This is a genomic window from Lentzea sp. NPDC037011 (assembly GCF_055607425.1).
In genome coordinates this window covers 55477-113147 of sequence record NZ_JBVJRT010000014.1, presented here as the reverse complement: position 1 = coordinate 113147, position 57671 = coordinate 55477, and the positions used below count along the sequence as shown (strand labels likewise).

The following is a 57671-nucleotide window of genomic DNA, read 5'->3' as shown; positions in this document are numbered from 1 at the left end:
CCTCGGCCTCGGTCTGGACGCAGAACGTGTTGCGGCAGCACGGTTTCACCGCCGCGCAGCTGGACCAGGACGAGCTGCTGGACGTCGTCGCGTTCCTCGGTGGCCTCGACGGTGCGGCGGCGTCGGCGAAGCTGATCGAGCGCGGGTTCGAGGCGTGCACGATGGGCGCGGAGCTGCACGCCTGCTTCACCTGGTCGGAGGCCCCGGTGCTGGAGCTGCTGAGCCGGTTCCCCGCCGTGCCCGCCACGGTCGGGGTGCGGGTCGCGCGGACCGGCGGCGAGTTCGTCGCGGAACGGGTGCTGCGGTTGAGCGGTCCCGACGTGAAAGCCCTGCAGGGCGCCGAGACGTGGCTCGCGAACGGTGTCCGGCACGCGGGGCGGTTGCAGCGGCTGAACGGGCACCACGCCTCGGCGGCCGCGGTGACGGTACCGGTGTGCGTGCCGCCCTCGTTGCCCTCCAAGCAGTCCTGGACGCACGTCGAACCGCCGCACGTCGCCGGTCGGGCCGCGGCGTGGACCGGTGGCGCGGGCGTGGTGCTCGGGTGGGACGTCGTGCGGCAGGCGCACGCGCCGTTGCGGCTGTTCCGGGAACGGCCGGTGGTCGGCGTGGTCACGAGCGCACGGCTGGCGCACCTGGTCGCGGCGCGGTCGGTCAGCTGCGGTGCGGGCGTGACCGTGCAGTCGGAGGCGCCGTGGCCCGGTCCGTTCGGGCACGCGCGGCCGGGTCCGCCCGCGGTGGCGCTGGGCGGTCCGCGGTTGCCGCACCTGCTCGTGCTGGACCGCCCGGCCGAGGTGCCGGGGCTCGCGGGCCTGCCCGGCTCGCACCACGCGGTGCTCGTGGTCGCCGACCTCGGGCCGGAGCACGTGCCGTTGCTGGAGGTCGCGGACTTCGCGGTGGCCGGCGACCTCGGTGCGCCGCAGCAGTCGTTGCTGCGCGGGGTGTTCGGCACGTGGCTCGACGACCTCCCGCTGGTGCCGGGGCAGGTGACGGTGATCGGGCGCGGTGTCGCTGCCCGCGTCGGCATCACCCTGACCGGCCAGGAACACCACCTGCTGGGCTGACGCGATGCCGACGGTCTTCGTCAACTACCGCGTGCGGGAGCAGCCCGGCTACGCGACGTTGCTGCACCGCGAGCTCGCGCAGGCGTTCGGCGCGGACCGGGTGTTCCTCGCCTCGCGGTCGCTGCGGGCGGGCGACGACTTCGTCGAGGAGGTCTTCGCCCACCTGCGCCGCTCGCAGGTGCTGCTCGCGGTGATCGGGCCGCGCTGGCTCGACCACACCGGCGACCCCGGCGAGGACTGGGTGCTGCGCGAGATCGCCGAGGCGTTCGAGCTCGGCATCCGCGTGGTGCCGGTGCTGGTCGAGGACGCCGAGCTGCCCACCGGCCTGCCCGCGGGCGTGGAGGCGCTGCACCGCTGCCAGTACGTGCGGCTGCGGCACTACTCGGTCGACAGCGACATCTCCGCGCTCGTCACGCACCTGCGCGGCATCGCCGGCGACCGCCCGTCGCCGTCGGTGTTCCGGCTGGGCGACCGGTCGTGCCGGATCGCGATCCACGCGGGGTCGATCCGCAGGGTGTACGACTGCGACGCGTGGGTGAACAGCGAGAACACCGACATGCGGATGGCGCGGCACACGGACTTCTCGGTGTCGGCGATCATCCGGTACTGGGGTTCGGCGCGCGACGAGACCGGGCGGATTGTCCGCGACCTGGTGGCCGACGAGCTGGAGGAGCTCGTGGCACCCCGCCGCCCGGTGGCGCCCGGAACGGCGCTGGTGACCGGGTCGGGGGCCCTGGCGGCGACGCACAACGTGCGGTTCGTCGTGCACGTCGCCGCGGTGCAGGGCGAGCCGGGCGCGGGGTACCGGCAGGTGTCGGACATCGGCGGGTGCGTCACGACGGCGCTGGACCGGGTCGAGCCGCTGGGGGTGCGGACGATCCTGTTCCCGTTGCTGGGCACCGGGGTCGCGGGCGCGGACGTCCCGCACACGGCGCGGATGCTGGTGCAGGCGGCGGTCCACCACGTCGAACGGCACCCGGAGACGGCGCTGGAGCGCATCTCGTTCCTGGCCTACGACGACCACGAGCGGCTGGCGCTGGAGCAGGCGGTGCGGATGCTGCCGCTGGTGTCCGAGCGCTGAGCCGGTGGCGCCCCTCAGTGGCCGAGGTCCGTGCGCAGCGCCGCCGCGCCGCGCAGGTGCACGTGCTTGACCGACGCCCGCGGCAGGTCCGTCCGTCCTCACGTGCGCGAGCAGCCGGACCACCCGCGGCATCGCCCCCGGCACGGCGATCTCCGTCGCCGACAGCAGCGGCACGTCCGGCAGGGCCTAGGGAACCCACTCGGCGGGGTCCTGCGGGGTCAGGTCCGCGAGCAGCAGCCCGCTGCGCGGTTTGGGGGTGAAGTAGGTGCTCTTGCGCGGCATCTTGGCCCCGGCCAGCACGGCGGACAGCGGCACCGGCGCGATCAGCAGCACCGCCTCGGCCTCGACCCGCGGGTCGACCACGGCCTTCACGCACGGGCTCTCCGGGTCCAGGTCCAGCGCCTCGTGCAGCAGCACCGACTCCACCACGGCGTGGTCGACGCCGCGTCCCGCGGGCAGCTCGACGCGCAGCACGGTGTCCGGGGTGCGCACGACGACCACGCCCGGTTCCGGGTCGGTCACGAACGGCAGCTCGCCGACGCGCAGCCCGACCCGTTCCCACGCCGCCACCAGGTCGGCCGTGCCCAGCCCGGTGCCGACGATCGCGCGGTGGAACGGTCCCACCCGCAGACCGGGCCCGGAGGTGACGAGCGCGAGCAGCCCGGCGAGGCCCGCCTCCCTGGCCGCGGCGACCCGGTGGTTGCCGTCCGCGACCAGCAGCCGGTGCGCCCCCGCCGCCGCCAGGAACGCGTCCTGCCGCTCACCGGGGCCGACCAGCCACACCCAGTGCCGCCGGCCACCGGAGTCCACGAGTGACACGGCCGGGTCCTCGGTCATGCCGTGCACCAGGTCCGTGAGCCCGTCGTGCGGCGTCATCGGGACCAGCATCGCCGCGCTCGTGGCGATGCCGAGGGTGGCCAGCACCTCGGCCCGTTCGGCGACCACACCGGGGTAGACGTCCTCGGTGTGCGCGATGGCGTCCGGGTCGACCAGGCACAGCAGCCCGCACGCCGTGCCGTCCGGCCCGTCCACCCGGTAGGGCGCGACCACGTCGGTCACCTCGCGGTAGGCCCGCCGGATCAGGGCGGCGAGCTCGGCGCGGGCGGCCGGCAGCGCTTCGAGCAGGCCGGTGCCCGCCGCGAGCGCCCGCGGCGTGCGGTGCGGGTGCTGGACGGCCAGCAGGGTGCCGTGCGGGGCGCGGGCCAGGGCGCCGATGACCTGGCCGGGCTCGGCGAACTCGTCGACGTCGGGGCCGGGCACGCGGTCGCGCACCACCCACCCTCGTCGCACCGGGCGAACTGGGAGAGACATCCACGTATCATGATCTGTGTGAACGTGGAGATCACGCCCCTTCCGGGCATCGGGACGCGTCAGGACTTCACCATCCGCGCCGGGCGCCGGGTCGGTGTGATCACCTACCGCGACGGCAGGTTCGAGCTCATCCTGTCCAAGGCGAGCGACCCCGACTCGTGCGCGGCGTCGATACCCCTCTCACCGGAGGAGGCGAACACGCTCGCGGGCCTGCTCGGCGCGCCGCAGCTCGTCGCCCACCTGCGCGAGGAGACCCGTGACATCGCGGGCATCACGACCCGCCAGCTGCCGGTGACCGCGTTCGCGAACCACACCCTGGGCGAGACCGCCCTGCGCACCAGGACCGGTGCGTCCATCGTGGCCGTGGTGCGCTCGGGCAACGCCCACCCGTCGCCAGGACCCGACTTCATCTTCGAGAACGGTGACCTCGCGGTCGTCGTCGGCACCGCGGAGGGCCTCGACGCCGCCGCCGAGATCCTCCACGGCGGTTAAGCACAGTGCATGAGACAACCATCGCCATCATCCAGCTCGGCGCGGTGTTCTTCGGTCTTGGTCTGCTCGGCCGCGTCGCCTGGAAGATCGGCATCTCGCCGATCCCGCTCTACCTCGTCGGCGGTCTCGCCTTCGGCGTGGGCGGCTTGGTCCCGTTGCACGGCATCGACGAGTTCACGCACCTGGCCAGCGAGATCGGCGTCGTGCTGCTCCTGCTGCTGCTCGGCCTGGAGTACTCGGCCTCCGAGCTCACCACCGGCCTGAAGCGCTCGTGGATGGCCGGCGTGCTCGACCTGGTGCTGAACGCGGCACCGGGCGCCATCGCGGCGTTCCTGCTGGGCTGGGGGCCGGTGGCGGCGCTCGCGATGGCGGGCGTCACCTACATCTCCTCCTCCGGCATCGTCGCGAAGGTCCTCGGCGACCTGGGCCGGCTGGGCAACCGCGAGACACCGGTCGTGCTGTCGGTGCTGGTGTTCGAGGACCTCGCGATGGCGGTGTACCTGCCGGTGCTGACCGCGGTGCTGTCGGGCGTGAGCTTCCTCGGCGGCCTCACCTCGGTCGGCATCTCGCTGCTCGCGATCACCGTGGTGCTGGTGGTGGCGCTGAAGTACGGGCGGTTCATCTCGGCCATTGTGGACAGCCCGGACCACGAGGTGTTCCTGCTGAAGCTGCTCGGCTCCGCGCTGCTGGTGGCCGGTGTCGCCTCGCAGCTGCAGGTGTCGGCGGCGGTCGGCGCGTTCCTGCTCGGCATCGCGATCTCCGGGTCGACGGCGGAGAACGCCACCCGGTTGCTGGAGCCGTTGCGCGACCTGTTCGCGGCGATCTTCTTCGTGGTGTTCGGCCTCAACACCGATCCGAAGTCGATTCCACCCGTCCTCGGAATCGCGGTGGCGCTGGCGGTGATCACGACCGCGACGAAGGTCGTCACCGGCTGGTGGGCGGCGCGGCGGCAGGGCATCGGCAAGATGGGCCGCATGCGTGCGGGGGCGGCGCTGGTGGCGCGCGGTGAGTTCTCCATCGTCATCGCCGGCCTGGCGGTGGCGTCCGGTCAGGTGAACGGGGAGCTGGCGGCGCTCGCGACCGCGTACGTCCTCCTGATGGCGATCCTGGGGCCGATCGCGGCCAGGTACGTTGAGCCGATCGGTGAATTTTTCCAGCGACGTCGGCAGATGGCCTGAAACAGACGCCTCCGGATGACGACTCTCTCTAATAGAGCTACAGGAGAGTAGGGGCGATCATCATGACCGAACCAGCGGAAGTGGAGACGACGGGCCGATTCCTGGTGCTGCTGCGGGAGGACGCCGTCGACGAGGGGGTGGCCGAGCTCGGCGCGATCGCCGGGTTCGACCCGAACAGCGGAGACCTGGACCCGGACACCGTGCAGGTGTTCCCGGAGCTGGGCGTGGCCGTGGTGTCCGCGGACCCGGCCCTGCTGGCCGAGCTGAACGGCGCCGCCGAGGGCCCCGGCCCGGTGCAGGTCGTCGAACCGGAACGCGTCGTGCACGTGTTCGCCGCACCAGTGCCCGACGACGAGCCGGAGCCGGAGCCGGCGGCGGACGAGTCGGTGCTGACCTGGGGCCTGCAGGCGGTGGGCGCGGACGTCAGCACGGCGACCGGCAAGGGCGTCAAGATCGCCGTGCTCGACACCGGCTGGGAGCAGAACCACCCGGACTTCACCGGCCGGACCATCACCACGAAGTCGTTCATCACCGGCGAGGACGTGCAGGACGGGCACGGCCACGGCACGCACTGCATCGGCACCGCCGCGGGCCCGCGCAAGCCGGCGACCCCGCCCGGCTACGGCGTGGCGTTCGAGGCGGAGGTCTTCGCGGGCAAGGTCCTGTCGAACGCGGGCTCCGGCTCCGACGGCGGCATCCTCGCGGGCATCGACTGGGCCGTGGCCAACGGCTGCGCGGTCATCTCGATGTCATTGGGCGCGGACGTCCCCGCGGGCACCCCGTACTCGCAGATCTACGAGACGGTCGCCCAGCGCGCGCTCGCGAAGGGCACGCTGATCATCGCCGCGGCCGGCAACGCCTCCACGCGCCCCGGCCGGGTCGCACCGGTCGGTCACCCGGCGCGCTGCCCGTCCATCATCGCGGTGGCGGCGATCGACGTGAACCGCGCGATAGCGTCGTTCTCGTCGGGCTCGGCGGACAAGATCGGCCAGGTCGACGTGTGCGCCCCCGGCGTGGACGTGCACTCGTCGTTCAAGCTGCCCGAGAAGTACCGCCGCCTGCGCGGCACGTCCATGGCGACCCCGCACGTCTCCGGCGTGGCGGCCCTGGTCGCCGAACGCACCGGCGCACGCGGCTACGAGCTCTGGGCCCGCCTGGCCGGCACCTCCCTGCGCCTGCCCCTGCCGTCGACCGACATCGGCACCGGACTCGTCCAGGCGCCATGACCGGTTCGGTGGACCAGGTGATGGTCTCCGTGACCGAGGGTTCCCTCCCGCAGGTGCTCGACGACCTGCGGGAGGCGGGCCTGGTCGTCGACACCGTCCTGGAGGCGCTGGGCGTCGTCACCGGCACCGCCGAGATCCGCGCGATCCCCACGCTGCTCGCGGTGCGCGGTGTCATCGACGTGGAACGGCAGTGGCGCGTGCAGCTCCCACCCTGGTGACTAGGCTCTGCGCTGACCCCATTCCTGCTCGATCGAACACGTGTTCTACGATTGTGCGCGGGGTCACGTCGTTGCGCAGAGAGGAAACCTGATCGTGTCGGACACGCTCACCGAGGTGCAGGCAGTCGAGAAGACCGTGGTGGAGGGCACCCCGGCGCCCGCCGCCGGGCCGGTCGGCGCCGTGAAGCCCGCTGCGGCTGACGCTGCAGCTGCTGTGGTTGATGCCGCGGCCGACCCTGCGGTCGACGCTGCCAAGCCGGTCGAGGCCGCGAAGCCCGTCGAGGCGGCTCCCAAGGCCGAGAAGCCCAAGGCGGCCGCCCGCACCAAGAGCACGGCGAAGAAGACCCGCACCGTCGAGCTCACGCTCACGGTCACCGGCACCGCCGAAGGCGAATGGCAGGCCGACCTGGTCCACGGCACGCAGCGCGTGGTGTCGGGCCTCGTCATCCCCGCCATCGCCGTGGCGAAGGCCGCCAAGGAACTGCACGAGGACATCGCGGAGGGCATCGAGTCGGTGCTCGAGGCGGCCCGCGACCAGCACCGCACCCGCATGGAGGAGCTCGAAGCCGAGCTCGCCAGGGTGAAGGCGCAGCTGGCGGAGCTGTCGGAGTAACAGCGCGTCGTTGTTCCGCAGTACGGCCCTGGGGGCGGTCCGCGTGTGGCGGGCCGCCCCTTCGGCGTTCTGGGCGGGACGTTTGCGGGGGTGGTTCGCGGGGGCGCGAGAGTTCTGCGGGGTTGCGTCACCCGGACGGGTGAAGCTTGTCCGGATCTGCGCCTGGGCTCGTCTTGTTCACGTCCGGATCGCATGGGCTCGCGCGCCCCGGAATGAGGAGGTGCGGCGGCCGGCCCTGGGTGACACGTCCGCGGTACCGCGGAGGTGCGCCCCGGTCGAGGGGAGGAGAGTCACGCCGAGCCGGGCCGGATCGGGCCGAACCGGACCGAGCCGCGCCGCGCAGGGCGGGTGGGCGCGGGCGGGGTTGAGCAAGACCGTGCCAGGCCCGAGCCACATCGGGCCAGCCAAGCCGAGACCCCGAGACCGCACCGGACCGGGCCGCGCCAAGAGCCGAGAGCCGAGAGCCGAGAGCCGAGAGCCGAGAAAGCGAAGGGGCGGTCCGCCGCAGCGAACCACCCCCCTCACCCTCAGCCGGCGCTACTGCGACGGGTCCAGCAGCAGCTTGCCCGCCGTCCGGCGGGACCGCAGGTCCTCGTGGGCCTGCCGGATCTCGCCCATCCCGTACTCGCCGCCCGGGATCGCCTTCAGCTTGCCGTCGACCACGAGCTGGAACAGCTCGGCCATCGCGCGGTGGGCGAGGGTGCCGTGGTCGGCGTCGCGGACCTTCAGGGCGTGGGGCAGCCACATGCCCGCGACGGTCGTGGAGTGCACGAGCAGGGCGCCGAGGTCGACTGGCTTCGGCCTTTCGCGTGAGGCCATGCCGTAGAACGCGAGGCGGCCGAACGGGGCCAGCGCGGCCAGCGACTGGTCGGTGGTCGCACCGCCGGTCATGTCCAGGACGACGTCGACGCGGCGTCCGTTGTTCGCCTCGATCAGGGCGGCCGTCATGTCTTCCGCGCGGGAGTCGACTGCCACGTCGGCGCCGAGGTCGAGGGCCAGTTTGCGCTTGTCGTCGGACGACGCGGTGGCGATGACGCGGCCGGCGCCCCAGAGTTTCGCCAGCTGCACGGCGATGGTGCCGACGCCGCCCGCGGCGGCGTGGACGACGACGGTCTCGCCGGGTTCCTGGTGCGTGGACTTGCGCAGCAGCAGCCAGGCGGTGGCGCCCTGCACGATCAGCGAGAGGGCGGTCAGGTCGTCGACGCCGTCGGGCACGTCGAACGTCGTCAGCGCGGGGGCCACGGCCTTCTCGGCGTAGCCGCCGGAGTTCTTCGTCAGTGCCACGACCCTGCGTCCGTCCTCAGTGGACCCGACGACCTCGCCGCCGGGGACCAGGGGCAGGGTCATCTTCGCCAGGTAGGAGTTCTCCGCCTGGTGCGTGTCGGCGTAGTTGAGGCCGGCGCGGCTGACGTTGATCAGCACCTCGCCCTCGGCCGGTACGGGGTCGGGCAGCTCCACCTGCTGGAGCACCTCGGGGCCGCCGAACTCGGTGATCTGGATGGCACGCACGTCAGTTCTCCTCGAGCGCGATCGAAACGGGGTCCTTGCGGGCGGCGTCGATGCGCGAGCCGTCGGGGTTGCGCGGGCCGGGCGGGTTGCGGAAGCCGAACGGCTCGGAGGGCCGGCCGGACTGCACGAACCACGCCTCGCCGGTGCCAGAGCCCTCCACAATGGACATGAAGGTGTCCACCACAGTCGACACGGGCAGGATCGGCATGCCGATGTCCTGCAACGTCGAACGCAGCGGCGTGATGATGTCGGTGTCGGCGAACGCCGGGCAGAGGGCGTTCACGCGGATGTCGGGGTACGCGCCGGCCAGGGAACGGACCAGGCCGACCACGGCGGCCTTGTTCGCGCCGTAGACCGGGTCGCCGGGCATCGGCATGAGGCCGGCCATCGACGCGGTGGCGATGATCTGGCCGCCCGACGCGCGCACGTAGGACAACGCGGCGTGTGCGCCGTAGACGACGCCGTCGAGGTTGATGGCCATCGCGCGCCGGTACACGTCGGCGTCGAAGTCGTCGCCCAGTGAGCAGCCGGTGCCGATGCCGGCGTTCAGGAACGCGATGTCCAGGCCGCCGAACTCGCGCACCGCGACCGCGACGGCCTCGGCCGAGTCGGCGGGCTGCGTCACGTCGCAGCGCACGAACACGCCGCCGGCCTCGTCGGCGACGAGCTTGCCCCGCTCGACGTCCACGTCGGCGACCACGACCCGGACACCGAGCCCGGCCAGGCGGCGGGCGGACGCGGCGCCGATGCCGTTGGACCCGCCGGTGATGAGCGCGACCTTGCCGGTGAGCTCCACTGGCACCTGCCTCCTCGAAGATGTGCAACATTCCGACCAGTCGGTATGGTCGTCCGCACGACGCTGGACGTCAAGCGGACTGATGGGTACGTTACTAAGCGCTTGCTTAGCTCACAATTGGAGGAGGACCCGTGGCCGACAGGGTTGCCATCGTCACCGGCGCGGCGCGTGGCATCGGTGCCGCCGTCGCGCAGCGCCTCGCCGCGGACGGCCTGGCCGTCGCGTTGCTCGACCTCGACGAGCAGGGCGTGCTCGAAGGCGCCGACAAGATCGTCGCGGGCGGTGGGCGCGCCATCGGGCTCAAGGTCGACGTGGCCGACGAGGAGCAGGTCAACGCGGCCGTGGCCAAGGTCGCCGAGGAGCTCGGCGCGCCGACCGTGCTCGTCAACAACGCCGGTGTGCTGCGCGACAACCTGCTGTTCAAGATGTCCGCGAGCGACTGGGACACGGTCATGAACGTGCACCTGCGCGGCGCGTTCCTCATGAGCAAGGCCGTGCAGGCGTTCCAGACGAAGGAAGGCTTCGGCCGCATCGTCAACCTGTCGTCCACGAGCGCGCTGGGCAACCGCGGCCAGGCCAACTACTCCGCCGCCAAGGCCGGTCTGCAGGGCTTCACGAAGACCCTCGCGATCGAGCTCGGCAAGTTCGGCGTCACGGTCAACGCGATCGCGCCCGGTTTCATCGCCACCGAGATGACCAAGGCGACCGCCGAGCGCATGAAGATCTCGTTCGAGGACCTCGTCAACGGTGCCGCGCAGACGATCCCGGTCGCGCGCGTCGGGCAGCCGGAGGACATCGCGCACACCGCGTCGTTCCTCGTCAGCGAGGGTGCGGGCTTCGTGTCCGGCCAGGTCATCTACGTCGCCGGCGGACCGAAGGACTGAGGGCAGCCCCATGCGCGCGTTCGAGAGCATCGACGAGCTGGTCGCCGCGAAGGGCGAGCACCTCGGGTTCGGCGAGTGGCACGAGGTCACGCAGGAGCAGGTCAACCTGTTCGCCGACGCGACGCTGGACCACCAGTGGATCCACATCGACGTCGAGAAGGCCGCACAGGGCCCGTTCGGCGGCCCGGTCGCGCACGGCTACCTGACGTTGTCGCTGGTGCCGTACCTGGTGCGCGACGTCTACACGGTCAAGAACATCAAGATGGGCGTGAACTACGGCAGCAACAAGGTCCGCTTCCCGCAGCCCGTGCTCGTGGGCGCGCGGGTGAGGGCCGGGGTGGAGCTGCTGGACGTCTCGGACATCGCACTGGGCAAGCAGCTCGTCACGAAGGTCGTCGTCGAGATCGAGGGCAGCGACAAGCCCGCGTGCGTCGCCGAGATCGTCAGCGTCATCGTGCCGTGATCGAGTGGATCAGCAGGTCCGCGTAGTGCTCCGCCAGCCGCCCGGCCGGGATCTCCCCGTCCGGGCGGTACCAGGTGCCCAGCTGGTGCAGTGAGCCGAAGAAGTAGTGGGTGGCGACGTCGGCCGGCACGTCGGCGCGGAACGACCCGTCGCGCTGCCCCTCTTCGACCAGGCCGCGGAACCGCTCGTGGTAGCGCCGCCGTTCGGCGCGCACCTCCTTCTGCTTCTCGGCCGAGAGGTGGTTCATCGACCGGAAGAACACCTTGGCGGCGTCGAAGTCCTCGATGCTCGTGATGATCACGTCGACCGCGGCCTCGCGCAGCCGCGCGGTGACCGGCCCGTCGCCGGAGACGATCTTCTCCAGGTGTTCGGTCTGCAGCCGCAGCAGCCGCCCGTAGATCTCGTGCAGCAGGTCGTCCTTCGACCCGAAGTAGTGGTACATGGCGCCCTTGGTGACGCCGGCGTGTTCCACGACCTCCTGCACGGCGACCCGTTCGTAGCCCTTGTCCGCGAACAGGCGGGTGGCGGCGTCGATCAGTCTTTCAGGCACGGTCACGCCCGGAGCGTACCGCCAGGGCGTGGGGAACCCGGGCAATGACCAGCCACTGGACGGTTGCCGTCGAATCCACAGTGGACTCCCGCCGGCGTGATCACCTCCTGAGCAGCCCGGCCAGCAGGCCCGCGATGTTGTGGGCGTCGTCGTGGCCGCGGTGGTGCGTGCCGTCGAGGCGCTGCCCGGCGATCCGCAGCGCCTCGGCCATCCCGACCTCCCGCGGCAACGCGTGCGCCAGCGCGAACAACGTCTTGACGTTGAGGTGCCGGGGCCCGAACGGGTACTCCACCCCCAGCGCGGCGCACTGCCGCTCGAACATGATGCGGTCGTAGTTGCCGTACGACGCCCAGACGCGGTCGGCGGAGCGGTACTCCTTGCGCAGCAACGCACACGCCTCGGCGAACGGGACACCGCCCGCGACCTGCCCCGCGGTCAGCGTCGTGAGCCGGGTGCAGAAGGGGCTGACGGACGACAGCACCGGCCGCACGAGCACGCTGCGCCGCTCACCCCGCTTCCCCGAGCTCACCTCGAGCGGGCTGATCCCGATCTCGATGATCTCCGAGACCTCGCCGGGCGGCGGCGTCCCCTCCCAGCAGGTCGACTCGACGTCGACGACCAGCACGTGGTCCAGTGCGATCACGTGCCGATCATCCCCGCCCCGTCTACTGGAACACGACGACGGGCAGCACGACGACCTCGCCGGCCTCGGCGTTCCACGACTGCACCTTGCCCAGGCAGCGCGCGTTGAACTGCCCCGGCGGCAGCGTGTCGCGCAGGCTCGCCCGGTCGCACTCCACCCGCACCCGGTGCTCGCCTGCGGAAGCGAGCAGCACCGCCCGGTCACCGGCGTCGTCGCCGAGCTCGAACCGGCCGTGCAGCGACACGTAGTCGCGGATGTCGTTGAGCCGGGTGGCCCGGCCACGCCGCCACGCCTCGTCCGCGGTGATGGTCCGCGTGGTCAGGTCGACGTCCACGACGCCGTGCGCGGCCCGCAGCCCTGCCAGGACCACGCCGATCACGTCGATCTCCGTGGCCGGTTTCTCGTAGGTGTCGGTGTTCTGCTCCACCACCGACCCGTCCACGCCGATGCCGAACTCGTTCGGCCCGACCTGGAGCTTGCCGTTCTTGGTGACGGTGATCTGCTTGACGAACTGCCGGGTGACGGCGTCGTCGTAGCGGCCGACCTTGCACAGGTTGATCATCCGCTGGCCGTGCACGTAGAACAGCAGGCCCGGCACCTCCGGCTGCGGGTCGCGGCGGCGCACCCAGTGCACGGCCAGCGCGACGACCACGACGAGCGCGGCCAGCGTCACGCCCCACAGCAGGAGCCAGCCCCACAGGACCGACCACCAGAGCCCTCTATCGACATCCACGGATCTCCCTCACCGCCTGCGGCAACGACGTCGTGCCGGCGTCCACGAGCCGGCCACCACTGGCCTGCGCCACGCGGTCGAGCTCCGCGCGGTCCGCCTCGCCGAACCGGATGGGGTACACCGGCACCTCGCCCCGCCCGACCCGCAGGAACTCGTCCACCGACGGGCCCGCGTTGTTCTCGCCGTCGGTCATCAGCACGACCGCCGTCTCCCCGCGGGCCAGCCGCAGCGCGTGGTCGAGCGCACCCCAGATGGCCGTGTTGTCGCGCAGGTCATCGGACGCGACGACGGCCAGCAACGCGTCGAGGTCAGCCCTCCCGCGCACGGTCACCGAGCGCTCTTCCAGCACGGTGCCCGCGAACCGGACGATCGTGACCGTCTCGCCGACGTAGAAGCGGTCGAACCCGGTGAGCGACGCGAACGCCTCGCGCAGCGCGGTGATCCGCTCGCCGCGCATGGACGTCGAGTAGTCCAGCACGAACACGACCTGGCGGCCCTCGCCCGCCCGGTCGTGGAACACGAGCAGCCGGTCGAGCACCTCCTGCCGGTCCGGGAAGTACAGGGCGGTGCCGATGTCGGCGGTCAGCCGCCGGTCGCGCGGTGCGGCCGGGTCGACCGGGCGCCGCCAGGTGCGTTCGGCGATCATCCGCTGCGCGGGCGGTGACCGCAGCCAGTCCACGACCCGGTCGTAAGCGGTCCGGCGCGCGGGGTCGACCAGCATCAGCGGGTAGTCCGACAGCACGATCCCGTCGCGCGGGTACACGAGCTCCAGCGGTTCGGGGAGCCGCCCGGAGGCGTTGAGCGCCAGCAGCTCCGACTCGTGCGCGACGACGCCGTCGACGGTGTCGTCGGAAGACCGCCGGACGAGCTCTGCCACCGGGTCGGGCACGTCGAACGCCCGCCCGGCGAGGAACCCCTGCAGGCGGTCGCAGCTCACGTCCTCCGGCCGCAGCGCCGCACCGGTGCCCGCGGCCGCGGTGGCCACCCCGATGAGCGCGGCCATCCCGCCACCGGACACCCGCGGGTCGGCCATGCCGTAGCGGAACTCCCCCACCGCCGCCCGGTCCGCGACGTCGGCCCACGTCGGCCGCTCCCCCAGCACGGCCCGCCGGCCCGGCCGCACGCCCAGCACCACCGGGGAGGTCATGATGCTCGCCGACAACGCTGGCTCGGCGCCGCGCAGCCGCAGGAACCGGTTGCTGGACAGCCACGCCAGGTCGAACCCGGCGAGCGACCGGCTGGCCTCGACCGTGCCGCGGTGCTCGACCGCCAGCTCGACACCGGTGGCGCGCCTCAGCTCGGCCAGCACCGGGGCGAGGTCGGCGAGCTCGGGGCTCGCCAGCACCCGCAACCGCACCGGCGGCGGTGAGCTGGAGGTGCACGCGGTCAGCACGAGCAGCAGCACCGCGGCGACGACCCTCACCGGCAGTCGCCGACGACGTCGAGCATGCGCTCGAAGAACTCGGCCTTGGGCAGCGGCACCCGGCCGGCCTGGCCCACCGGTGGCTGCGGCAGCCCGTGCTCGGTGATGACACGGCCGAAGTCCTGGTCGGTCTCCCCGCTCCAGCCCAGCGGGTGGAACCCGAGCTCGACGGCGCGGCGGCGCAGCTGCGGGTCGTTCATCATCAGCTCGCCGATCCGGTCGCCCTCGGGCGTGAACGAGATGAGCTCGGGCGTGCTCTGGTGCTGCGCCGTCGGGTAGAGCAGCACGCGGTCGCGGTCGGGCTGCTCCCGCCGCAACTGATATGCGATGTACTGGTGCTCGTACATCACCGCGATGACCGCGTGCGTGCGTCCTTCCGGCACGAAGAACTTCGGCGACATGTCCTCACCGGCCTGGCCCTGCGCGGCGATGTGCGGTTTGACCAGCAGTCCCAGCTCCTCCGCCTCCCGCAGGCTCTGCACCGGTTCGTCGCGCAGCGCGGCCGCGTAGAACCCGACGAGGGCCGCGCCCGAGTAGGCCTTGCACGGGTCCGGTGACTGGGCGACGACGAGGTTGTTGTTGCTCAACCCGAGGTCGCTCCACCTCTGCTCGGACAGCGCCATGAACTTGTCGAGGTCGAGGTCGTAGAACAGCGGCGCGGCGTTGTTGTCGTGCGCCACGGCGGCGCCCGCCCGCCTCAGCGCCTCGGCGTGCTCGCGGAAGGTGGCGAGCACGACCGGGGTGAAGAACGGGCGGAACGGCACCGCGTGCTTGCCCTCGCGGCGTGCCTTGACCCGTTCGTTCGCCACGTGCCCCGAGGGGAACACGAAGTGGTAGCTGTCCAGGTCGGGGCTGTCGGCGAGGTCGCGCGACCCGATCGGGGTCACGTGCACCTGGTAGCCGCGCGCCATCAGGATCTGCTTCACCTGCTCGTCCTGGAAGAACTCCCGCTTCGACGCGAGCATCACCCGCACCACGGTGGTGCTCCGGAACGGCCCGGTGACGTGCCCGGTCACCAGCAGCACCACCAGCCCGGCCACGAACACCGCGAGCGGCGGCGCGAACCACAGCAGGAAACGTCTTCGCGGGTCGACCGCCTTGAAATCCGGCTCCTGCACGACTCCCCCTCATGCCGAAAAGCCCCCGACGAGGATTAGACGCGTCGAGGGGGCTCTTGGCACTAGGCCGTTCAGGCAGTGGTCACGGGCTCAGACGATGACCGCTCCACCGTCGACCACCAGCGTCTCACCGGTAACGTAGCCACCGGCGGGCGAGGCGAGGAACACGACGGCCGCGGCCAGCTCCTCCGGGTCGCCGATGCGCCCCGCGGGCAGCGCCGCCCGCATCTTCTCCAGGTAGCCGGGCGGGTACTGGTCGGTCATCTCCGAGGCGAAGAACCCGGGGCAGATCGCGTTGACCCTGATGCCCTTGCGCCCGGTCCACTGCTGCGCGAGGTCGCGCGTCAGGCCGAGCAGACCGGCCTTCGACGCCGAGTACGCGGCCTGCGGGATGCCGCCGGTCACGAGTCCGAGCACGCTGGAGATGTTGATGATCGAACCACCGGCGGTCATCACCGCGGCGGCGGCCTGCGCCATCCAGTAGGCGCCGTTGAGGTTCACGTCGATCACGCCGAGGAACTGCTCCGGCGTCTCCCGCGAGGCCGGCACCGCCGACGCCACACCCGCGTTGTTGACGAGCACGTGCACCGGGCCGAACTCGGCGGCGGCACGCGCCACCTCCCGGCAGTCGTCGGGCTGCGAGACGTCGGCCTGCACCACCAGGGCGCGGCGGCCGGTCGACTCGACCAGCGCGGCCGTGTCCTTCAGCCGGTCCGCACGACGGGCCGCGAGGACGACGTCCGCACCCGCCTCCGCGAGGCCCTTGGCGAACGCGACGCCGAGGCCGGAGGACGCGCCGGTGACGATCGCGACCTTCCCGTCGAGGCGGAACTTGTCGAGGATGCCCACTTGGCCAGAACCCTTCAGCTCAGTCGTTCCAGGACGATCGCCATGCCCTGGCCGCCGCCGACGCACATCGTCTCCAGCCCGAACTGGGCGTCGCGGGCCTGCATGCCGTTGATCAGCGTGGTCATGATCCGGGCGCCGGTCGAGCCGAACGGGTGGCCCAGCGCGATGGCGCCGCCGTGGACGTTCAGCCTGTCGAGGTCGATGCCCAGTGCGCGCTGGCTGCCGAGCACCTGCACGGCGAACGCCTCGTTGATCTCCACCAGGTCGATGTCCGAAATGGACATACCGGCGTGCGCAAGCGCTTGCTGCGTCGCTTCCACCGGCCCGAGGACCATGATCTCCGGCGAAAGCCCGGACACACCGGTGGACACGATGCGCGCCAACGGGGTCAGGCCGAGCTCGCGGGCCCGCACGTCGCTCATGACCACGACCGCGGCGGCGCCGTCGTTGAGCGGGCAGCAGTTGCCCGCGGTGACGGTGCCCCCGGGGCGGAACGACGGCTTGAGCGCCGACACCGCCTCGTAGGTCACGCCGGCCCGCGGACCGTCGTCAGTGGACACGACGGTGCCGTCCGGCAGCGTCACCGGCGTGATCTCGCGGGCGAAGAACCCGTCCGCGATGGCCTTCTCCGCGAGGTTCTGCGACCGGACCGCGAACTCGTCCTGGTCGTGCCGGGAGATGCCGAGCTGCGTGGCGACGTTCTCCGCGGTCTGCCCCATCGCGATGTAGTAGTTGGGCAGCTTGCCGTCCGACCGCGGGTCGGTCCACGGGGCGTTGGACGCGGCGGTGTCCTGGGTCCGCTGCTGCGCCTCGTCGAAGAGCGGGTTGGACGACGGCACGCCGGAGTGCAGGTACCGCGAGACGCACTCGACGCCGGCGGAGATGAACGCGTGGCCCTCGCCCGCTTTGATCGCGTGGAACGCCATGCGCGCGGTCTGCACCGAGGAGGCGCAGAACCGGTTGACCGTCGTTCCCGGCAGGGTGTCGTGGCCGAGCTGCACGGCCACCCGCCGCGCGATGTTCTGGCCGTGCTCGTCCTGCGGCTCGGCGCACCCGAGGTGCAGGTCGGTGATCTCGGTGGCGGGGACGTCCGCCAGCGCCGCGGCGATCACCTGCGCGGCGAGGTCGTCGGGCCGCAGTGAGGCGAGCGACCCCTTGCGCGCACGGCCGATCGGCGAGCGGGCGGTGGAAACGATGACGGCTTCAGCCATGTCGCACTCCCCTACAGGCCCAGGTCGCGGCCGATGAGTTCCTTCATGATCTCGTTGGAGCCCGCCCAGATCTTCGTGACGCGGGCGTCCATCCACGCGCGGGCGACGCGGTACTCGGTCATGTAGCCGTAGCCGCCGTGCAGCTGCACGCAGGCGTCGATGACCTCGTTCTCGATGTCGGCGCTCCAGTACTTCGCCTGCGCCGCCTCGACCGCGGTCAGCTCCTTGCGCACGTGCTGCACCGTCAGGTTGTCCACGAACGCCTGCGTGACGTCGAGCTTGGTGCGCAGCTCCGAGAGCAGGAACTTGTTGTGCTGGAACTTGCCGATCGCCTGCCCGAACGCCTTGCGCTCCTTCACGTACTCCAGGGTCTCGTCGAAGATGCCCTGGGCGTGCGCGAGGTTCGAGATGGCGGCGCCGATGCGCTCCTGCGGCAGGCGTTCCATCATGTAGATGAAGCCCTGGCCCTCCTCGCCGATCATGTTCTCGGCGGGCAGCCGGACGTCGGAGAAGAACAGCTCCGCGGTGTCGGAGGGGTGCTGGCCGACCTTGTCGAGCTTGCGGCCGCGCTCGAAGCCGGGCATGCCGGTCTCGACGGCGAACAGCGTGATGCCGCGCGCGCCCTTGGCCGGGTCGGTGCGGGCAGCGACGACGATCAGGTCGGCGGTGTAGCCGTTGGTGATGAACGTCTTGGAGCCGTTGAGGACCCAGTCGTCACCGTCGCGCACGGCGTTCGTCTTCAGCGCGGCGAGGTCGGAGCCGCCGGACGGCTCGGTCATCGCGATGCCGGTCTTCAGCTCACCGGTGCACATGCCGGGCAGCCAGCGCTGCTTCTGCTCCTCGGTGCACAGGTCGACCAGGTACGGGGCCACGACGTCGCCGTGGATGCCCAGCGACGACGCGACGGCGGCGTTGACCCGGCACAGCTCCTCGGCGAACACGGCGTTGAAGCGGTAGTCGTTCGCGCCGCTGCCGCCGTAGGACTCCGGGATCTCCAGGCCGAGCAGCCCCTGGCGGCCCGCCTCCAGCCACACGTCGCGGTCGATGACCCGCTGCTCGATGAACTTCTCGACGTTCGGCGCGATCGTGCGGTCGACGAACTCCTTCGCCGACTCGCGGAACGCGACGTGGTCCTCGTTGAACAGCGTCCGCTGCACGATCTTCTCCTCCATACTAAGCGGTTGCTTAGCGCTAAGCGCACGCTTAGCGTGCAGTACGATCGATCACCTGTCAACACGCGAGGAGCGCCCGATGACGACGACCGGCCTGGAGGGCTTCGCGCTGCTCGACGAGACGTGGCGCTCGATCACCCCGGACGCCGCCCGCAGGATGCTCATCGCCGCCGTGCACGCGTTCGCGGACAAGGGATACCACGCCACGACCACCAGGGACATCGCCGCTCTGGCCGGGATGTCGCCGGCCGCGGTGTACATCCACTACCGGTCCAAGGAAGAGCTGCTGTTCAACATCTCGCGGGTCGGCCACGAGACGTCGCTGGCGCTGCTGTCGGGCATCCGCGGCGACGACCCGGTGCAGCGGCTGCAGAACGCGGTCGCGGCGTTCGCGGGGTGGCACGCGGAGTTCCACACGACGGCACGCGTGGTGCAGTACGAGCTGGGCGCGCTCTCCCCGGAACACCACGCGGAGGTGGCGGAGCTGCGCAGGCAGATCGACGGGCGGATGCGGTCGTTCATCTCCGACGGCATCGACGCGGGCGTGTTCGACGTGCCGGACCCGCGGGGCGCGACGCTCGCGGTGCTGTCGCTGTGCATCGACGTCGCGCGGTGGTACCAGCCGGGCGGGCGGCGCACACCGGACGAGATCGGCGCGCTGTACGCCGACCTCGTCCTGCGGATGCTCAGGCCCGCTAGCTGACCCTGTTGCGGCCGTACAGCCCGGCCACGAGCGACACGCCGATCGCGGCGACCACGATCTGCACGATCACCTCGATCCAGTCGATGCCGGGTGTGTCCTCCACGCCCAGCAGCCGCGCGATCCACGAACCGATGAACGCGGCCGCGATACCGACCAGGATGGTCAGCCAGACCGGGATGTTCTGCTTGCCCGGCGCGAACAGCTTGCCGAGCAGGCCCAGTACCAGGCCGATGACGAGCGCGCCGATGACACCGCCGATGGTCATGACCGCCTCCTCCTCGATGGTGTTCGGATCTCCTTCGATCATCCCTTCGGACGCCGAGATCCGCAGCACGAGGAGCAGTGCGGTGGGCCTTTCGGCCCTATCGGGTTACCAGCGGCTGCCGGAGACCTGGCTCATCCACTGGGTGATGGTGGCGGTCCAGTCGGTGCCCACCGACTGCTCGTGCGTGACGGCGAACCGGCCGTAGGCGTCGCCGCCGGCGCGCAGCAGACCGGCGCGCTTGTCGGCCTCCAGGATCACGTGCAGGTGCTGCGGGGTAGTGACGAAGGTCAGCTCGACCTGCTTGAGGCGGCCCGCGAACTGCGGCGGCGGGTAGAACTCGATCTCCTGGTAGAACGGCAGCGTCTGCGGCACGCCGTGGATGCGGCCGCGCTCGTTGTCGGCCTTGGTGAAGCGGAAGCCCATCTGCCCGAACGCCTGCAGCACCACGTCCTGCGAGGGCAGCGGGTGCACCCAGATCGGGTCGAGGTCGCCGGGGTCGACCGCGCCGCGGACCTCCAACTCGGTGCGCAGGCCCAGCTGCATGCCCGCGAGCTGCATGCCGCCGACGACGTTCAGCGGGCACTCGACCGGCACCGGGATCTGGAACGGCAGCGACAGGTTCTGGTGCGGCTGCGCCAGGATGCGCTGGCCCACGGAGAACTTGTGGAACTCCATGTTGGTGTTGTACTCGTTGTCGCCGCTCTCGACCTCGACGCGGGTGAGCAGCGCCAGCGTCACGTGGTCGATCTCGGCCGGGTGGTCGCCGCCGGCGATCCTGACCTCGCCGCTCAGCACCTCGCCCGGCCGGACGTTCGGGTTGGTCAGGACCGTGTCGACAGTCGGCCCGCCCACGCCGAACGCGCGCATCATCCTCTTGAACACCACTGCGGCCTCCTGAAGCCCTTCGCACCTGTGCGGCGAGTCTGCCTGCTGGATCGTCCGTTCGCGCCGAACCGTTCCGTGGACGTCCCATTCCCCCGATCGGTTCCGTGTGGACTTCTGTTGACCTCAGATGGCAACATGCGACCGCCGTCACATACTAAGCGGTCGCTCAGGAGGTTGCAGTGCTGTTGGTCGCCAACCGGGGCGAGGTCGCCGTGCGCGTCCTGCGCGCCGCCGCTGACCTGGGAATCCGCACCGTGGCGGTGTACGCCGAGGACGACGCGTCGTCGCTGCACGTGACGCTCGCGGACCGGGCCGTCGCGCTGCGTGGACCGGCCCCCTACCTGGACGCCGAGCAGCTCCTCGACGCCGCGGAGGGCTGCCGGGCCGTGCACCCCGGCTGGGGGTTCCTGTCGGAGAACGCGGCGTTCGCACGGGCGTGCCGGGACCGCGGCCTCGCGTTCGTCGGGCCGTCACCGGAGGTGCTGGAGCTGCTGGGCGACAAGCGGCGGGCCCGCGAGCTGGCCGCGTCGCTGGGCATCCCGGTGCTGGACGCGGTGCCCGGCGAGTTCCCGGTGATGGTGAAGGCCGTCGCGGGCGGCGGTGGCAAGGGCATGCGGGCGGTGCACGACCCGGCGGACCTCGACGCCGCGATCGAGGCGTGCCGTGCGGAGGCGCTGGCGGCGTTCGGCGACGACGACGTCTACTTCGAACGGTTGCTGCCCTCCGCACGGCACATCGAGGTGCAGCTGGTCGGCACCGCGGTCCTCGGCGACCGCGACTGCTCGTTGCAGCTGCGGCACCAGAAGGTCGCCGAGATCGCCCCCGCGCCGCTGCTCGACCCCGCGCTGCGCCGGGCGCTGCACTCCGCGGCGGCCGCGATCGCCACCGCCGCCGGGTACACCGGCGTCGGCACGGTGGAGTTCCTGGTCTCCGGCGACGAGTTCGCGTTCCTGGAGGTCAACCCGCGGCTGCAGGTCGAGCACACGGTGACCGAGGTGGTGTCCGGAGTGGACCTCGTGCGCACCCAGCTGCTGCTGGCGCAGGGCGGCGACGTCGACGTCACGCCGCTGGACCGGGGCAGCGCCGTGCAGCTGCGGGTGAACCAGACCTCCGGCGGGACGCTGTCGGTGTTCCAGCCGCCGTCCGGGCCGGGCATCCGGGTCGACACGCACGCCTACCCCGGCTACCGGGTCGGGACGCGCTACGACGGGCTGCTCGCGAAGCTCGTGGTGCACGGCGAGGACCTGGGCGTGGCGCTCACCCGTGCACGGCGGGCGCTGGGCGAGTTCCGGGTCGAGGGCGTCCCGACCAACCTGGAGTTCCTGCGGACGCTGCTGACCCGCGACGTCGTCGGCGTGCCGACCGACTTCCTCGTCGAGGAACCGGCCGATGGCATGCGGGCCCCGCTGGCGGGGACCGTGGTCGCGGTGGCGGCGGACTCCGTCGTGCTCGAAGCGATGAAGATGCAGCACGTCGTGCGCGTGTCCGGCGAGGTGCTGGTCGCCGTCGGGGACACGGTCGCCGCCGGTCAGCCGCTCGCCTCCGGCGCCGGTGAGTCCGCTGAGGACGCCGCACCGGCTGACCCGGCGGAGATCCGGCCCGACCTCGCCGAGGTGCTGCACCGGCACTCCTTCGACCGGCCCGAGTCCGCGGCACGGCGGCACGCGGCCGGTGGCCGCACCGCACGGGAGAACATCGCCGACCTCTGCACGGACTTCGTCGAGTACGGCGGTCTGGCGATCGCCGCCCAACGCGCGCGCCGGTCGTTGCCCGAGCTCATCGAACGCACGCCCGCCGACGGCATGGTGGCCGGCATCGGTGTCGTGAACGGGCAGCGGATCGTGGCGATGTCGTACGACTACGCGGTGCTCGCCGGTACCCAGGGCCTGCGCAACCACCAGAAGAAAGACCGGCTCTTCGCGTTGGCACGGCAGGAGAACCTGCCGGTGGTGCTGTTCGCCGAAGGCGGTGGCGGGCGGCCCGGCGACACCGACCACAGCATGGTCAGCGGGCTCGACTGCGGCTCGTTCCACGCGTTCGCGCAGCTGAGCGGCCAGGTGCCGCTGGTGGGCGTGGTCGCGGGGCGGTGCTTCGCCGGCAACGCGGTGCTGCTGGGCACGTGCGACGTGATCATCGCGGTCGAGGGCGCGAACATCGGCATGGGCGGCCCGGCGATGATCGAGGGCGGCGGGCTCGGCACGTTCCGCCCGGAGGACATCGGGCCGTTGGACGTGCAGGTGCCCAACGGTGTCGTCGACATCGTGGTCGGCTCCGAAGAAGAAGCCGTCGCCATGGCCCGCCAGTACCTCTCGTACTTCCAGGGACACCAGTCGTCGTGGGAGTGCGCGGACCAGCGCCTGCTGCGCCACGCCGTCCCGGAGAACCGCCTGCGCGCCTACGACGTGCGCCCGATCATCGACACCCTCGCCGACACCGGCTCCGTCCTGGAACTGCGCAGGGGCTTCGGCAGGGGCGTCGTCACCGCGCTCGTCCGCGTCGAGGGCCGTCCGCTCGGCGTCATCGCCAACGACCCGCACGTCCTCGGTGGCGCCATCGACGCCGACGCCGCCGACAAGGCCGCCCGCTTCCTGCAGCTGTGCGACGCGTTCGACCTCGCCGTCGTGAGCCTCTGCGACACCCCCGGCTTCATGGTCGGCCCGGACGCCGAGCGCACCGCCACCGTCCGCCACCTCACCCGCATGGTCGTCACGGGCGCGAACCTGTCCGTCCCCTTCGGACTCGTCGTGACCCGCAAGGCCTACGGGCTCGGCGCCCAGGCCATGGCTGCGGGCAGCCTCAAGGTCCCCCAGTTCGCCGTCTCCTGGCCCACCGGTGAGTTCGGCCCCATGGGCCTCGAAGGGGCGGTGAAGCTCGGGTTCAGGCGCGAGCTCGACGCCATCGAGGACCCGCAGGAACGCGCCGCGCGCTACGACCACATGGTCGCGGCGGCGTACGAACACGGCAAAGCGCTCAACGTCGCGTCGGTCTTCGAGATCGACGACGTGATCGACCCCGCGGACACCCGCCGGTGGGTCGCGACGGCGCTCGCCCCCTCAGCTTCCCGCCCCCAAGGGAAGAAACGCCCGTTCGTGGACACCTGGTGAGGAGCACCCCCGTGGTCAGTGTCGCCCCGGAACAGAAGACCTTGCGCAGGCTCATGGCAGCCGGTCTGGCCGGATCCAGCATCGAGTGGTACGACTTCTTCATCTACGCGACCGCGGCAGCGCTCGTCTTCCCGAAGCTGTTCTTCCCGGAAGCGACGCCGCTGGTCGCGCTGCTGCTGTCGTTCAGCACCTTCTGGGCGGGCTTCGTCGCCCGCCCCATCGGCGGCCTGGTCTTCGGGCACGTCGGTGACCGGTTCGGCCGCAAGCCGGCGCTGGTCATCTGCCTCGCCATGATGGCCGGTGCCACGTTCCTGATCGGCCTGCTGCCGACCTCGGCCAGCATCGGCGTCGGCGCTCCCCTGCTGCTCGTCGTGCTGCGGTTCCTGCAGGGCATCGCCGTCGGCGGCCAGTGGGGCGGTGTCGTCCTGCTGCTCACCGAGTCCGCAGGACCGCGCCGCCGCGGGTTCGCGGGCACGTTCGGGCAGGCCGGTGTGCCGATCGGCGTGTTCCTCGGCAACGTCGCCTTCATCGCCGCCACCACGACGATGAGCCAGGAGGCGTTCGCCTCGTGGGGCTGGCGCGTGCCGTTCCTCGCGAGCGCCCTGCTGTTCCCGGTCGTGCTGTTCATCCAGCTCAAGGTCGAGGACAGCCCGGTGTTCCGCGAACTGCAGCAACGCCGCGCCGCCGGTCCCGCCGTCGTCCACGCTCCCCTGAAGGAGGCCCTGCGCTCGCACCGCAAGCAGATCCTGCTCGGCGCCGGCCTGATGTTCGCCTCGAACGCCATCTTCTACGTCTCGATCGCGGGCGTGCTGTCGTACGCGACCACGACGCTGGGGCTGGCGCGCGAGTCCGTGCTGATGGTGAGCCTGCTGTCCTCGCTCGTCGGCATCCCGGTGATCCTCTACGCCGGTGCGCTGTCGGACCGGCTGGGCCGCCGCCCGCTGATCATCGCGGGCACGGTCGGCATGCTCGTCTGGGCGTTCCCGTACTTCCTGCTGGTCGACACGGGCTCGCTGCTGTGGATGTTCGTGGCCACGACCGTCGGCGGCATCGCGACCTCGCTGGTCTACGGGCCGATCGCCGCCTACCTGGGTGAGCTGTTCGCGCCCGAGGTCCGCTACTCGGGCGCGTCGCTGGCCTACCAGCTGGCGTCGATCCTGGTCAGCGGCGGTACGCCGGTCATCATGACGGCGCTGCTGGGCGCGACCGGGACCTCGCTGTCGGTGTCGGCGTTCCTGCTGCTCATGGCGGTGGTGACACTGGTGTCGGTGCTGCGGCTGCCGGAGACGCACCAACCGGAACAGGCCTGATCACGGCTGTGGAGGCCCGGATGAACCCGACAATCCGGGCCTTCACAGTCAAGACCTCTGCGGAACCTCGCGGCAATGCCGTACGTTGCTGCGTCGTGACCACTCTCATGGCGCGCTTCAAGCAGCGGATGCGCCGGTTCGCGCAGAAACCGGCGTCGATCGACCTCGCACCGTTCTCGGCCCGGCTCGCTGACGTGGACAAACACGCCGACGCGTTCAAGGCGTTCAGCGACGAGGAGCTGACGGCCCACGCCGTGAAGCTGCGCGAGGAGTGCACCGACACCGAGCTGGTCGCGCTGACCAGGGAGGCCGCGGACCGCGCCATCGGGCAGCGGCCGTTCGACGTGCAGGTGCTGGGCGCGCTGGGCCTGCTCAACGGCCTCGTCGTCGAGATGGCCACCGGTGAGGGCAAGACGCTCGCCGGCGCCATGGCCGCGGCCGGGTTCGCGATCAAGGGCAAGCGCGTCCACGTGGTCAGCGTCAACGACTACCTGGCCCAGCGCGACGCCGAGTGGATGGGGCCGCTGTACCGGCTGCTCGGCGTCAGCGCCGGGTGGCTCAACGGCAGCTCCAAGCACGAGGAGCGGCGCGACGCCTACCAGTGCGAGGTCACGTACGCACCGGTCAGCGAGATCGGGTTCGACATCCTGCGCGACCGCATCGCCACCCGGCCGGAGGACCTGATCGTCCCCGAGCCCGAGGTCGCGCTGATCGACGAGGCCGACTCGGTGCTCGTCGACGAGGCCCGCGTGCCGCTCGTGCTGGCCGGTTCGACCAGCGCGGAGGCCGCCGACCCGGTGATCGCCGACCTGGTGAAGCGGCTGCGGCAGAACCTGCACTACGAGATCGACGACGAGGAGCGCAACGTCTTCCTCACCGGCGCGGGCTCCGAGGCCGTCGAGCGCGCGCTGGGCGAGATCGACCTGTACTCGCAGGAGCACGTCACCTCGACGCTGTCGAAGGTCAACGTGGCCCTGCACGCGCAGGTCCTGCTGCACCGCGACGTCGACTACATCGTGCGCGACGGCAAGGTGCACCTGATCAACGACACCCGCGGCCGCGTCGCGAAGCTGCAGCGGTGGCCGGACGGCCTGCAGGCCGCGGTCGAGGCCAAGGAGAACGTGCAGACGACCGAGTCGGGCGAGATCCTCGACTCGATGACCGTGCAGGCGCTGCTGTCGCGGTACCCGACGCGGTGCGGCATGACCGGTACGGCCGTGGCGGTCGCGGAGACCCTGCGCGAGTTCTACTCGCTCGAGGTCCTCGTGATCCCGCCGAACAAGGAGAACATCCGCGAGGACGAGCACTTCCGCCTCTACGCGACGCTGGAGCAGAAGGAAGCCGCGATCGTCGAGGAGATCAAGACCGCGCACGAGAGCGGGCGCCCGATCCTCGTCGGCACGCTCGACGTCGCCGAGTCGGAGCGGATCTCCACGAAGCTGCGCAAGGCCGGGCTCGAGTGCGTGGTGCTGAACGCGAAGAACGACGCCGAGGAGGCGGCGATCATCGCCGACGCCGGCTCGTTCGGGCGCATCACCGTGTCGACGCAGATGGCCGGTCGCGGCACGGACATCCGCCTGGGCGGCCACGAGGGCGAGGACCACGACCGCATCGCCGAACTGGGCGGCCTGTACGTGGTCGGCACCGGCCGGCACTCGTCCTCCCGCCTCGACGACCAACTGCGCGGCCGCGCCGGACGCCAGGGCGACCCCGGTGGCTCGGTGTTCTTCTCGTCACTGCAGGACGACCTCATCACCCAGTACGCGCCCGACGCCGAGGACCCGTCCGAAGTGGACACCGACGGCCGGGTGCGCGACAAGGGCCTGCTGCACACCTTCGAGCACGCCCAGCGCGTGGCCGAGGGCGTGGACCTGGAGATCCACCGCAACACGTGGCGCTACAACAAGCTGATCGAGCACCAGCGCGACCTGCTGCTCAAGCACCGGGACGTGGTGCTGCGCACGGACGCCGCGTTCGAGAAGCTCGGCGAGAAGGAGGGTGCGCCCGACGAGATCGCGGCGGAGGCGGCGCGCGGGATCACGCTGTTCTTCCTCGACGACCTGTGGACGCACCACCTGACGTTCCTGTCCGACCTGCGCGAGGGCATCCACCTGCGCGCGCTGGCGCGGCAGAACCCGCTCGACGAGTTCCACCGCGAGGCCATCCCGGCGTTCAACAAGATCGTGCCGGAGTCGTGGGAGCTCGCGAAGGAGAAGTACGAGGCAGCGAAGATCACCGACGACGGCTACGACCTCGCCGACGCCGGGGTGAAGCGCCCCAGCTCGACGTGGACGTACCTGGTGCACGACAACCCGTTCGGCTCCGGACTGGAGGAGACGATGAAGGGTCTGGTCAAGATGGTGCGCGGCCAGCGGCGCTGACCGTCACGGGCCGGACCGTCACGAGCAGGACCGTCGCTGCCCGGCCGTGACGGTCCGACGGTCGCGGCTCGACCGTCGCGGTCCGATCGTCGCGGCTCGACCGTGCCGGTCCGATCGTCACGATCTGGGCAGCAGGTCGTCGGCCGCCCTGGCGGGCCTGGGCAGTTCCTCGGCCCGCGTGACCGCCCTCGCCGGGGTGGCCGCGGGTCTGGCCGCCACCGCGGGCGCGGCCGTGCTCCTGCTCGCCGTCGTCATCTCCTCGGAGAGCGTCCTGATCTCCGCGAGGATGTCGAGGTGCTCCTGCGACGGCGGTGGTCCCACGAAGTTGGACCTGTTGTGCGCCGTCCGTTCCGCTCGCTCGGCCAGTTGGCGGATGCGGCGGAGGAGATCGTGCTCCCCGTTGGGGGGCAAGAAGTCCGTCTGCTCCATCACCCGTGCAAGCTTTCGCGTGCACGGGTGACCAGTCGATCCCCTAGTCGGCTGATTCCAGTTTGCGGAGGAGCCAGGCGTGGAAGTCGCCGATGTGGTGCTCGGAGGGCACCAGCACTCCGCCCTGCGCGTAGGCCTTCGAGGCCATGGCGGGCTGGCATCGCTCGCAGGCTTCGAAGTCCTGCTCGTTCACCCGGTGGAACAGCTCGACCGAGCGGGAGACGTCACGGCCGGTGGCGACGACTTCCTTGGCGTAGAGCCAATCGCACTCCACGACCGTCCGGTCCGCGGCCACCGGGTACATGCGGTGCACGATCACGTGGTCCGGCACGAGGTTCACGAAGACCTGCGGTTTGACGGTGATGGCGTAGTACTTCCGGTCGCGTTCCTCCTCCAGCGCCGCAAGCCTTGCGAAGCCCTCACCACCGTCGACGGTGAACCCCTGGACGTCCTCGCCGAACTCGGCGCCGTGGCCGACGTAGTACTGCGCCGCGTAGCCGTCGGCGAACTCGGGCAGCACCTCGGTCAGCTCGGGGTGGATGGTCGCGCAGTGGTAGCACTCCATGAAGTTCTCGATGATCAGCTTCCAGTTGGCCCTGACGTCGTAGACGATCCGCCTGCCCACGGACAACCGGTCGACCTCGTAGCCGTCGATGGCGTCGAGTGACCCCAAACGTTCGGTCACCGCGCTCAGCACGTCGTCCTCGAACCTCGGAGGACTGTCCGAAAGGTTCACCCACACGTAGCCGAGCCATTCGCGCAAATGCACCTTCGTCAGTCCGTACGCAACGCGATCGACGTCGGGCATTGAGGTGAGGTTGGGTGCGGCGATCAGGTTTCCGTCCAACGCGTAGGTCCAGGCGTGGTAAGGGCACTGGAACGCGCGTTTGACGCTGCCGGCCTCCTCGACGCAGATGCGCGCGCCGCGGTGGCGGCACACGTTGAGGAACGCGTTGAGCGCACCGCGGCGGTCGCGTGCGACGAGCACGCTCTCCCGTCCGACCTGCACCGTGCGGAAGTCGCCGGCGTCCGGGAGGTCGGCCGCGCGGACCGCGCAGAACCACATGCGCTCGAAGATGGCCGCCTGTTCCCGTTCGAAGATCGCGGGATCGGTGTAGTAGCGGCCCTCCAGCGTGGGGATCAGGCTGCCGGTCATGCTCCGCCTCTCAGACGCGCCGGGTCGAACAGGGCGATCGGGTGCCTCGTCGCACCCTCGGCTGCGAGGTCGGCGACGATCTCGCCGACCACCGGCACGAACTTGAAGCCGTGCCCGGAGAACCCGCACGCCACCGTGACGCCGCCCTGGCGCGCGATCACGAAGTGGCCGTCGGCGGTGTTGGTGAACATGCAGGTGGACGCCCGGTCGAAGGTGCCGGTGACACCGGGCATCCGGTCGGCGACCAGCGCCCTGGCCGCCTCGACCTCGTCGTCGTGGACGGTGCGGTCGATGGTCTCCGGCGTGCAGGACCGGCCTTCGCCGTAGATGGCGACCTTGACGGTGCCGCCGCGTTCGGGGAAGCCGTAGAACGTGCGGCCGGCGCGTTCCCAGATGTAGGTGGGGTGGTCGCGGAGGTCCGCGGTGGGGCGGAAGAAGTGCTGCACCTGTCGTTCGACCTCGAACGTGACGCCCAGGTGCGCCAGCAGCCGCGGCGCCCACGGTCCCGGTGCGAGGACGACGTGACCGGTCTCGTAGGTGCCCTTCGCGGTGGTGACGCGGCCGGCCTCCCAGCGGGTCACCGGTTCCGCGAAGCGCAGCTCGGCGCCCGCCCGTGCGGCGAGGTCGAGGTGGGCGCGCACGGCGCTCTCCGGCACGACGTAGCCCGCTCCGGGTTCGTGCAGCGCGACCTCGTGCGGGTGCGGCCGCATCACCGGGAAGCGCCGGCGGATGTCGTGCGCGTCCAGCACCTCGTGCCGCAGGCCGTACTGCTCGGCGCTGCGCCGGCTGCCCGCGACGGTGCGGCTGTCCGGTGCGCCGACGAGGACGCCGCCGACCCGGTGGAAGATCCGCTGCCCGCTGTCGTGCTCGACCCGGTCCCACAGCTCGTGCGCGCGCAGCAGCAACGGGACGTAGGCCGGGTCCTCGAAGTAGGCCTGCCGCGTGATCCGCGACTCGCCGTGGCTGGAGCCCAGTGCGTGCACGGGCGTGAACTGCTCGAGCCCCAGCACCCGGAGTCCGCGCCGGGCCAGGTGCCAGGCCGCGGCGCTGCCCATGCCGCCGAGCCCGACCACGACGACGTCGTAGGTGCCGCTCACCCGCGCAGCCGCTTCATCCCGGGGTCGAACAGCGGCTCCGGCACCGGCCGCGCGCGCACCCTGGAGCCGAAGTACTCGATCTCGACCTCGCCGACGCCCTCGGGCAGCCACGCGTAGGCGATGTTGACGCCCGTCGTGTACCCGTAGGCCGCGCTCGTGACGTACCCGACCGGCTCACCGCCGTGGAACACCGGCTCGCTGCCCATGACGACCTGGTGCGGGTCGTCGATCGCCAGACACGTGAGCTTCCGGTCGCTGGAACGCTTCCCGAGCGCCTCCTTGCCGAGGAAGTCCTCGTCCTCCCGCACCGCGAACCCGAGGCCCGCCTCGAACGGGTCGTGCTCGTCGGTCACGTCGGTGCCCCACGACCGGTAGCCCTTCTCCAGCCGCAGGCTCGCGAACGCCCCGCGCCCGGCCGCGATCACGCCGTGCTCTCGCCCCGCCTCCCACAGCGTGTCCCACAGCGTCACGCCGAGGTCGGCCGTCGTGTACAGCTCCCAGCCCAGTTCGCCCACATAGGACAGTCGCAGCGCGGTCACCGGCACGTTCTTGACGAACCCCCGTTGCGCGGTGAAGTAGCCCTTCCCGGTGTCGAGCGTGTGCGCGACGCCGTTGAGCAGGTTGCGTGCCCTGGGTCCCCACAGGCCGATGCAGCACGTTCCCGCCGTGATGTCCCGGACGTGGACGTCGTCCGGTGCGTGCCGGGTGAGCCACGCCAGGTCGAGGTTGCCGTTGGCGCCGACCTGGAAGGTGGTCTCGTCGAGCCGCGCGACCGTGAGGTCGCTGCGCACACCGCCGGTCTCGTCGAGCAGCAACGTGTACACGACTGCGCCCGGTTTGCGCCGGAGGTTGTTGGTCGTCATGCGCTGCAGGAACTCCAGCGCGCCCGGCCCGCTGACCTCCAGCCGCTTCAACGGGGTCATGTCGAACATCGCCACGCGCCTGCGCGTCACCAGGGCCTCGGCGCCGCAGATCGGCGACCAGTACCGGCTCGCCCACTCGCCGCGCTCCGGGACCTCCGCGACCTCGGGCAGGTCCGCGTTGGCCTCGAACCAGTGCGGCCGCTCCCAGCCGGCGGCTTCGAGGAAGAACGCGCCCAGCTCCCGGTGCCGCGCGTAGAAGGGGCTCGTCCGCAGCGGCCGGGGGCTCTCCACGGGCTGCAACGGGTGCAGCACGTCGTAGACCTCGGTGAAGTTCCGGCAGCTGCGCTCCAGCACGTAGTCCGGCGCCAGCTGCACCTGCTCGAACCGGCCGAGGTCGCTGGCGTGCAGGTCGAGCCGCGGCTGCCCGTCGACGATCCACTCGGCCACCGACCGCGCCACCCCGGCCGAGTGCGTGATCCACACCGCCTCCGCGACCCAGAACCCGCGCACCCGCGGGTGCTCCCCCAGCAGCGGCATCCCGTCGCTGGTGAACGAGAACAGCCCGTTGAACCCGCGCTGGACCCCCGCCTCGGCCAGTGCCGGGAACAGCTCGACCGCGGCCTCCCACGACGGCGCGAAGTCCTCCTCGGTGAACGGCAGCTCCGAGCCGGTGATGTCCCCGGCGGCGATCGGCATGGGCCGGTGCCCGTAGGCCCCGATACCCAGCGCCCGGCCGTGCGAGCGGAAGTACAGGTCGGCTTCCTGGTGCCGCAGGATCGGCTGCCGCGCCAATGCCCGCGGGTCGGCGGCCAGCTCACCGGTGAAGGCGTACTGGTGCGCCATCGGCACGAGCGGGACGGTCAGCCCGACCATCTCCCCCAGCACCGGCCCCCACATCCCGGCGCACGACACCACGACGTCGGCCGGGAAGGCGCCGCTCCCGGTCCGCACCGCGGTCACCCGGTCGCCGGAGGTCTCGACGGCGACGACCCGCTGCCCGTACTCGAACCGCGCGCCCCGCTCGACCGCCCTCCGCGCCTGCACCTCGGCGGCGGCAACGGGTCTCGCGAGACCGTCGCCCGGGATCAGGAAGCCGCCGAGGACCTGGTCGTGGTCGAGCAACGGGTGCAGGCGCGCCACCTCGCCGGCGTCGACGAGCCGGCTCGGCACGCCCCACGCCGTGGCCCAGCCGTGCCGGCGGGACAGGTCGGCGAGCCGCTCGGGGGTCGTGGCGATCTCCAGGCCGCCGACCTGGTCGAAGCAGCCCAGCGCGGTGTACTTCTCGACCGTGTAGCGGGCGAACGCGGTCATGCTGCGGCAGGGGTTCGTCTGGAACACCAGGCCCGGTGCGTGGCCGCTGGACCCGCCCGCCGCGGGCCCGTCCGCCTGGTCGAGGACCGTGACGTCGGTGAAACCGCGTTCGGTGAGCTCGTCGGCGAGCGCGCACCCGACGATCCCCGCCCCCACGAGCACCACGCGAGGCACTGCACCAGGCATCAGGACACCCCTTCGCCGCTGTTGCGCGTCACAGAACTCGTTCCGCTATATGCAACAAGCTGCGGCCAGCGGGACCGCCTGTCAATACCGCCGTTCGTGCCGCGGGGGTGTGCCGGACCGTGAGAACGGCCGGTAGCGGTGCTGTTGACCTCGGCTGGCGCGGCACCCCCGCCGAAGGCCAGCGGGCCCGCTCAGCCCGCGAAGTAGCCGAGCTGCGCCGACAGACCGGCCGCGGCCGCCGACATCGTCGGGACGATCTCCCGCACCCGGTGCCGCGACAACCGGTACGACGGCCCGGACGCGCTCATCGCCGCGACCACCTCGCCGCGGTGGCCGCGCACCGGGACCGCGACCGCGTGCAGGCCGAGCTCCAGCTCCTCGAAGCACACCGCGAACCCCTGCCGTGCGACCTCGTCGAGCTCGGCCAGCAGGCGAACGGGGTCGACCACGGTGTTCTCGGTGTAGGGGTCGAGGTCCTGCGCGGCCAGCCGCGTGCGCTCGGCCTCCGGCAGGTGGGCCAGGAGGACCTTGCCGGACGAGGTGGCGTGCAACGGGGTCCGCCGGCCGATCCAGTTCACCGCCGAGACGGCGGCGGAACCGCGGGCCTGGGCGGTGTTGATGGCGACGCCGGCGTCGTGCACGGCGATGTTCACGGTCTCGCCGAGCTCGTCGGCGAGGGCCTGGCAGACGGGCTGGCCGAGCTTGGTGAGGTCCATCCGGCCGGTGGCGGCGCCCGCGAGCCGGACCACGCCGAAGCCGATCGCGTACTTGCCGCGTTCCCCCAGCTGCTCGACCAGTCCGCGGGCCTCCAGGACGGAGACGAGCCTCGACACCGTGGACTTGTGCACGCCCAGCTCACCCGCGATCTCGGTGATCCCGGCCTCGCCCTGGGCCAGCAGCTCCAGCACGCTGATCGCCCGGTCGACGGACTGCACCTGAGCTGCCGAGTCGGAGTTGCCCATCGCGCAACAGTAACCGGGAAGCAAAACACCCGGCCGAAGTCTTGACGACGAGTCGGCGGAGCCGGACATTGTGTTGCGTCATTCGGAACGCGTTTCGCTTCACGCAACGGAGGCCGACGATGATCCGCGCCTGCGCTCTCACGGACCTGCCCCCAGGAGAGGCGGTGCGCATCGTCGGTCCTCATGCGCCGATCGCCGTCTTCAACGCCGACGGCACCCTGTACGCCATCGACGACACCTGTACCCACCAGGACGCCTCCCTCAGCGAGGGGTGGCTGGAGGGGTGCCTCGTCGAGTGCCCGCTGCACGCCGCGTCGTTCGACCTTCGCACGGGCGAGCCCACGTGTCTGCCCGCCAAACGACCGGTGAGGACCTACCCCGTTCGCGTGGAGGATGGTGAGGTCTATGTCGATGTCGAGGTGAACAGGGACGTGGCGTGAGGACGATCGCGATCATCGGTGCTTCGCTGGCCGGTCTGAGGTCGGCGCAGGCACTGCGCAGGCAGGGGTTCGACGGACGGGTCGTCGTGGTGGGTGACGAGGTGCACCTGCCCTACGACCGGCCGCCGTTGTCGAAGGACTTCCTGCTGGGCAAGTGCGAGGCGGTGCCGCTGGCCGACCAGGAGGACCTCGACGAGCTTGACGCGCAGTGGCGGCTCGGCGTGCGGGCCACCGGGCTGTCCGCGCGCGAAGTCTCACTCAGCGACGGCACCACCGTCGCCGCCGACGGGTTCGTCATCGCCACCGGCGGTGTCGCGCGCACGATGCCGGGCACGCACGTCCTGCGCACCCTCGACGACGCGACCCGGCTGCGCGACGCGTTCGCCGGCGCGCAGCACGTCGGCATCATCGGTGCCGGGTTCATCGGCGCGGAGATCGCGTCGAGCGCCCGCGCGCTCGGCAAGGAGGTCACGGTCGTCGAGGCGCTGCCGACGCCGTTGACCCGCGTGCTGGGACCGGAGATGGGCGCCGCGTGCGGGCAGCTGCACGGCGACCACGGATCAACGTTGATCACCGGCGTCAACGTTGAGTCGGTCAACGTTGACGGCAGGATCACGCTCGCCGACGGCCGGCTCGTCGACGCCGACGTCGTCGTCGCGGGCATCGGAGCCCGCCCGGCGACCGACTGGCTCGCCGGCGGCCCGGTCGACCTGAACAACGGCGTCGCGTGCGACGCGGGCGGCGTGACGAACCTCCGCAACGTCGTCGCCGTCGGGGACGTCGCCAACTGCGCGGGGCACCGCGCCGAGCACTGGACGTCGGCCACCGAGCAGGCGCAGGTCGCCGTCCGCAACCTGCTCGCGGGCGAGACCGTCGCCACGCACGCCAGCGGCGGCTACGTGTGGTCGGACCAGTACGGCGTGCGGATCCAGTTCGCCGGACGAGCGACGAACGTCGTTCGCGTCGAAGACGGGTCCATCGAGGACCGGAAGTTCGTCGCGACCTACCGGGACGACCGTGACGAGGACGCGGTCGTCGGTGTCCTGGCCATGAGCAACGCCCGGCTCTTCACCCGATTCCGCCGGGATCTCCGGTAGAGACGGTTGTCACGGTTTGACCGCCGCCGGCGACCGGCAACACCCCCATGTCCTGCGTGGACAGACGAGAGGGAGGCCTCCGTGTCGCCGGTGCGGCAGATCATCAACCCCTTCGACCAGAGTGTTCTCACCGAGGTCGAGGACCACACTCGCGAGCAGGCGACCCAGGCGATCGCGAAGGCCAGAACCGCTTTCGACCACGGCGACTGGCAGCACTCGGCGCCCGAGCACCGCGCGGCCGTGCTGAACCGGGTCGCGGACCTGCTGGAGCGCGACAAGGAGGACATCGCCCGCACCGAGACCCTCGACACCGGCAAGACGCTGGTGGAGAGCCGGATCGACGTGGACGACGTCGTCTCGGTCTTCCGCTACTACGGCGGGCTGGCCGGCCTGCTGCACCCCAAGATCGTCCAGGGCACACCGGAAGACGTCATCAGCCGCGTCGACTACGAACCGGTCGGCGTGTGCGGCATGATCGCGCCCTGGAACTACCCGCTGCTGCAGATCTCCTGGAAGATCGCACCGGCGCTGCTGGCGGGCAACACGCTGGTGGCCAAACCGAGCGAGATCACCCCGCTCACCACGATCAGGCTGTTCGAGCTGCTGACCGAGGCCGGGCTGCCCGACGGTGTCGCGAACCTCGTGCTCGGCACCGGCCCCGAGGTGGGTGCCCCGCTGAGCGAGCACCCGGACGTGGACCTGATCTCGTTCACCGGCAGCCTCGCCACCGGTCAGCGGATCATGGCCGCCGCGGCGCGGACGGTGAAGAAGGTCGCGCTGGAGCTGGGCGGCAAGAACCCGAACATCGTCTTCGCGGACGCCGACCTCGACGTCGCCGTCGACTACGCGCTCACCGCCGCGTTCTTCCACGCGGGCCAGGTCTGCTCGTCCGGCACGCGGCTCATCGTGCACACCGACGTCTACGACGACTTCGTGGACGAGGTCGCCCGCCGGGCCGAGCTCGTCAAGCTGGGCAACGGCTTCGACCCCGACACCGAGTCCGGTCCCCTCGTCTCCGCCGAGCACCGCGCCAAGGTCGAGCGTTACGTCGAGATCGCGGAGCAGGAGGGCGCCACCCTGAAGGCCGGCGGCAGGCGACCGGACGAACCCGAGCTGCGGAACGGTTTCTTCTTCCGCCCCACCGTCTACGCGGACTGCCGCGCGGACATGCGGCTCGTCCAGGACGAGACGTTCGGCCCGATCATCACCGCCGAGCGCTTCCAGACCGAGCAGGAGGCGATCGCGCTGGGCAACAACACCGACTACGGCCTCGCCGGCGGTGTGTGGAGCCAGGACCTCGACAAGGCGCAGCGGGTCGCCAAGAAGCTGCGCCACGGCACCATGTGGATCAACGAGTTCGGCCCCTACCTGCCGCAGGCCGAGTGGGGCGGCTTCAAGCGCTCCGGTGTCGGCCGCGAACTCGGCACCGCCGGTCTGCACGAGTACACCGAGCCCAAGCACGTCTACCATAACCTCAAGCCACAGGCCCAGAACTGGTTCGCACGCCGCACTCGTTCCGCGCGGGAGGACTCCGAGTGACCGCGTACGACTACGTGATCGTCGGCGGCGGCACGGCGGGCTGCGTGCTCGCGGCACGGCTGACCGAGGACGAGAACGTCACCGTCGCGGTCGTCGAGGGCGGTCCCTCCGACGTGGGCGACGAGAAGATCCTGAACCTGCGCAACTGGATCAACCTGCTGGAGACCGAGTACGACTACGACTACCCGACGGTCGAGCAGCCCAACGGCAACTCGCACATCCGGCACAGCCGCGCGAAGGTCCTGGGCGGGTGTTCCAGCCACAACACGCTGATCTGCTTCCGGCCGCTGCCGCAGGACCTCGACGACTGGGGCCACGGCTGGACGTGGGACGCGGTCGGCCCGTACTTCGACAGGGTCCAGCTCAACATCATCCCGGTGGCGGAGAAGGACCGGAACCCGATCGCGCGGGACTTCGTGGCCGCGGCGCGGCGGGCCACGGGTGTTCCCGAGGTCGAGGACTTCAACGCCGGGCCGTTCCAGGACGGAGTGGGTTTCTTCTCCATCGCCTACCACCCGGAGAAGGACAACCAGCGTTCGAGCGCGTCCACGGCGTACGTGCACCCGGTCCTGGAGCGCAGGAACCTGACGCTGCTGCTTCACACGTGGGCGAGCAAGATCGAGCTCGACGGCAACCGCGCGATCGGCGTGCACACCGACAAGGGCTACGTCGAGGCGAACGAGGAGGTTCTGCTGTGCGCGGGGGCCATCGACACGCCCCGCCTGCTGATGCTCTCCGGCGTCGGTGACGCCGAGCACCTGAGCAGCATCGGCATCGAGCCGAAGCACGACCTGCCCGGTGTCGGCGAGAACCTGCTCGACCACCCCGAGTCGGTGATCGTGTGGGAGACCACGGGACCGTTGCCGGAGAACTCGGTGATGGACTCCGACGCGGGCCTGTTCATCCGCCGCGACGCCGCCGACCCGCGGCCGGACCTGATGTTCCACTTCTACCAGATCCCGTTCACCGTCCACACGGAACGCCTCGGCCACCCGGCGGTGGAGCACGGCGTGTGCATGACGCCGAACGTCCCGCGCCCGCACAGCAGGGGCCGGATGTGGTTGCGGTCCAGCGACCCGGCGGAGAAGCCCGCGCTCGACTTCGGCTACTTCACCCACCCCGACGGCTACGACGAGCAGACCCTGGTCGACGGCTTCAGGATCGCGCGGAAGATCGCCGAGCAGGAGCCGTTGAGGTCGTGGCTCAAGCGGGAGATCGCCCCCGGCCCGGACGTCACGAGCGACGAGGAGCTGTCCGAGTACGGCCGCAGGGCCGCGCACACCGTCTACCACCCGGCAGGCACCTGCGCGATCGGGTCCGTCGTGGACGGTGACCTGAAGGTCATCGGCCTCGAAGGCCTCCGCGTCGTCGACGCGTCCGTGTTCCCCACCATGCCGACGGTGAACCCCATGGTCACCGTCCTCATGATCGGAGAGCGGGCCGCCGACCTGATCAGGCAGGCGTAGCGGCGGTGACCGCCGAGGACCGGCTGGGTCACCTGATCGCCCTGCTGGTCACCATCGCGTCGGTCAGCTACGGTGCGGAAGGCTCCGGCGGCTACCTGCCGGCGTTCTTCGCGGCGGCATCATCGACCTCTACCAGTGCTACGGCTTCGATCCTCAGCGGTGCGCTCGTGGTCGGCCTCGGCCTGCACTGCGTGCCGATCGCGAAGCCGTTCGGCGACTCCGACGCGGCGGCCGGTGGTGCGGTGCCGGTGTCAGCCGAGGAGGCGCAGCAGCCGCAGGGCGAGCTGCACCTCCAGCACGCGGTCCGGCGACTGCCAGTCGCCGAGCAGCGACGTGACCCGGTCGAGCCGTTGCGTGACCGTGTTGACGTGGAGGTGCAGCTCGGCCTTGGCGCGGCTCAGGCTCGCGCCGCAGCGGAAGTAGACCTCCAGCGTGTGCACCAGCTCCGTGCCGCGTTCGGTGTCGTAGTCGAGCACCGGGCCCAGCACGGACCGCACGTAGCCGGACACGTCCGCGCGTTCCCCGAGCAGCACGCCGACGAACCCGAGGTCGGCCATCGTCGCGGCGTCCTTCTCCCTGCCCAGCAACCGCAGCGCCCGCAGGCAGCGGCGGGCCTCCTCGTAGGCGGCCGCGATGGCCACCGGTCCCGCGACCGGCCCGGACGCGCCGACCGTGGCTCCCAGTGCCCGCGCGACCTCCTGGGCGACCGCCGTCGACCCGGACGGCAGCGCCAGCACCACGTCCCGGTCCCGCGACCCCGCCAGTCCTCTGTGGACCGATGCGTAGTGCGTGGCGGCGCCCAGGTTCCCGTCCGCCACGAGCACGACGTGCGGGTCGGTCAGCTCGACGCCGACCCGGCGTGCCCGCGCCAGCAGCCCCGCCGGGTCGCGCCCGTCGAGGAGGTCGGTGATCAGCTCGCCGCGGACCTTGTTCTCCGCCTCCGCCACGGTCCTGCGCAGCAGCAACAGCAACGCCGTCACGACCGCCGACCGTTCGAACAGCCGCCGGTCGGCGTCCGACAGCTCTGGCCGCCCGGACAGGGTGACCCCGCCGAGCAGCTCCGAACCCGCGAGCACCGCGCACACCCACACGCCGTCGATCCGCACCGCACGGCCGTTGGCGCGCACCGCGGGCGTCGGCGCGGTCTCCAGGACCTCCACCGCACCGCCCAGCAGCTCCCCCACCGCGGCGGCCACGTCGGCGGCGGAACCACCGCGCAGCACCAGGTCCGTGAGCCGGTCGTGCGCCTCCTCCGCGCGTTTCATCGCGGCGTTGTTGGCCTGGATGGTCTCGAACAGCGACGCCGTGTCGATCGCGATGGCCGCGTGGTCGGCCAGCGACTGCAGCAGCGAGACCTCCTCCGGCGGGAACTCCCGCGCGGTCCGGTCGGCCGCGTAGAGCACGCCGATGACCTTCGAACCGAGCTTCAGCGGCACGCCCAGGATCGCCACCAGGCCCTCGTCGCGCACCGCCGAGTCGATCGGGCCGGTGTGGTTGAACCGGGCGTCGCCGAAGTAGTCGGGCGTGACGTAGGGCTGGGCGGTCTGCGCCACGAGCCCGCCCAGGCCCTCGCCGAGGCCGAGCCGGACCTGCTGGAAGAGCGGCGAGACCGACCCGTCCGTCACCCGCATGTAGGTGCCGGCCGGGTCGTTCATCGACAGGTACGACAGGTCGGTGCCGAGCAGCGTGCGCGCCCTCCGCACGATCGAGCGGAGGACCGCGTCCGGCTCGCGCATGCCCGCGAGCTCGGACGCGGTGTCGAACAACGCCGCCAGTTCGGCTTCACGCCGTCGTGTCACACCCCAACCCTGTCACGTTCCTCCAGGTCCGCACCACGGGTCTCCTTCGCGAAGACGATCGCGACCACGGTGATCACGCAGGTGAGGACCACGTAGACGGCGATGGGGAACGACGACCCGTACGCCTGCAGCAGCGCGGTCGCGATCAACGGGGCCAGCGCGCCGGCCGCGATCGAGGCGAGCTGGTAGCCGACCGACGCACCCGAGTAGCGCACCCGCGTGCCGAACAGCTCCGAGAAGAACGCCGCCTGCGGCCCGTACATCGCACCGTGCAGCACGAGTCCGACGGTCGTGGCGAGGGTGATCAGCACCGGGTCCCTGGTGTCGAGCAGCGCGAAGAACGCGAAGATCCACCCGGCCATGCCGACCGTGCCGACGAGGTAGACCGGCTTCCGCCCGAACCGGTCGGAGAGGTGGCCCCACACCGGGATCGTCACCAGGTGCACCGCCGAGGCGACCAGCACCGCGTTGAGACCGACCGACTTCGACAGCCCGAGGCCGGTGACGACGTAGACGAGGATGAACGCCGTGATCACGTAGTACGACACGTTCTCGGCGAACCGCGCGCCCATCGCGATCAGCACCTCGCGCCAGTTGTGCTTGAGCAGCTCCAGCGCGGGCGCCTTCTCCTCGGCCGGCCCCTTCGCCTTCGTCTCCTGTGCCGCCTTCTCCTGGGCGGCCAGGAAGATCGGCGACTCCGACACGGTGAGCCGGATCCACAGACCGATCACCACGAGCACACCGGAGAGCAGGAACGGGATGCGCCAGCCCCACGCGAGGAAGTCCGCGTCCGACTGCACCGCCGCGAGGACCGCGAGCACCGCCGTCGCGAGCAGGTTGCCGCACGGCACACCGGCCTGCGGCCACGACGCCCAGAACCCGCGCCGCTGCGGATCACCGTGCTCGGACACGATGAGCACGGCCCCGCCCCACTCGCCGCCGAGCGCGAAGCCCTGCACCAGCCGCAGGAACGTCAGCAGCAACGGCGCCAGGACGCCCACCGACGCGTACGTGGGCAGCACGCCCATCAGCATCGTCGCGCCACCCATCAGCAGCAACGACAGCACCAGCAGCTTCTTGCGCCCCAGCCGGTCGCCGTAGTGGCCGAACACCAGCCCGCCCAGCGGCCGTGCGAGGAAGCCGATCGCGTACGTGGTGAAGGCGAGCAGCGTGCCGGTCAGCGGATCGGCGGTCGGGAAGAAGAGCTTGTTGAACACCAGGGCGGCGGCCGACCCGTAGAGGAAGAAGTCGTACCACTCCACCGTTGTCCCGATGAGTGAGGCCCCAACCACTTTCTTGATCATCGACAACTCCTCATTGAGCAGTCCAGCCGCCGTCGACGGCCAACGACGTACCGGTCACAAAACTGTTGTCGCACAACCACAGCACGGCTGCCGCCACCTCGTCGGGCTCGATCAGCCGCTTGACTGCGCTGCGCTTGAGGAAGACCTGCTCCGCGACGTCGGCCGCGGGGATGCCGTGCACCCGCGCCTGGTCGGCGATCTGCTTCTCCACCAACGGGGTCCGCACGTAGCCGGGTGCCACGCAGTTGGAGGTCACGCCGTGCGGCGCGCCCTCGATCGCGGCGACCTTGGAGAAGCCCTCCAGGCCGTGCTTCGCCGCCACGTAGGCGGACTTGAACGCCGACGCCCGCAGCCCGTGCACGCTGGAGACGTGGACCAGCCGTCCCCAGCCGCGGTCGTACATGTGCGGCAGGACGTGCCGGGTGAGCCGGAACGCGGCACCGAGCATGAGTTCCAGCATCGCCGAGAAGCGGTCGGCGGGGAACTCGTGGATGGGGGCGACGTGCTGCACGCCGGCGTTGTTGACGAGGACGTCGACCTCGGCGGGCAAAGCGCCGACGTCACCGGTCAGGTCGAGGACGTGCCCGACACCGCCGATCTCCTCGGCGAGCGGCAGCACGCCGGGGTCGACGTCGACCAGGTGGACTTTCGCGCCGTCAGACGACAGGGCGCGGGCGCAGGCCAGGCCGATGCCGCTGGCGGCTCCGGTGACCAGTGCGGTGTGGCCCGTGACACTCGACATGGCCGGAAACGGTAGGCGTGACCGGTCGTGACCGACATGTGGCGGCTCCACATATTGCCTGGTCGCAAGGTAGATTTAGCCACCATTTAGCGAGATTCGGGCATATGTCGCGAGAACGCCGGGTACAGGGGCGTAAGCTCCCGTCACCTGAACGGGGGAAGATCAGAACGAGGGGGCTACCACCATGTCTTTGACACCCATATACGACGACCTCCTGCGCGAGCTCGAAGAGATCGCACAGGAGGCCGGTCTGACCGGTTCGGAGCCCATCCCCGAACCCGCCGAGTGACTACTTCGGGACAGCGATCAGGTCAGCGGGAACCGGCTGGTCCTTGCTGATCAGGTCGAACAGCTGGGACGCCTGCTCCTTGTTCCACTGCACGACCGAACCCGCACCGGGCACCGTCGGGGTGCCCGCGATCGGCACCGTCCCGCTCTGCGCCTCGCCCATGTTGAGGGCGACGCTCGCGAGGTGCCACACGTGGTCGTCCTCGTTGACCGACACCGCACCGGACGCCGCGTTGAGCAGCGGAACGACGCGGAACGGGTTCGCGAGGGTGGCAGGGCTCTGCACCTTCTCGAACAGCGCCGACAGGAACTTGCGCTGGTTCTGCACGCGCTGCAGGTCCGCGGTCGCGAACGCACGGGTCCGCACGAACCCGAGCGCCTGCGGCCCGTCGAGCTCCTGGCAGCCGGCGGGCAGGTCAATGCCGGCCAGCGGGTCCTTGATCGGCTCGTCGATGCAGATGTCGACGCCGCCGACCGCGTCGACCATGTCGGAGAACCCGCCGAAGCCGATCTCCATGTAGTGGTCGATCCGCACGCCCGTCGCACCCTCGACGGTCCGCACGAGCAGCTGCGGCCCACCGAACGCGAACGCCGCGTTGATCTTGTTGCGCCCGTTCTCCGGGATGGGGACGTAGGAGTCGCGCGGCAACGACAGCAGCGTCGGCTTGGCCGCGCTGTTGTCCGGCAGGTGCAGCATCATGATGGTGTCGGTGCGCCGGCCCGCCGCGTCACCGGTCGCGAGAGCGTCCTTCTGCTCCTGCGACAGGCCTTCCCGCGCGTCGGAACCGACGAGCAGCCACGTGGTGCCCGGCGTCTCGGCCGGCCGCCCCTCGTAGTCCGGCAGCGCGTCGATGCGCTTGAGGGTCGAGTCGACGTAGAAGAAGAACCCGACTGCGGCCAGCAGCAAGACCAGCAGCACGACGAGGATGGTGCGTCCGGGACGCTTCCTCTTCCTCGGTCGCCCCTGCGGCATGGGACGCCGCTGCTGCTGATAGCCCTGGTGGTACCCAGCGCTCATGTGTCGCCAACCCCGATCGCATCAGTTTCGCTTTGCACCTAGGGACGCGGTGCGCCCGTTCAGGTTGCGACGAACCTACCGGGGCGGCAGCACGAGCGCTTCGAAGAGGCGGGTGACCTCAGCCGACGGGTCGTCGGTCCAGCCCGTGTGCGCGGGCGAGGTCTGCACGACGGTGCTGCGCGGCGCCGTGAGCCAACGGAACCGCTGCCCGATCGTCGTCCGGCTCACCGGTCCCGCGTCCGGCGTGCCGTCGCACGAGCTCGCGAGGTGGGCCAGGCTGCTGCCGAGCGTCTCGAGGTCGAGCGCCGGGTCGAGCGCCCGGAGCCGGTCACCGTCCACATGGGTCTTGGCGCACAGGAAGTCCAGCGCGGCGCAGTAGACGATCACGCCGACGTTCACGAACTCGCCCCGCTCCTGCCGCGGCACCGCCCGCAGCAGCGCGTACTCAAACACGTGCGGCACGCGCGGCCTCCAGCGAGTCGACCCAGCCGCGGTGGGCGAGGCGAAAGGTGAAGAAGTCCTTGTAGCGCCGCCTGAGTTCCTGCGGGTCACCCTCCAGCCACTCGTCGGGCACGAGCGCGAGCACCTCGTCGAGCAGCTCCGGCGTGATCTTCGCGGCGAACTCCGCGTCCACTTCGGACAGAGCACCGGCGTTGGGCAGCACGGCGTGGTCGGAGGCGTCGTAGCGGAACTCCTTGGTGGCGGGCCTGTCCTCGCTCCAGGAGTAGTGGAAGTACAGGCTCGCGCCGTGGTCGATGAGCCACGGTTCCCGGTGCCACAGCAGCATGTTCGGGTTGCGCCAGCTGCGGTCGACGTTGAGGGTGAGCGCGTCGAACCACAGCAGCCGGGTCGCGAGCTCCACACCGGGGTCGCGCACCACCGGGTTGAAGTCGAACGAGCCGGGCAGGTAGTCGAAGCCGAGGTTGAGCCCGCCGCTGGCGCGCAGCAGCTCCTGGACCTCCTGGTCCGGTTCCGCGCGGGCCAGCTCGGGGTCGAGGTGCACGAGCACGATCTCCGGCACCCGGAACCCCAGCCGCCGCGCCAGCTCGCCGACGACCACCTCGGCGACGAGCACCTTCACGCCCTGCCCCGCGCCGCGGAACTTCACCACGTACATGCCCAGGTCATCGGCCTCGACCAGCCCCGGCATGGAACCGCCCTCGCGGAACGGCGTCACGTACCGGGTGGCCGTGACCTCCCTCAGAGAACTCACCCGCGCATGATCACACGAACACCCGCGCGGAGCCGAGCGGGATTCCGCTCCGGCTCGGCCGGCCGCGGTGGCGGGGGACGCCACCGCGGCGAGCGGGCGTCACCCCAGTCGCGCGGGCAGCACGCAGACCGGGATCGGGGTCTGCAGCGCGGTTCCGGACGGGGTGAGCTTGCCGGTCGCGCCGTCCACGGCGAACGACGTGACCGTGTTCGAGTTCTGGTTGGCGGCGAACAGGAACCGCCCGCTCGGGTCGGTGGTGATGTGCCGCGGGTACCTGCCGCCGACCGGCGTGGTGCCGACCAGGGACAGCTCGGAGCCGCTCACCGCGAACTGCGCGACGCTGTCGTGGCCGCGGTTGGACAGGTAGACGAACCTGCCGTCGCCGGAGACCAGGACCTCGGCCGGGTAGTTGCGCGCCCCGCCCGCCGGTGCGGTCTGCAGGACCTGGCCGGGCGTGAGCCGCCCGTCGGCGTAGCCGCACGACACGATGGTCGAGTCGAGCTCGTTGGCCACGTAGGCGACCTTGCCGTTCGGGTGGAACGCCAGGTGCCGCGGTCCGGCGCCGGGCTTGAGCTTCGCCGTCGCGACCCTGGTGAGCTTCCCGGCCGCCAACGAGTAGGTGAACACGGCGTCCGCGCCCAGGTCGACGGCCAGCGCGTACCGGCCGGCCGGGTCGAACAGGACCTGGTGGGCGTGCGGGCCCTGCTGGCGGTCCGGGTCGGGGCCGGAGCCGGTGTGCCGCACCAGCTGCGACCGCGCGCCGATGCCGCCGTCGGAGCGCAGCGGGAACACGCTGAGCGTGCCCGACGAGTAGTCGGCGGTGATCAGGTACCGGCCCGACGGGTCCAGCGTCAGGTGGCACGGGTCGGCGCCACCGGTCGCGACCTTGTTGACCACCTTCAGCGAGGTGGCGTCGATCGCGGTGACCTCGCCGTTGCTCGTCTCGTTGACCGCGTAGAGGAAGCGGCCGTCGCGCGACTCGATGACGAACGAGGGGTTCACCACGCCCTTGATGACACCGGTCTGCCGCAGCTGCCCCGAGGCGGTGTCGTAGGTGCCGATGCCGATGCCCTGGGCGCCACCGCTCCACGTCGTGTACGCCCCGAAGAAGACTCTCCGCGTGGTGGCAGCCGCCTCGGCGGTTCCTCCGGTCATCAGCAGTCCCGCTCCCACGCCCATGGCTCCGAGAAATCGTCGCCGGTCCACACCCACGTCCGCACCTCCGGTTCGATCTCAACGGCGGCGGCGCAGCCCACAGTGGCCCAGATCGATACAGTCCGGCAATAGGTGCAACAAAGATTGCGCCTACCGCAACGGGTCGGCGGAGATCAGCCGGGCCTTCTCGGCCGCGAGGTCGTAGGCGGGCTGCGGGAACTTCGGGTCCATCTCGCGCAGCGTCTCCAGCAGCAGCCGGCTCACCGCCCAGTTCCGGTACCACTTGCGGTCGGCGGGCACCGCGTACCAGGGCGTCGCCGAGCAGGCCCGCAACGCGGCCGTGTACGCCTCCTGGTACTTCGACCACTTGGACCGCACGTCGATGTCGGCCGGGTTGTACTTCCAGTTCTTGCGCGGGTCGTCCAGCCGTGCGAGCAGCCGCTCCTTCTGCACCTCCGGCGAGATGTGCAGGAAGCACTTGATGAGCGTGGTTCCGCTCTCGGCGAGCTCGGCCTCGAAGTCGTTGATCTCGCTGTACCGCTTGCGCAGCTCCGCCGCCGTCAGCAGCTTCTCCACCTTCGGCACCAGCACGTCCTCGTAGTGCGAGCGGTCGAACGCGCCGATGCGGCCCTTCTCCGGCAGCACCTTGCGGACCCGCGTGAGGAAGTGCTGGCGGCGTTCGGCCGGGGTCGGCTTCTTGAACGACGCGATCCGCACGCCCTGCGGGTTCACCAGGCCGACGACGTGGCTGACGACCCCGCCCTTGCCCGAGGTGTCCATGCCCTGCAGCACCAGCAGGACCGCACGGGAGTCCTCCGCGTAGAGCGCCTCCTGCAAGCTGTCCAGCTCGGTCCCGGTGGCGGCGAGGTCCTCGGCCGCCTCCTTCTTGTTCGCCGGCCCGATCGGCCGACCGGCCGGGTCGAGGGTGGAGAGGTCCACCGCGTCGAGTCGCAGGGCCGCACGAACCGACTTCTTCGCCATCAGTCGACCGTAGCGATTCACCGCCCAGTCCGCTCGTCATGCAAAGATCACCCACCGATTGGTGGATCTACGCAACATTTGACGGCTCCCCGCAACGCTTCGCGGCTGAAATCGCCTGTCCGGCACCCTAGCCTTGGAGGATGACCGCCATCGCCGACCACCACACCAGGGGAACCATGAACCTGGCCAGCGCTGATCACGTCGCACTCGACGAGGAGTGGAGCACGCACAACTACCACCCGCTGCCGGTGGTCATCTCGCACGGCGAGGGGGCGTGGGTCACCGACGTCGAGGGGCGCCGTTACCTCGACTTCCTGTCCGGCTACTCGTCGCTGAACTTCGGCCACCGCCACCCCGACCTGGTGGCCGCCGCCGTCGAGCAGCTCGGCCGCGTGACGCTCACCAGCCGCGCGTTCCACCACGACCAGTTCGGCCTGTTCTGCCGCGAGCTCGCCCAGCTCACCGGCACCGAGCTGGTCCTCGCGATGAACTCCGGCGCGGAGGCCGTCGAGTCCGCGATCAAGGTGGCGCGCAAGTGGGCCTACCGGGTCAAGGGCGTGCCCGAGGGCACCGCCGAGATCATCGTGGCCGGGTCGAACTTCCACGGCCGCACCACGACGATCGTGTCGTTCTCCACCGACGACACCGCGCGCAACGACTTCGGTCCGTTCACGCCGGGCTTCAAGGTCGTCAAGTACGGCAACCTCGACGAGGTCGAGTCCGCGATCTCCGAGCGCACCGCCGCCGTGCTGATCGAGCCGATCCAGGGCGAGGCCGGCGTCGTCGTGCCGCCCGCCGGGTACCTCGCGGGCATCCGCCGCCTGTGCGACGAGCACGACGTGCTGATGATCGCCGACGAGATCCAGTCCGGTCTCGGCCGCACCGGTGAGCTGTTCGCGCTCGACCACGAGGGTGTGCGCGCCGACCTCTACACGCTGGGCAAGGCGCTGGGCGGCGGCATCCTGCCGGTGTCCGCGGTGGTCGGGTCGAAGGCGGTGCTGGGTGTGCTCAAGCCCGGCGAGCACGGCTCCACGTTCGGCGGCAACCCGCTCGCCTGCGCCGTCGGCCGCGCGGTGGTGCGGCTGCTGGCCACCGGCGAGTTCCAGGAGCGGTCCCGCGAGCTGGGCGGGTACCTGCACACCGAGCTCGGCAAGCTGGTCGGCCACGGCGTCGCCGAGGTGCGCGGGCGCGGCCTGTGGGCCGGTGTCGAGATCGCGCCCGGCGGCCCGGTCGGCCGTGCGGCGTCCGAGGCGCTCTCCGCGCGGGGCGTGCTGTGCAAGGAGACCCACGCGTCCACGTTGCGCGTCGCGCCGCCGCTGGTGATCACGCGGGACGAGATCGACCTCGGTGTGCGGGCGATCGCGGCGGTCGTCGCACCGTAGCTGGCACCCTGGCGGGGTGATCGACGACTTCGCGAAGCAGTACCTGCACGAGGACCTCCGGGAGATCCGTGAGGTGATGGTGCGCAAGCTCGACGGGCTGTCCGAGTACGACGCCCGCCGGCCGCTGACCACGACGGGCACGAACCTGCTCGGCCTGGTCAAGCACCTGACCCTCACGGAGTCCCGCTACTTCGGCGAGGTCTTCGGCCGTCGGTGTCCGTGGCCGGTGGCCCGCTGGGACGACCCGGCGGTGCGCGGCACCGACCTGTGGGCGACCGAGCACGAGACGCGCGCGGAGATCGTCGAGGGCTATCGGCGCGCCTGGGAGCACTCGGACGCGACGATCGCCGCGCTGCCGGTCGACGCGCCCGGCCACGTCCCGTGGTGGCCGCGCCCGGACGTGCTGTTGTTCAACGTCCTCGTCCACGTGCTCACCGAGACCAACCGGCACGCCGGGCACGCCGACGTCCTGCGCGAGCAGCTCGACGGCACGGTCGAGGTCACGGGCAGGGACGCGGCGTTCTGGGAGCGGCGGAGGGCGGAGATCGACCGCGCCGCGCGCAACGCGTGACGGTTCGTGCCCGTCTGGGCGAATCGACCCAGGGCCGTAGGTCACAAATGCTGCGGACCAGGCACACCGTCCACCCGGCCGATGCATCATGGCTCGCATGGGTGAACGGGTGCGGGCTCGGGCTGCCGCCGCGCTGGGCCGGTGGGTCGAGCCGGAGGAGGTCTACGCGCGAGGCCGCGCGTTGCGGTCCACTGTGGACTTCAAGGCGCACAGGGCCGTCTCGCTGGCCGCGCGGCGCCCCTCGGTAGAGGAGTTCCTGCACGCGAGCAACCAGGGCCGGCTGGAGCACCTGGTCCCGTTGCGGATCGGGCGGATGCTGGCCAACCCGTTCGCGTTCTTCCGCGGCGCGGCCGGCCTGCAGGCGGGCGACCTGGCCGCCGGGGTCTCGACCGGTGTGCACGCCCAGCTGTGCGGTGACGCGCACGCGGCGAACTTCGGCCTCTACGGCACGCCCGAGGGCCAGATCGTCATGGACGTCAACGACTTCGACGAGACGCTGCCGGGCCCGTGGGAGTGGGACCTCAAGCGGCTCGTCACGTCGCTGGTGCTCGCCGGGCGCACCGGCGGCGTGTCCGACAAGGGGTGCCGTGACGCCGCCGAGGACGCCGTCAGCGCCTACCGCTCGGTGATCGCGCACCTGGCGGAGGTCCCGTTCATGGACTCGTGGACCGCACTGGGCGACGAGTCGACGCTGTCGAAGGTCAAGGCCGACGACCTGATCAACGACTTCTCCAAGGCGGCGCAGAAGTCGCGCAAGAACACCAGTGCCCGGTTCGCCGCGAGGTGGACCGCGCACGACGGCGAGCGGTGGCGGTTCGTCACGAACCCGCCGACCTTCACCTCCGTCACGCAGCGCACCGCCGACGCGGTGGTCGCCGCACTGCCGTCCTACGTGGACACCCTGCGCGAGTCCCGGACCAACCTGATCATGCGCTACGGCGTGTCGGACGTGGCGTTCCGGGTCGTCGGCACCGGCAGCGTCGGCCTGCGCAACTACCTGGTCCTGTTGCACGGCAACGGGGACGAGGCGCTCGTGCTGCAGTGCAAGGAGGCCAGGCCGTCGGCGCTGCAGCCGTTCCTGGACGTCGAGCCGGCCAAGCACGAGGGCAAGCGGATCGTGCACGGCGCGCGGCTGGTGCAGGCCGAGACCGACATCCTGCTGGGCTGGACGACGATCGAGGGCCGGCCGTTCATCGTGCGGCAGTTCCGCAACCGCAAGGGCGAGATCGACGCGACCACGCTCAAGCGCGACGACCTCGACGACTACGGCCGGTTCGCGGGCGCGCTGCTGGCCCGCGCGCACACCCGCTCGGTCGACCCGCGGCTGCTCGCGGGCTACTTCCGCAACGGCGGCGGCGAGGACCTCGACGAGGCGTTCGCGAAGTACGCGTTCGACTACGCCGACCGGACCGAGGCCGACCACGCCGAGCTCGCGGCGCTGGTCAAGAACGGGAAGCTGCCCGCGCACGTCGAGTGACCGCGCGGGCCGACACGCCAGCGGATCCGCCGCACCGAGGCGGGTGGGAAGAATGTTTAGCCTGGTCACATGAAGATCCGCCGCGCCGCCTCCCCCGACGACGTGTCCGCCGCAGCGCACCTGTTCGACACGCCGCCGCTGCCGGACGCGACGGCGCGGTTCCTCGCCCAGGACCACCACCACCTGCTGATCGCCTACGTCGGCGAGCGGCCGGCCGGGTTCGTGTCCGGTGTGGAGACCACGCACCCGGACAAGGGCACCGAGATGTTCCTCTACGAGCTGGGCGTGGACAAGGCGTTCCTGCGCCGCGGCATCGGCACGGCGCTGGTCGAGGCGCTGCGCACGCTGGCGGCGGAACGGGGCTGCTACGCGATGTGGACCGGCACCGCCACCGGCGACACGGCGGCGCAGGCCACCTACCGCAAGGCCGGCGGGCTGATCGGCGACGGCGCGCTCGTCGCCTGGAACCTGCCGTTCACCGTTCCACCGGAGGCCTGACCCCACCCGCGGCCCTGGTTCGGCAGATGGCGAACATGTTGGTGGTGGTCAGCGGCGATTTGATCATGTGTTGGTGGTACTTGCAGATGCCTGGCCAGGGAGGACGAGAGGCCGAGGCGGGGGCTCAGGTCCAGACCGGCTCGTCCACTTCGGACACGCGGCCGTCCGCGCGGAAGTGCAGGAACCGGTCGAACGACCGCGCGAACCACCGGTCGTGCGTCACCGCGACGACGGTGCCCTCGAAGTCGGCGAGCGCGTCCTGCAACGCCTCCGCGGAGGCGAGGTCGAGGTTGTCGGTCGGCTCGTCGAGCAGCAGCAACGTCGCACCGGACAGCTCCAGCAGCAGGATCTGGAACCGGGCCTGCTGGCCGCCGGACAGGTGCTCGAACCGCTGGTCGCCCGCCTGGTGCAGGCCGTAGCGCTGCAGCACCGACATCGCGGCACCCCGGTCGCGGCCGGCGCGCTGACCGTCGCCGTGCCAGAGGATGTCCACGAGCGTACGGCCGAGCCACTCCGGGTGCTCGTGCGTCTGCGCGAACAGACCCGGCACAACGCGCGCGCCGAGCTTCCACGCGCCTGTGGTGCGCACGTCGTCACCGCCGAGCAGGCGCAGGAAGTGGCTCTTGCCCGAGCCGTTGGAACCCAGCACCGCCACCCGGTCACCGAAGAAGATCTCCTGTGAGAACGGCTTCATCAGCCCGGTCAGCTCCAGCTGCTCGCACGTGATCGCGCGGACACCGGTGCGGCCGCCACGGAGCCGCGGGGCGACCTTCTCGTCCTGCGGGACCTCCGGTGGCGGTCCCGCGTCCTCGAACCGTTGCAACCGTGCGGCCATCACGCGGTACTTCGGTGCCATCGACTCGTAGTACTTCGCCTGCTGCTGCAGTGAGCGCACGAGCTCCTTGAGGCGTTCGTGCTCCTCGTTCCAGCGGCGGTGGTCCTCCAGCAGCTTCTCGATGCGCCGCGCGCGGGCGTCGTGCCAGGTCGCGAACGAACCGGGGTGCGTCCACGCCGAGTGCGCCTCGACGGTCACGACGTGCGTGGCGGCGTTCGCGAGCAGCTCGCGGTCGTGGCTCACGACCAGCACGGCCTTGTCGGTGGCGCGCAGGCGGTCCTCCAGCCAGCGCTTGCCGGGCACGTCGAGGTAGTTGTCCGGCTCGTCGAGCAGGAGCACCTGTTCGTGGCCGCGCAGCAACGCCTCCAGCACCAGCCGCTTCTGCTCGCCACCCGACAGCGTGCGCACCTCGCGGAACCGGGCGCGGTCGAACGGCAGGCCGAGCGCCGCCACCGTCACGGTGTCCCAGAGCACCTCGACGTCGTACCCGCCGGCCTCGCCGTAGTCGGTGAGCGCGGTCGCGTACCGCATCTGCGCGGCCTCGTCGTCGGTGTCCATCAACGCGAGCTCGGCGTCATCGAGCTCCTTCGCGGCCGCGCGCAACGGCTGCGGCGCCACGGCCAGCAGCAGGTCCCTGACCAGGGTGTCGTCGCGCACCGAGCCGATGAACTGCGGCATCACCGCGAGCCCGCCCTGCACGTGCACGCTGCCCTGCTTCGGCGTCAGCTCGCCGGACAGGATGCGCTGCAGCGTCGTCTTGCCGACCCCGTTCGCCCCCACCAGCGCGACGACGGTCCCGCCGCTCACCTTGAACGAGACGTCGCGGAACAGCTCCCGGCCGTCGGGGAGTGCGTACGCCAGCCCGTTCGCTTCCAGATAACCCACGCCGAGATGGTCACGGCAGCAGGGGTCTGGGCGCCACCGAGTTTCGGACAGCCTCTGCGCTGAGCAATATATTGGATATCAGCGGATGCGTATCGGATGCCGGTGCCACACGAGCACGCCGGCGGTCACCAGCAGGCACTGGAACGCCGGCCCGAACGCGGAGATCGTCAGGCACAGCACGGTCAACCCGCCGAACACGACCAGCAGGAGCCAGAACAGCCACGGCCGCGCGGACCGCGAGCTGGTCATGGCGCGGGCCAGACCGGGTTCTTCGGTGCGGAGCCGCTGCTCGATCTCGTCGAGGGAGCGGCGTTCGGCTTCGCTCAGCATCGGGGCCTCCGGGGAGACGTCGGGACGTCATCATTCCCACTCGTCCACCAGGGGATACTCGAAGAACACCGGACTCAAACTCGCCGAACGGGCGAGTTTCACCGGCTCAGGGCCACGAGCCTGGACACCGCCCGCAGGTACTTCTTGCGGTAGCCGCCGCGCAGCATCTCCTCGGTGAAGAGGTCCGACAGCGGCTGACCGGACACCGCCACCGGGATGTCGCGGTCGTAGAGCCGGTCCCCCAGCGTGACCAGCCGCAACGCGACGGACTGGTCGGGCGCCGCGGTGACCCCGCGCAGGTGCACGGTGCTGACGCCGTCGACGAGCCGCCCGTACTTCGACGGGTGGATGCGGGCGAGGGCCTTGAGCAGGTCGCCGAAGTCGTCGAGGGTCGAGCCGGGCATCTGCTCGGCACGCGCCTGGAGCTCGTCGTCGGTCATCGGCGGCGGTGCGTCGGGCAGGCCGCGGTGGCGGTAGTCGGGGCCGTCGACGCGCACGACGTCGAACTTCGCCGACATCGACTGGATCTCGCGCAGGAAGTCGGCGGCGGCGAACCGGCCCTCGCCGAGCTTGTCCGGCAGCGTGTTGGAGGTGGCGGCGATGTGCACGCCCTGCGCCATCAGCTCCTTGATGAGCCGGGTGACGAGCATGGTGTCGCCGGGGTCGTCGAGCTCGAACTCGTCGATGGCGAGCAGCCGGTGCCCGCTCAGCCGCTTGACCGCCTCGGGGAACGTCAGCACGCCGACGAGGTTCGTGAGCTCGACGAACGTGCCGTACGCCTTGGGGCCGGGCACGGCGTGCCACAGCGAGGCGAGCAGGTGGGTCTTGCCGACGCCGAAGCCGCCGTCGAGGTACAGGCCGAGCTTGCCCTCGTCCTCGGACCTGCCGAACAGCGACCACTTCCTGCGGCGCGCGTTCACCCGCGCGGCGAACTCCTGACCGGCCTTGACGGCGGCGGCCTGGCTGGGCTCGTCCGGGTTGGGGATGTAGCTGTCGAAGCTGACGGTGTCGAACCTGGGCGGGGGCACCAGGCCCTCGACCAGTTCGTCGGCCCCGATCTGGGGATCCCGGTCGGACAGGCGCATGCCCCGCAGCCTATCGGCGTGATGGGATGGCCCAGTGCAGATGTTGTGGCCCTCACCGGGCGTTGAGATGACCGACACAGCGCTGGAGGACCTCTACGGCTACCCGGCGGACCGCACGTGGGTGACCGCGAACTTCGTGTCCAGCGTGGACGGTGCGGTGACGGTCGACGGGCGCTCGGCGGGGCTCGGCTCGCCCGCGGACAAGCGGATCTACCTGCTCGGGCGCGACCTCGCGGACGTCGTGCTGGTGGGCGCGGGAACGGTGCTGGCCGAGGGCTACCGGGGTGCGCGGCCCGACGTGGCGCGGCGGGAACGGCTGGGCCTCGCGCCGGCGTTGCCGATCGCGGTCGTCACGGCGCGCGGCTCGCTCACCCCCGGCTTGCCGCTGTTCACCGACACGGCGGTCCCGCCGATCGTGGTCACGACGGCGCGGGCGGAGCTGCCCGAGCTGCCCGCCGACGTGGTCGTCGCCGGTGAGGACGAGGTCGACCTCGCGGTGGCGGTGCGGGAGCTGGCGGCGCGCGGGCTGCGCAGGATCAACCTGGAGGGCGGGCCGAAGCTGTTCGGCACGATGCTCGCCGCCGGGCTGGTCGACGAGCTGAACCTGACGGTGGCGCCGGTGCTCGCGGCCGGTGACGCCGGGCGGATCGCGCACGGGCCGGGCGGGGTGCCCGCGGACCTGGAGCTGCGGTCGGTGCTGCGGGCGGACGACGTGCTGTTGCTGCGGTACCGGCGGCGGGACTCCCGCTGACGGTGCAGGATGTGCCGCGTGGACCTGCCACTGACCCCTCCCCTGCAGCCGATGCTGGCCACCGCGGTGAACGGCGTCCCCGACTCGGGCGACCTGCTGTTCGAACCGAAGTGGGACGGCTTCCGCTGCGTGGTGTTCCGCTGCGGTGACGAGGTCGTCCTGCAGTCGCGCAGCGGCAAGCCGCTGAACCGCTACTTCCCCGAGGTCGTGGCGTCGATGCTGGCGGTGCTGCCCGAACGCGTGGTCGTCGACGGCGAGCTCGTCGTGGCCCGCGACGACGAGCTGGACTTCGACGCGTTGTCCGAGCGCATCCACCCGGCGGCCTCGCGGGTGGCGCTGCTGTCCGAGACGTCACCGGCGACGTTCGTGGCGTTCGACCTGCTCGCACTGGGCTCACGGGAGCTGCTGGAGTCGGCGACGGTGGACCGGCGGGCGGCGCTGCTGGAGCTGCCGGGCCTGAACGTGACGCCGGCGACGACGTCGGTGGAGACCGCTCGGCAGTGGTTCACGCTGTTCGAGGGCGCCGGTTTGGACGGTGTGATGGGCAAGCTCGCCAGCGGCCCGTACACGCCCGGCAAGCGTTCGATGATCAAGGTGAAGCACGCGCGCACGGCCGACGTCGTGCTGGCGGGTCTGCGTTGGCACAAGGACACCGAGCCGGGCACGGCCGTCGGGTCGATGCTGCTCGGCGTCTACGACGACAACGACGTGCTGCACCACATCGGTGTCTGCGGCTCGTTCAAGGCGGCCGAACGCCGTGAGCTGGCGGCCGAGCTGACGCCGTTGATCACGACCGCCGACGACCACCCGTGGGCGGCCCCGCGGCCGGGGCAGCGGATTCCGGGGGAGATCAACCGGTGGCGCGGGCAGCAGGCCGGGTACGTGGCGCTGCGGCCGGAGCGGGTCGTGGAGATCCACTACACGCAGACCGAGGGCGACGCGCCGGTGCGGTTGCGGCACAACGGCCAGTTCGCGCGCTGGCGGCCGGACCGCGAGCCGCTGTCGTGCCGGTACGACCAGCTGGAGATCCCAGCGCGCTACGACGTCGCCTCGGTGCTGAAAGGTGAGCTGCGGGCCCGTTAGGCCTCGGGACGTGCCGACCGCGTGGCCCCCACGGACGCGATGACCACGCAGCACACGGCCACCCACTGCGCCGGTTCGAGGTGCTCGCCGAGCAGGACCAGCCCGGCCACGGCGGCGACCGCGGGTTCCAGCGACATCAGGATGCCGAACACCCGCGGCGGGATGCGGCGCAGCGCCTCCAGCTCCAGCGAGTACGGCACGACCGACGACAGCAACGCCACCGCCAAGCCCGCGACCAGCACGAACGGGTCCAGCAACGCCGTGCCCGCCGACGCTGCGCCGAACGGCAACGCGATCACCGCGCCGACGACCATCGCCAGCGCCAGCCCCTTGCCGTCGGAGGTCTGGCTGCCGAGCTTGGCCGCGATCAGGATGTAGCCCGCCCAGCACACCGCCGCCGCCAGCGCGAACAGCACGCCGACCAGGTCGAGGCCGCCCTGTGCGCGGGTGAGCAGCAGAACGCCGCCGCCGGCCAGCACGACCCACACCCCGTCGAGCCAGCGGCGCGACCCGGCGACCGCCACCGCGAGCGGGCCGAGGAACTCGATGGTCACCGTCGCGCCGAGCGGGATGCGGTCGAGCGCCTGGTAGAAGGTCAGGTTCATCGCGGCCAGGACACCGCCGTAGCTCGCGACGACCAGCAGCGTGCGGCGGTCCACCCGCAGCGATGGGCGCCAGATGAGCAGCAGCACCGCGGCGGCGAGCACGAGCCGCACCGCCACCGTCCCGGTCGCGCCGACGGACGTGAAGAGCTGCTTCGCGAAGGCCGCTCCGACCTGGACGCTCACGATGCCGAGCAGCACGAGCGCCGGCGGCGGGACCGCCCCCATCAGGCGTGCGACGGGCAGACCGTCCGCATGAGACATCGCTCCATCGTGCAGGAGGTCCTTTCGGCACCCGATGCGGTTTCCCACGGACCGGGAACGGCCTGACTCACCTTGTTCACACCTGGCGCGTGCGAGGCTCCACCCGAGCCCGAGTTGGACGGAAGTGAGGAACACCTGTGCGTCGCGCTGCCCTGGTCCTGCTGGCAGTGAGCGTGCTGACGGCGTGCAGCGCCGGGCCGTCGCTGCGGCCGGTGATCGCGGTCAGGGGCGAGGGCGACCAGCCCGCCGACCAGAGCGCGCTCGCGGGACCGCAGCCCGTTCCGCCGCTGGAGGACTACCGGTCGGACTCGCTCGCGTGGTCGCCGTGCGGCGAGCAGATGCGCGACCGGATCGGCACGAACGTGCCCGAGGGCGACCAGAAGTACGAGTGCGCGCGGATGAGCGTGGTGCTCGACCCGCCGGGACGTCCCGGCCGCGGTTCGCTCAGCGTCTCGCTGACCCGCGTCGGCTCCGGCAAGAGCGCGCTGGTCGTGGTCGGCGACCCCGCCGGGGAGTCCGGCACGGTGAAGGCCGCGCGGCTCGCGGCGGCGCTGCCGGAGGACCTGCTCACCACCTACACGATCATCGGCGTGGACCGGCGCGGCACCGGCCGGTCCGAGGGCATGGCCTGCGTGCCGTCCGGGACGCGTGCGGCGCTCGTCGAGTACGACCCGGCCGAGCCCGAGCAGTCCCAGCTGGTGGTCGCGGCCGGTGAGGCGGCGCAGGAGTGCGTGCTCGACCTGGAGGGCAGACTGACCGCGTTCGACTCGTGGCGCGCGGCCGCCGACCTCGAACGGCTCCGCGACCACCTCGGCACCGACCGGTTGAACCTGCTCGGCATCGGGGAGGGCTCGCGGGTCGTCACGACCTACGCCCAGCGCTACCCGAACCGCATCGGCCGCACCGTGCTCGACGGCGCCCCCGACCCGACGCTCGACCAGGCCGGTGTCCTCGAGTCCCGCGCGGCGGCCGCCGAGGCGACGTTCGAGGCCTTCGCCCGCGACTGCCTGGCTCGCGGCTGCGCGCTCACCAAGCCGCGCGACGACGTGAACGGCCTGCTCACCCAGCTGCGCACCACCCGCATCCGCGGCGAGTACGTGGACCTGACGGCCGGGTCCGCGCTGAACGCGATCCTGTCCGGCCTGGGCGACCGCTCCCGCTGGCCCGCGCTCGCCGACGCGGTCGTGAAGGCCCGCGCGGGCGACGGCACCGCGCTGTTCACGTTCCTCAACCCGCTGGTCGGCGACCTCGACGAGAACCCGCCGCGCTTCGACGCCGGCCTCGTGATCGGCTGCAACGACACCACCACCCGCATCCCACCCGACCGGGTGAAGGCGCTGGCGACGGACTGGCAGGGCAAGCACCCGCTGTTCGGCACGCTGTTCGCCCGGCAGCTGCTGCACTGCAGCCCGTTCCCGGTGCCGTCGCTCGCGAAGGTGGACCCGCTGAAGAGCGCGCCGCCGATCGTGCTGCTCAGCACCGCCGACGACCCGGCCACGCCCGCCTCGGGCACCGAGCACGCGGCGCAGCGGCTGCCGGGGTCGGTGCTGATCGGCTGGCAGGGCAGCGGGCACGGGGCGCTCGGGGTGTCGGGCTGTGCGACCACCGCGGTGCGCGACTACCTGGTCGAGGCGAAGGTGCCGACGAACGGCACGGTCTGCCCGCCCTGATCTTCCAGGACAT

Annotated in this window: 54 protein-coding genes (1 of these 54 running past the window's edge); 24 read left to right on the top strand and 30 right to left on the bottom strand. The window is 71.2% G+C overall.

Annotated features, from left to right (window positions below; all coding sequences use genetic code 11):
* Positions 1 to 1061: the 3' portion of a hypothetical protein gene (locus ACZ7CH_RS34895; protein WP_470375860.1), read on the top strand. Its footprint begins 358 nt before the window's first position; only the last 1061 of its 1419 coding nucleotides appear in the window; its start codon lies off the left edge, out of view; its stop codon occupies positions 1059 to 1061.
* Between the two features lie 4 nt (positions 1062 to 1065).
* A complete protein-coding gene (locus tag ACZ7CH_RS34890; RefSeq protein ID WP_470375859.1) occupies positions 1066 to 2142 on the top strand; it encodes a TIR domain-containing protein in 1077 nt (358 codons plus the stop codon).
* Between the two features lie 186 nt (positions 2143 to 2328).
* Here ACZ7CH_RS34890 and ACZ7CH_RS34885 read toward each other — a convergent pair whose 3' ends face one another.
* Positions 2329 to 3453 (bottom strand): DUF1015 family protein, encoded by a 1125-nt coding sequence (locus ACZ7CH_RS34885; RefSeq protein WP_470375858.1) that lies wholly within the window; start codon positions 3451 to 3453, stop codon positions 2329 to 2331.
* Between the two features lie 18 nt (positions 3454 to 3471).
* Between ACZ7CH_RS34885 and ACZ7CH_RS34880 the strand changes: the two genes are divergently transcribed.
* The 5 genes from ACZ7CH_RS34880 (at position 3472) to ACZ7CH_RS34860 (ending at position 7180) form a co-directional block, all read left to right on the top strand.
* A complete protein-coding gene (locus ACZ7CH_RS34880) occupies positions 3472 to 3945 on the top strand; it encodes a cation:proton antiporter regulatory subunit (RefSeq protein ID WP_360398934.1) in 474 nt (157 codons plus the stop codon).
* A 5-nt stretch (positions 3946 to 3950) separates the two neighbouring features.
* Positions 3951 to 5123: a cation:proton antiporter gene (locus ACZ7CH_RS34875; RefSeq protein ID WP_360398937.1), complete on the top strand. Its 1173-nt coding sequence runs from the start codon at positions 3951 to 3953 to the stop codon at positions 5121 to 5123.
* Positions 5124 to 5185: 62 nt separating this feature from the next.
* Positions 5186 to 6349 (top strand): S8 family peptidase, encoded by a 1164-nt coding sequence (locus ACZ7CH_RS34870; RefSeq protein ID WP_470375857.1) that lies wholly within the window; start codon positions 5186 to 5188, stop codon positions 6347 to 6349.
* Positions 6346 to 6567: a hypothetical protein gene (locus ACZ7CH_RS34865; protein ID WP_458433606.1), complete on the top strand. Its 222-nt coding sequence runs from the start codon at positions 6346 to 6348 to the stop codon at positions 6565 to 6567. The genes ACZ7CH_RS34870 and ACZ7CH_RS34865 overlap by 4 nt, the downstream gene beginning before the upstream one ends.
* A 94-nt stretch (positions 6568 to 6661) precedes the next feature.
* Positions 6662 to 7180 carry a DUF6319 family protein gene (locus ACZ7CH_RS34860; RefSeq protein ID WP_470368824.1) on the top strand — a complete coding sequence of 173 codons (519 nt, stop codon included), beginning with the start codon at positions 6662 to 6664 and terminating at the stop codon, positions 7178 to 7180.
* Between the two features lie 537 nt (positions 7181 to 7717).
* Here the strand turns inward: ACZ7CH_RS34860 and ACZ7CH_RS34855 are convergent.
* Both ACZ7CH_RS34855 and ACZ7CH_RS34850 read right to left on the bottom strand, forming a co-directional pair.
* Entirely contained in the window at positions 7718 to 8689 is a 972-nt protein-coding gene (locus tag ACZ7CH_RS34855; RefSeq protein ID WP_470375856.1) for a quinone oxidoreductase family protein, read from the bottom strand.
* Position 8690: 1 nt separating this feature from the next.
* On the bottom strand, positions 8691 to 9491 hold the full coding sequence (locus ACZ7CH_RS34850) for an SDR family NAD(P)-dependent oxidoreductase (protein ID WP_470375855.1): 801 nt from the start codon (positions 9489 to 9491) through the stop codon (positions 8691 to 8693).
* 125 nt (positions 9492 to 9616) lie between these two features.
* Between ACZ7CH_RS34850 and ACZ7CH_RS34845 the strand changes: the two genes are divergently transcribed.
* On the top strand, positions 9617 to 10369 hold the full coding sequence (locus tag ACZ7CH_RS34845; protein ID WP_360398955.1) for an SDR family oxidoreductase: 753 nt from the start codon (positions 9617 to 9619) through the stop codon (positions 10367 to 10369).
* Positions 10370 to 10379: 10 nt separating this feature from the next.
* Positions 10380 to 10832, top strand: coding sequence for a MaoC family dehydratase (locus ACZ7CH_RS34840; RefSeq protein ID WP_360398958.1), 453 nt, complete (start codon positions 10380 to 10382; stop codon positions 10830 to 10832).
* Here ACZ7CH_RS34840 and ACZ7CH_RS34835 read toward each other — a convergent pair.
* The 8 genes from ACZ7CH_RS34835 to ACZ7CH_RS34800 all read right to left on the bottom strand — a co-directional run bounded on the left by ACZ7CH_RS34835 (position 10819) and on the right by ACZ7CH_RS34800 (position 18516).
* Positions 10819 to 11388: a TetR/AcrR family transcriptional regulator gene (locus ACZ7CH_RS34835; RefSeq protein WP_360398961.1), complete on the bottom strand. Its 570-nt coding sequence runs from the start codon at positions 11386 to 11388 to the stop codon at positions 10819 to 10821. The two genes, ACZ7CH_RS34840 and ACZ7CH_RS34835, sit on opposite strands and share 14 nt — an antisense overlap.
* Positions 11389 to 11482: 94 nt before the next feature.
* Complete coding sequence (locus ACZ7CH_RS34830; RefSeq protein WP_360398964.1) at positions 11483 to 12025, bottom strand: 3'-5' exonuclease; 543 nt, start codon at positions 12023 to 12025, stop codon at positions 11483 to 11485.
* Between the two features lie 22 nt (positions 12026 to 12047).
* Positions 12048 to 12758 (bottom strand): hypothetical protein, encoded by a 711-nt coding sequence (locus tag ACZ7CH_RS34825; protein WP_470375854.1) that lies wholly within the window; start codon positions 12756 to 12758, stop codon positions 12048 to 12050.
* Positions 12745 to 14181, bottom strand: a complete 1437-nt coding sequence (locus tag ACZ7CH_RS34820; protein ID WP_470375853.1) for a vWA domain-containing protein — start codon at positions 14179 to 14181, stop codon at positions 12745 to 12747. Before ACZ7CH_RS34820 ends, ACZ7CH_RS34825 begins: the two co-directional genes overlap by 14 nt.
* Positions 14178 to 15299 carry a hypothetical protein gene (locus tag ACZ7CH_RS34815; protein ID WP_470375852.1) on the bottom strand — a complete coding sequence of 374 codons (1122 nt, stop codon included), beginning with the start codon at positions 15297 to 15299 and terminating at the stop codon, positions 14178 to 14180. Before ACZ7CH_RS34815 ends, ACZ7CH_RS34820 begins: the two co-directional genes overlap by 4 nt.
* 90 nt (positions 15300 to 15389) lie before the next feature.
* Positions 15390 to 16148: an SDR family NAD(P)-dependent oxidoreductase gene (locus ACZ7CH_RS34810; protein ID WP_360398976.1), complete on the bottom strand. Its 759-nt coding sequence runs from the start codon at positions 16146 to 16148 to the stop codon at positions 15390 to 15392.
* Between the two features lie 14 nt (positions 16149 to 16162).
* Positions 16163 to 17359 (bottom strand): acetyl-CoA C-acetyltransferase, encoded by a 1197-nt coding sequence (locus ACZ7CH_RS34805; RefSeq protein WP_470375851.1) that lies wholly within the window; start codon positions 17357 to 17359, stop codon positions 16163 to 16165.
* A gap of 11 nt (positions 17360 to 17370) precedes the next feature.
* A complete protein-coding gene (locus tag ACZ7CH_RS34800; RefSeq protein ID WP_360399273.1) occupies positions 17371 to 18516 on the bottom strand; it encodes an acyl-CoA dehydrogenase family protein in 1146 nt (381 codons plus the stop codon).
* Between the two features lie 94 nt (positions 18517 to 18610).
* Between ACZ7CH_RS34800 and ACZ7CH_RS34795 the strand changes: the two genes are divergently transcribed.
* On the top strand, positions 18611 to 19234 hold the full coding sequence (locus tag ACZ7CH_RS34795; RefSeq protein ID WP_360398982.1) for a TetR/AcrR family transcriptional regulator: 624 nt from the start codon (positions 18611 to 18613) through the stop codon (positions 19232 to 19234).
* Here ACZ7CH_RS34795 and ACZ7CH_RS34790 read toward each other — a convergent pair.
* On the bottom strand, positions 19227 to 19499 hold the full coding sequence (locus ACZ7CH_RS34790) for a GlsB/YeaQ/YmgE family stress response membrane protein (RefSeq protein ID WP_360399276.1): 273 nt from the start codon (positions 19497 to 19499) through the stop codon (positions 19227 to 19229). The two genes, ACZ7CH_RS34795 and ACZ7CH_RS34790, sit on opposite strands and share 8 nt — an antisense overlap.
* A gap of 105 nt (positions 19500 to 19604) precedes the next feature.
* Positions 19605 to 20384: a sporulation protein gene (locus ACZ7CH_RS34785; protein ID WP_360398985.1), complete on the bottom strand. Its 780-nt coding sequence runs from the start codon at positions 20382 to 20384 to the stop codon at positions 19605 to 19607.
* Between the two features lie 179 nt (positions 20385 to 20563).
* Here ACZ7CH_RS34785 and ACZ7CH_RS34780 point away from each other — a divergent pair, with 179 nt between their 5' ends.
* The 3 genes from ACZ7CH_RS34780 (at position 20564) to secA2 (ending at position 27179) form a co-directional block, all read left to right on the top strand.
* Positions 20564 to 23488, top strand: a complete 2925-nt coding sequence (locus tag ACZ7CH_RS34780; protein ID WP_470375850.1) for a carboxyl transferase domain-containing protein — start codon at positions 20564 to 20566, stop codon at positions 23486 to 23488.
* An 11-nt stretch (positions 23489 to 23499) separates the two neighbouring features.
* A complete protein-coding gene (locus ACZ7CH_RS34775) occupies positions 23500 to 24798 on the top strand; it encodes an MFS transporter (protein WP_470375849.1) in 1299 nt (432 codons plus the stop codon).
* Between the two features lie 95 nt (positions 24799 to 24893).
* Positions 24894 to 27179: an accessory Sec system translocase SecA2 gene (secA2, locus tag ACZ7CH_RS34770; protein ID WP_470375848.1), complete on the top strand. Its 2286-nt coding sequence runs from the start codon at positions 24894 to 24896 to the stop codon at positions 27177 to 27179.
* A gap of 117 nt (positions 27180 to 27296) precedes the next feature.
* On the opposite strand, the gene ACZ7CH_RS34765 is transcribed toward secA2, so the two are convergent.
* From ACZ7CH_RS34765 to ACZ7CH_RS34745, 5 genes are all read right to left on the bottom strand, one after another.
* The gene (locus ACZ7CH_RS34765) at positions 27297 to 27608 is read right to left on the bottom strand and encodes a hypothetical protein (protein ID WP_458434456.1); all 312 of its coding nucleotides are present in this window, start codon (positions 27606 to 27608) and stop codon (positions 27297 to 27299) included.
* 43 nt (positions 27609 to 27651) lie between these two features.
* A complete protein-coding gene (locus tag ACZ7CH_RS34760; protein ID WP_458433614.1) occupies positions 27652 to 28764 on the bottom strand; it encodes an aromatic ring-hydroxylating oxygenase subunit alpha in 1113 nt (370 codons plus the stop codon).
* Positions 28761 to 29861, bottom strand: coding sequence for an N-methyl-L-tryptophan oxidase (solA, locus tag ACZ7CH_RS34755; protein ID WP_470375847.1), 1101 nt, complete (start codon positions 29859 to 29861; stop codon positions 28761 to 28763). Before solA ends, ACZ7CH_RS34760 begins: the two co-directional genes overlap by 4 nt.
* Positions 29858 to 32221, bottom strand: coding sequence for a GcvT family protein (locus ACZ7CH_RS34750; protein WP_470375846.1), 2364 nt, complete (start codon positions 32219 to 32221; stop codon positions 29858 to 29860). Before ACZ7CH_RS34750 ends, solA begins: the two co-directional genes overlap by 4 nt.
* Before the next feature lie 191 nt (positions 32222 to 32412).
* A complete protein-coding gene (locus tag ACZ7CH_RS34745) occupies positions 32413 to 33183 on the bottom strand; it encodes an IclR family transcriptional regulator (protein WP_470375845.1) in 771 nt (256 codons plus the stop codon).
* 119 nt (positions 33184 to 33302) lie between these two features.
* Between ACZ7CH_RS34745 and ACZ7CH_RS34740 the strand changes: the two genes are divergently transcribed.
* The 4 genes from ACZ7CH_RS34740 to ACZ7CH_RS34725 all read left to right on the top strand — a co-directional run bounded on the left by ACZ7CH_RS34740 (position 33303) and on the right by ACZ7CH_RS34725 (position 37725).
* Positions 33303 to 33623 (top strand): bifunctional 3-phenylpropionate/cinnamic acid dioxygenase ferredoxin subunit, encoded by a 321-nt coding sequence (locus ACZ7CH_RS34740; RefSeq protein ID WP_360399009.1) that lies wholly within the window; start codon positions 33303 to 33305, stop codon positions 33621 to 33623.
* Positions 33620 to 34720, top strand: coding sequence for an NAD(P)/FAD-dependent oxidoreductase (locus tag ACZ7CH_RS34735; protein WP_470375844.1), 1101 nt, complete (start codon positions 33620 to 33622; stop codon positions 34718 to 34720). Before ACZ7CH_RS34740 ends, ACZ7CH_RS34735 begins: the two co-directional genes overlap by 4 nt.
* A gap of 81 nt (positions 34721 to 34801) precedes the next feature.
* On the top strand, positions 34802 to 36259 hold the full coding sequence (locus tag ACZ7CH_RS34730) for an aldehyde dehydrogenase family protein (RefSeq protein ID WP_470375843.1): 1458 nt from the start codon (positions 34802 to 34804) through the stop codon (positions 36257 to 36259).
* Entirely contained in the window at positions 36256 to 37725 is a 1470-nt protein-coding gene (locus tag ACZ7CH_RS34725; protein ID WP_470375842.1) for a GMC family oxidoreductase, read from the top strand. The genes ACZ7CH_RS34730 and ACZ7CH_RS34725 overlap by 4 nt, the downstream gene beginning before the upstream one ends.
* Positions 37726 to 37976: 251 nt before the next feature.
* On the opposite strand, the gene ACZ7CH_RS34720 is transcribed toward ACZ7CH_RS34725, so the two are convergent.
* The 8 genes from ACZ7CH_RS34720 to ACZ7CH_RS34685 form a co-directional block, all read right to left on the bottom strand.
* Positions 37977 to 39524, bottom strand: coding sequence for a helix-turn-helix domain-containing protein (locus ACZ7CH_RS34720; protein WP_458433621.1), 1548 nt, complete (start codon positions 39522 to 39524; stop codon positions 37977 to 37979).
* On the bottom strand, positions 39521 to 40828 hold the full coding sequence (locus ACZ7CH_RS34715) for an MFS transporter (protein WP_360399024.1): 1308 nt from the start codon (positions 40826 to 40828) through the stop codon (positions 39521 to 39523). The genes ACZ7CH_RS34720 and ACZ7CH_RS34715 overlap by 4 nt, the downstream gene beginning before the upstream one ends.
* A gap of 10 nt (positions 40829 to 40838) precedes the next feature.
* On the bottom strand, positions 40839 to 41570 hold the full coding sequence (locus tag ACZ7CH_RS34710; protein ID WP_360399027.1) for an SDR family NAD(P)-dependent oxidoreductase: 732 nt from the start codon (positions 41568 to 41570) through the stop codon (positions 40839 to 40841).
* A gap of 289 nt (positions 41571 to 41859) precedes the next feature.
* On the bottom strand, positions 41860 to 42777 hold the full coding sequence (locus ACZ7CH_RS34705) for an LCP family protein (protein WP_360399030.1): 918 nt from the start codon (positions 42775 to 42777) through the stop codon (positions 41860 to 41862).
* 174 nt (positions 42778 to 42951) lie between these two features.
* Entirely contained in the window at positions 42952 to 43338 is a 387-nt protein-coding gene (locus tag ACZ7CH_RS34700) for a DUF3037 domain-containing protein (RefSeq protein WP_360399033.1), read from the bottom strand.
* The gene (locus ACZ7CH_RS34695) at positions 43322 to 44089 is read right to left on the bottom strand and encodes a HipA family kinase (protein ID WP_470368840.1); all 768 of its coding nucleotides are present in this window, start codon (positions 44087 to 44089) and stop codon (positions 43322 to 43324) included. Before ACZ7CH_RS34695 ends, ACZ7CH_RS34700 begins: the two co-directional genes overlap by 17 nt.
* Positions 44090 to 44188: 99 nt before the next feature.
* Positions 44189 to 45244 (bottom strand): lactonase family protein, encoded by a 1056-nt coding sequence (locus ACZ7CH_RS34690; RefSeq protein ID WP_458433622.1) that lies wholly within the window; start codon positions 45242 to 45244, stop codon positions 44189 to 44191.
* Between the two features lie 150 nt (positions 45245 to 45394).
* Positions 45395 to 46225, bottom strand: a complete 831-nt coding sequence (locus ACZ7CH_RS34685; protein WP_470375841.1) for a PPK2 family polyphosphate kinase — start codon at positions 46223 to 46225, stop codon at positions 45395 to 45397.
* A 140-nt stretch (positions 46226 to 46365) separates the two neighbouring features.
* On the opposite strand from ACZ7CH_RS34685, the gene rocD reads away from it, so the two are divergent.
* The 4 genes from rocD to ACZ7CH_RS34665 all read left to right on the top strand — a co-directional run bounded on the left by rocD (position 46366) and on the right by ACZ7CH_RS34665 (position 50153).
* Complete coding sequence (gene rocD, locus ACZ7CH_RS34680) at positions 46366 to 47607, top strand: ornithine--oxo-acid transaminase (protein ID WP_470375840.1); 1242 nt, start codon at positions 46366 to 46368, stop codon at positions 47605 to 47607.
* 16 nt (positions 47608 to 47623) lie between these two features.
* The gene (locus ACZ7CH_RS34675; protein WP_458433624.1) at positions 47624 to 48178 is read left to right on the top strand and encodes a DinB family protein; all 555 of its coding nucleotides are present in this window, start codon (positions 47624 to 47626) and stop codon (positions 48176 to 48178) included.
* A gap of 97 nt (positions 48179 to 48275) precedes the next feature.
* Positions 48276 to 49655 (top strand): DUF2252 domain-containing protein, encoded by a 1380-nt coding sequence (locus tag ACZ7CH_RS34670; protein ID WP_470368844.1) that lies wholly within the window; start codon positions 48276 to 48278, stop codon positions 49653 to 49655.
* Between the two features lie 69 nt (positions 49656 to 49724).
* On the top strand, positions 49725 to 50153 hold the full coding sequence (locus ACZ7CH_RS34665) for a GNAT family N-acetyltransferase (protein ID WP_470375839.1): 429 nt from the start codon (positions 49725 to 49727) through the stop codon (positions 50151 to 50153).
* 124 nt (positions 50154 to 50277) lie between these two features.
* On the opposite strand, the gene ACZ7CH_RS34660 is transcribed toward ACZ7CH_RS34665, so the two are convergent.
* The 3 genes from ACZ7CH_RS34660 to zapE form a co-directional block, all read right to left on the bottom strand.
* Positions 50278 to 51873, bottom strand: a complete 1596-nt coding sequence (locus tag ACZ7CH_RS34660) for an ABC-F family ATP-binding cassette domain-containing protein (RefSeq protein WP_360399057.1) — start codon at positions 51871 to 51873, stop codon at positions 50278 to 50280.
* Positions 51874 to 51951: 78 nt separating this feature from the next.
* Complete coding sequence (locus ACZ7CH_RS34655; protein ID WP_458433626.1) at positions 51952 to 52203, bottom strand: DUF3040 domain-containing protein; 252 nt, start codon at positions 52201 to 52203, stop codon at positions 51952 to 51954.
* A 98-nt stretch (positions 52204 to 52301) separates the two neighbouring features.
* Positions 52302 to 53288, bottom strand: a complete 987-nt coding sequence (gene zapE / locus ACZ7CH_RS34650) for a cell division protein ZapE (RefSeq protein ID WP_470375838.1) — start codon at positions 53286 to 53288, stop codon at positions 52302 to 52304.
* Between the two features lie 67 nt (positions 53289 to 53355).
* On the opposite strand from zapE, the gene ACZ7CH_RS34645 reads away from it, so the two are divergent.
* Both ACZ7CH_RS34645 and ACZ7CH_RS34640 read left to right on the top strand, forming a co-directional pair.
* A complete protein-coding gene (locus tag ACZ7CH_RS34645) occupies positions 53356 to 54039 on the top strand; it encodes a pyrimidine reductase family protein (RefSeq protein ID WP_458433627.1) in 684 nt (227 codons plus the stop codon).
* 18 nt (positions 54040 to 54057) lie between these two features.
* Entirely contained in the window at positions 54058 to 55122 is a 1065-nt protein-coding gene (locus ACZ7CH_RS34640; protein WP_360399069.1) for an ATP-dependent DNA ligase, read from the top strand.
* Here ACZ7CH_RS34640 and ACZ7CH_RS34635 read toward each other — a convergent pair.
* The gene (locus ACZ7CH_RS34635; protein WP_360399072.1) at positions 55119 to 55988 is read right to left on the bottom strand and encodes an EamA family transporter; all 870 of its coding nucleotides are present in this window, start codon (positions 55986 to 55988) and stop codon (positions 55119 to 55121) included. The two genes, ACZ7CH_RS34640 and ACZ7CH_RS34635, sit on opposite strands and share 4 nt — an antisense overlap.
* A gap of 137 nt (positions 55989 to 56125) precedes the next feature.
* Between ACZ7CH_RS34635 and ACZ7CH_RS34630 the strand changes: the two genes are divergently transcribed.
* The gene (locus ACZ7CH_RS34630) at positions 56126 to 57658 is read left to right on the top strand and encodes an alpha/beta hydrolase (protein ID WP_360399075.1); all 1533 of its coding nucleotides are present in this window, start codon (positions 56126 to 56128) and stop codon (positions 57656 to 57658) included.
* Positions 57659 to 57671 lie beyond the last annotated feature (13 nt).

Coding starts and splice junctions, on each gene's coding strand:
- ACZ7CH_RS34890 (WP_470375859.1), top strand. CDS start 1,066: ATGCCGACGGTCTTCGTCAACTACCGCGTGCGGGAGCAGCCCGGCTAC.
- ACZ7CH_RS34885 (WP_470375858.1), bottom strand. CDS start 3,453: ATGTCTCTCCCAGTTCGCCCGGTGCGACGAGGGTGGGTGGTGCGCGAC.
- ACZ7CH_RS34870 (WP_470375857.1), top strand. CDS start 5,186: ATGACCGAACCAGCGGAAGTGGAGACGACGGGCCGATTCCTGGTGCTG.
- ACZ7CH_RS34865 (WP_458433606.1), top strand. CDS start 6,346: ATGACCGGTTCGGTGGACCAGGTGATGGTCTCCGTGACCGAGGGTTCC.
- ACZ7CH_RS34840 (WP_360398958.1), top strand. CDS start 10,380: ATGCGCGCGTTCGAGAGCATCGACGAGCTGGTCGCCGCGAAGGGCGAG.
- ACZ7CH_RS34805 (WP_470375851.1), bottom strand. CDS start 17,359: ATGGCTGAAGCCGTCATCGTTTCCACCGCCCGCTCGCCGATCGGCCGT.
- ACZ7CH_RS34795 (WP_360398982.1), top strand. CDS start 18,611: ATGACGACGACCGGCCTGGAGGGCTTCGCGCTGCTCGACGAGACGTGG.
- ACZ7CH_RS34790 (WP_360399276.1), bottom strand. CDS start 19,499: ATGACCATCGGCGGTGTCATCGGCGCGCTCGTCATCGGCCTGGTACTG.
- ACZ7CH_RS34765 (WP_458434456.1), bottom strand. CDS start 27,608: ATGGAGCAGACGGACTTCTTGCCCCCCAACGGGGAGCACGATCTCCTC.
- ACZ7CH_RS34760 (WP_458433614.1), bottom strand. CDS start 28,764: ATGACCGGCAGCCTGATCCCCACGCTGGAGGGCCGCTACTACACCGAT.
- ACZ7CH_RS34750 (WP_470375846.1), bottom strand. CDS start 32,221: ATGCCTGGTGCAGTGCCTCGCGTGGTGCTCGTGGGGGCGGGGATCGTC.
- ACZ7CH_RS34745 (WP_470375845.1), bottom strand. CDS start 33,183: ATGGGCAACTCCGACTCGGCAGCTCAGGTGCAGTCCGTCGACCGGGCG.
- ACZ7CH_RS34740 (WP_360399009.1), top strand. CDS start 33,303: ATGATCCGCGCCTGCGCTCTCACGGACCTGCCCCCAGGAGAGGCGGTG.
- ACZ7CH_RS34715 (WP_360399024.1), bottom strand. CDS start 40,828: ATGATCAAGAAAGTGGTTGGGGCCTCACTCATCGGGACAACGGTGGAG.
- ACZ7CH_RS34710 (WP_360399027.1), bottom strand. CDS start 41,570: ATGTCGAGTGTCACGGGCCACACCGCACTGGTCACCGGAGCCGCCAGC.
- ACZ7CH_RS34690 (WP_458433622.1), bottom strand. CDS start 45,244: ATGACCGGAGGAACCGCCGAGGCGGCTGCCACCACGCGGAGAGTCTTC.
- ACZ7CH_RS34685 (WP_470375841.1), bottom strand. CDS start 46,225: ATGGCGAAGAAGTCGGTTCGTGCGGCCCTGCGACTCGACGCGGTGGAC.
- rocD (WP_470375840.1), top strand. CDS start 46,366: ATGACCGCCATCGCCGACCACCACACCAGGGGAACCATGAACCTGGCC.
- ACZ7CH_RS34670 (WP_470368844.1), top strand. CDS start 48,276: ATGGGTGAACGGGTGCGGGCTCGGGCTGCCGCCGCGCTGGGCCGGTGG.
- ACZ7CH_RS34665 (WP_470375839.1), top strand. CDS start 49,725: ATGAAGATCCGCCGCGCCGCCTCCCCCGACGACGTGTCCGCCGCAGCG.
- ACZ7CH_RS34655 (WP_458433626.1), bottom strand. CDS start 52,203: ATGCTGAGCGAAGCCGAACGCCGCTCCCTCGACGAGATCGAGCAGCGG.
- zapE (WP_470375838.1), bottom strand. CDS start 53,288: ATGCGCCTGTCCGACCGGGATCCCCAGATCGGGGCCGACGAACTGGTC.
- ACZ7CH_RS34645 (WP_458433627.1), top strand. CDS start 53,356: ATGACCGACACAGCGCTGGAGGACCTCTACGGCTACCCGGCGGACCGC.
- ACZ7CH_RS34635 (WP_360399072.1), bottom strand. CDS start 55,988: ATGTCTCATGCGGACGGTCTGCCCGTCGCACGCCTGATGGGGGCGGTC.